General features: G+C 62.2%; 49 protein-coding genes and 2 pseudogenes (2 of these 51 running past the window's edge). 41 read left to right on the top strand and 10 right to left on the bottom strand.

Annotated elements, in window-relative coordinates; translation table 11 throughout:
- Nucleotides 1–941, bottom strand: partial view of a serine hydrolase gene (locus HX855_RS19360; protein WP_177088320.1) — the 5' portion only. Its footprint begins 493 nt before the window's first position; the window shows 941 of its 1,434 coding nt (coding positions 1–941); the start codon lies at nt 939–941; its stop codon lies off the left edge, out of view.
- Between the two features lie 26 nt (nt 942–967).
- Complete coding sequence (locus HX855_RS19355) at nt 968–1,882, bottom strand: LysR substrate-binding domain-containing protein (RefSeq protein WP_177088318.1); 915 nt, start codon at nt 1,880–1,882, stop codon at nt 968–970.
- Nucleotides 1,883–2,274: 392 nt separating this feature from the next.
- Here HX855_RS19355 and HX855_RS19350 point away from each other — a divergent pair, with 392 nt between their 5' ends.
- From HX855_RS19350 to HX855_RS19310, 9 genes are all read left to right on the top strand, one after another.
- Complete coding sequence (locus tag HX855_RS19350) at nt 2,275–3,834, top strand: ABC transporter substrate-binding protein (protein WP_177088316.1); 1,560 nt, start codon at nt 2,275–2,277, stop codon at nt 3,832–3,834.
- A gap of 2 nt (nt 3,835–3,836) precedes the next feature.
- Nucleotides 3,837–4,778 (top strand): ABC transporter permease, encoded by a 942-nt coding sequence (locus HX855_RS19345; protein WP_177088314.1) that lies wholly within the window; start codon nt 3,837–3,839, stop codon nt 4,776–4,778.
- A complete protein-coding gene (locus HX855_RS19340) occupies nt 4,775–5,653 on the top strand; it encodes an ABC transporter permease (protein WP_177088312.1) in 879 nt (292 codons plus the stop codon). Before HX855_RS19345 ends, HX855_RS19340 begins: the two co-directional genes overlap by 4 nt.
- On the top strand, nt 5,650–7,293 hold the full coding sequence (locus HX855_RS19335; RefSeq protein WP_177088310.1) for an ABC transporter ATP-binding protein: 1,644 nt from the start codon (nt 5,650–5,652) through the stop codon (nt 7,291–7,293). The genes HX855_RS19340 and HX855_RS19335 overlap by 4 nt, the downstream gene beginning before the upstream one ends.
- Nucleotides 7,294–7,406: 113 nt before the next feature.
- Entirely contained in the window at nt 7,407–8,660 is a 1,254-nt protein-coding gene (locus HX855_RS19330; protein ID WP_177088308.1) for an OprD family porin, read from the top strand.
- A gap of 207 nt (nt 8,661–8,867) precedes the next feature.
- Nucleotides 8,868–9,986, top strand: a complete 1,119-nt coding sequence (locus HX855_RS19325) for a succinylglutamate desuccinylase/aspartoacylase family protein (protein WP_177088305.1) — start codon at nt 8,868–8,870, stop codon at nt 9,984–9,986.
- 149 nt (nt 9,987–10,135) lie between these two features.
- On the top strand, nt 10,136–11,329 hold the full coding sequence (gene rocD / locus HX855_RS19320; protein ID WP_177088303.1) for an ornithine--oxo-acid transaminase: 1,194 nt from the start codon (nt 10,136–10,138) through the stop codon (nt 11,327–11,329).
- The gene (acnA, locus tag HX855_RS19315) at nt 11,326–13,977 is read left to right on the top strand and encodes an aconitate hydratase AcnA (RefSeq protein WP_177088301.1); all 2,652 of its coding nucleotides are present in this window, start codon (nt 11,326–11,328) and stop codon (nt 13,975–13,977) included. Before rocD ends, acnA begins: the two co-directional genes overlap by 4 nt.
- Nucleotides 13,970–14,683 (top strand): transporter substrate-binding domain-containing protein, encoded by a 714-nt coding sequence (locus HX855_RS19310; protein WP_177088298.1) that lies wholly within the window; start codon nt 13,970–13,972, stop codon nt 14,681–14,683. The genes acnA and HX855_RS19310 overlap by 8 nt, the downstream gene beginning before the upstream one ends.
- Here HX855_RS19310 and HX855_RS19305 read toward each other — a convergent pair.
- Nucleotides 14,680–15,042, bottom strand: coding sequence for an NUDIX hydrolase (locus tag HX855_RS19305; RefSeq protein ID WP_177088524.1), 363 nt, complete (start codon nt 15,040–15,042; stop codon nt 14,680–14,682). The two genes, HX855_RS19310 and HX855_RS19305, sit on opposite strands and share 4 nt — an antisense overlap.
- A gap of 141 nt (nt 15,043–15,183) precedes the next feature.
- Here HX855_RS19305 and HX855_RS19300 point away from each other — a divergent pair, with 141 nt between their 5' ends.
- Together HX855_RS19300 and HX855_RS19295 are read left to right on the top strand one after the other, a co-directional pair.
- On the top strand, nt 15,184–16,164 hold the full coding sequence (locus HX855_RS19300; RefSeq protein ID WP_177088296.1) for a Gfo/Idh/MocA family protein: 981 nt from the start codon (nt 15,184–15,186) through the stop codon (nt 16,162–16,164).
- 37 nt (nt 16,165–16,201) lie between these two features.
- The gene (locus tag HX855_RS19295; RefSeq protein WP_177088294.1) at nt 16,202–16,840 is read left to right on the top strand and encodes a ribonuclease T2; all 639 of its coding nucleotides are present in this window, start codon (nt 16,202–16,204) and stop codon (nt 16,838–16,840) included.
- Nucleotides 16,841–16,846: 6 nt separating this feature from the next.
- Here HX855_RS19295 and HX855_RS19290 read toward each other — a convergent pair whose 3' ends face one another.
- Genes HX855_RS19290 through HX855_RS19280 form a run of 3 tightly spaced genes read right to left on the bottom strand, consistent with a single transcriptional unit; the run spans nt 16,847 to nt 20,136 of the window.
- Nucleotides 16,847–17,689, bottom strand: coding sequence for a metal-dependent hydrolase (locus HX855_RS19290; RefSeq protein WP_177088292.1), 843 nt, complete (start codon nt 17,687–17,689; stop codon nt 16,847–16,849).
- A 15-nt stretch (nt 17,690–17,704) separates the two neighbouring features.
- Complete coding sequence (locus tag HX855_RS19285) at nt 17,705–18,604, bottom strand: SDR family oxidoreductase (RefSeq protein WP_177088290.1); 900 nt, start codon at nt 18,602–18,604, stop codon at nt 17,705–17,707.
- Nucleotides 18,601–20,136, bottom strand: coding sequence for an NAD(P)/FAD-dependent oxidoreductase (locus tag HX855_RS19280; RefSeq protein ID WP_177088288.1), 1,536 nt, complete (start codon nt 20,134–20,136; stop codon nt 18,601–18,603). Before HX855_RS19280 ends, HX855_RS19285 begins: the two co-directional genes overlap by 4 nt.
- 285 nt (nt 20,137–20,421) lie before the next feature.
- Here HX855_RS19280 and HX855_RS19275 point away from each other — a divergent pair, with 285 nt between their 5' ends.
- From HX855_RS19275 to HX855_RS19225, 11 genes are all read left to right on the top strand, one after another.
- Nucleotides 20,422–21,420: an alpha/beta fold hydrolase gene (locus HX855_RS19275; protein WP_177088286.1), complete on the top strand. Its 999-nt coding sequence runs from the start codon at nt 20,422–20,424 to the stop codon at nt 21,418–21,420.
- A gap of 318 nt (nt 21,421–21,738) precedes the next feature.
- Nucleotides 21,739–23,016: an alkane 1-monooxygenase gene (locus HX855_RS19270; RefSeq protein WP_177088284.1), complete on the top strand. Its 1,278-nt coding sequence runs from the start codon at nt 21,739–21,741 to the stop codon at nt 23,014–23,016.
- Between the two features lie 148 nt (nt 23,017–23,164).
- The gene (praA, locus tag HX855_RS19265) at nt 23,165–23,659 is read left to right on the top strand and encodes an alkane oxidation protein activator PraA (RefSeq protein WP_177088283.1); all 495 of its coding nucleotides are present in this window, start codon (nt 23,165–23,167) and stop codon (nt 23,657–23,659) included.
- A 131-nt stretch (nt 23,660–23,790) separates the two neighbouring features.
- The gene (gene praB / locus HX855_RS19260) at nt 23,791–24,276 is read left to right on the top strand and encodes an alkane oxidation protein activator PraB (RefSeq protein ID WP_177088281.1); all 486 of its coding nucleotides are present in this window, start codon (nt 23,791–23,793) and stop codon (nt 24,274–24,276) included.
- Between the two features lie 133 nt (nt 24,277–24,409).
- The gene (locus tag HX855_RS19255; protein WP_177088279.1) at nt 24,410–24,718 is read left to right on the top strand and encodes a hypothetical protein; all 309 of its coding nucleotides are present in this window, start codon (nt 24,410–24,412) and stop codon (nt 24,716–24,718) included.
- 102 nt (nt 24,719–24,820) lie between these two features.
- On the top strand, nt 24,821–26,266 hold the full coding sequence (locus tag HX855_RS19250; RefSeq protein WP_177088277.1) for an outer membrane protein transport protein: 1,446 nt from the start codon (nt 24,821–24,823) through the stop codon (nt 26,264–26,266).
- Nucleotides 26,267–26,549: 283 nt separating this feature from the next.
- Nucleotides 26,550–29,087: an acyl-CoA dehydrogenase gene (locus HX855_RS19245; RefSeq protein WP_177088275.1), complete on the top strand. Its 2,538-nt coding sequence runs from the start codon at nt 26,550–26,552 to the stop codon at nt 29,085–29,087.
- 158 nt (nt 29,088–29,245) lie between these two features.
- Nucleotides 29,246–30,589 carry a 3-oxoacyl-ACP reductase gene (locus HX855_RS19240; protein WP_177088273.1) on the top strand — a complete coding sequence of 448 codons (1,344 nt, stop codon included), beginning with the start codon at nt 29,246–29,248 and terminating at the stop codon, nt 30,587–30,589.
- Between the two features lie 3 nt (nt 30,590–30,592).
- The gene (locus tag HX855_RS19235; RefSeq protein ID WP_177088271.1) at nt 30,593–31,483 is read left to right on the top strand and encodes a MaoC/PaaZ C-terminal domain-containing protein; all 891 of its coding nucleotides are present in this window, start codon (nt 30,593–30,595) and stop codon (nt 31,481–31,483) included.
- On the top strand, nt 31,480–32,778 hold the full coding sequence (locus tag HX855_RS19230; RefSeq protein ID WP_177088269.1) for an acetyl-CoA C-acetyltransferase: 1,299 nt from the start codon (nt 31,480–31,482) through the stop codon (nt 32,776–32,778). The genes HX855_RS19235 and HX855_RS19230 overlap by 4 nt, the downstream gene beginning before the upstream one ends.
- Before the next feature lie 31 nt (nt 32,779–32,809).
- Nucleotides 32,810–34,513 (top strand): AMP-binding protein, encoded by a 1,704-nt coding sequence (locus HX855_RS19225; RefSeq protein WP_177088267.1) that lies wholly within the window; start codon nt 32,810–32,812, stop codon nt 34,511–34,513.
- Nucleotides 34,514–34,688: 175 nt separating this feature from the next.
- Here the strand turns inward: HX855_RS19225 and HX855_RS19220 are convergent, their stop codons facing one another.
- Nucleotides 34,689–35,585, bottom strand: coding sequence for a MurR/RpiR family transcriptional regulator (locus tag HX855_RS19220; RefSeq protein ID WP_010173178.1), 897 nt, complete (start codon nt 35,583–35,585; stop codon nt 34,689–34,691).
- Nucleotides 35,586–35,888: 303 nt separating this feature from the next.
- Between HX855_RS19220 and iolC the strand changes: the two genes are divergently transcribed.
- From iolC to HX855_RS19145, 16 genes and pseudogenes are all read left to right on the top strand, one after another.
- On the top strand, nt 35,889–37,826 hold the full coding sequence (gene iolC / locus HX855_RS19215) for a 5-dehydro-2-deoxygluconokinase (protein WP_177088265.1): 1,938 nt from the start codon (nt 35,889–35,891) through the stop codon (nt 37,824–37,826).
- Nucleotides 37,827–37,993: 167 nt separating this feature from the next.
- Nucleotides 37,994–38,887, top strand: a complete 894-nt coding sequence (gene iolE, locus HX855_RS19210; protein ID WP_177088263.1) for a myo-inosose-2 dehydratase — start codon at nt 37,994–37,996, stop codon at nt 38,885–38,887.
- Nucleotides 38,884–39,678: a 5-deoxy-glucuronate isomerase gene (gene iolB, locus HX855_RS19205; protein WP_177088261.1), complete on the top strand. Its 795-nt coding sequence runs from the start codon at nt 38,884–38,886 to the stop codon at nt 39,676–39,678. Before iolE ends, iolB begins: the two co-directional genes overlap by 4 nt.
- A gap of 22 nt (nt 39,679–39,700) precedes the next feature.
- A complete protein-coding gene (locus HX855_RS19200; RefSeq protein WP_177088259.1) occupies nt 39,701–41,203 on the top strand; it encodes a CoA-acylating methylmalonate-semialdehyde dehydrogenase in 1,503 nt (500 codons plus the stop codon).
- Between the two features lie 27 nt (nt 41,204–41,230).
- On the top strand, nt 41,231–42,046 hold the full coding sequence (locus tag HX855_RS19195; protein ID WP_177088257.1) for a TIM barrel protein: 816 nt from the start codon (nt 41,231–41,233) through the stop codon (nt 42,044–42,046).
- A gap of 10 nt (nt 42,047–42,056) precedes the next feature.
- The gene (gene iolD, locus HX855_RS19190; protein WP_177088255.1) at nt 42,057–43,988 is read left to right on the top strand and encodes a 3D-(3,5/4)-trihydroxycyclohexane-1,2-dione acylhydrolase (decyclizing); all 1,932 of its coding nucleotides are present in this window, start codon (nt 42,057–42,059) and stop codon (nt 43,986–43,988) included.
- A 19-nt stretch (nt 43,989–44,007) separates the two neighbouring features.
- Nucleotides 44,008–45,018, top strand: coding sequence for a Gfo/Idh/MocA family protein (locus HX855_RS19185; RefSeq protein ID WP_177088253.1), 1,011 nt, complete (start codon nt 44,008–44,010; stop codon nt 45,016–45,018).
- 159 nt (nt 45,019–45,177) lie between these two features.
- Nucleotides 45,178–46,038, top strand: a complete 861-nt coding sequence (locus tag HX855_RS19180; protein WP_177088251.1) for a sugar phosphate isomerase/epimerase family protein — start codon at nt 45,178–45,180, stop codon at nt 46,036–46,038.
- 131 nt (nt 46,039–46,169) lie between these two features.
- Complete coding sequence (locus HX855_RS19175; RefSeq protein WP_177088249.1) at nt 46,170–47,207, top strand: Gfo/Idh/MocA family protein; 1,038 nt, start codon at nt 46,170–46,172, stop codon at nt 47,205–47,207.
- Nucleotides 47,208–47,576: 369 nt separating this feature from the next.
- Entirely contained in the window at nt 47,577–48,512 is a 936-nt protein-coding gene (locus HX855_RS19170; RefSeq protein ID WP_177088247.1) for a sugar ABC transporter substrate-binding protein, read from the top strand.
- A 63-nt stretch (nt 48,513–48,575) separates the two neighbouring features.
- Nucleotides 48,576–50,135 (top strand): sugar ABC transporter ATP-binding protein, encoded by a 1,560-nt coding sequence (locus HX855_RS19165; RefSeq protein WP_177088245.1) that lies wholly within the window; start codon nt 48,576–48,578, stop codon nt 50,133–50,135.
- A 61-nt stretch (nt 50,136–50,196) separates the two neighbouring features.
- Nucleotides 50,197–51,234, top strand: coding sequence for an ABC transporter permease (locus HX855_RS19160; protein ID WP_177088243.1), 1,038 nt, complete (start codon nt 50,197–50,199; stop codon nt 51,232–51,234).
- Nucleotides 51,235–51,252: 18 nt separating this feature from the next.
- Nucleotides 51,253–51,342, top strand: a pseudogene (locus HX855_RS33405) (outer membrane lipoprotein carrier protein LolA); the annotation flags it as partial.
- 285 nt (nt 51,343–51,627) lie between these two features.
- On the top strand, nt 51,628–52,032 hold the full coding sequence (locus tag HX855_RS19155; protein ID WP_010173153.1) for a TraR/DksA C4-type zinc finger protein: 405 nt from the start codon (nt 51,628–51,630) through the stop codon (nt 52,030–52,032).
- A 235-nt stretch (nt 52,033–52,267) separates the two neighbouring features.
- Nucleotides 52,268–53,872 (top strand): methyl-accepting chemotaxis protein, encoded by a 1,605-nt coding sequence (locus HX855_RS19150; RefSeq protein WP_375140087.1) that lies wholly within the window; start codon nt 52,268–52,270, stop codon nt 53,870–53,872.
- Nucleotides 53,873–53,998: 126 nt separating this feature from the next.
- Nucleotides 53,999–54,201 (top strand): annotated as a pseudogene (locus HX855_RS19145) (hypothetical protein).
- Between the two features lie 4 nt (nt 54,202–54,205).
- Here the strand turns inward: HX855_RS19145 and HX855_RS19140 are convergent.
- From HX855_RS19140 to HX855_RS19130, 3 genes are all read right to left on the bottom strand, one after another.
- Nucleotides 54,206–54,442, bottom strand: coding sequence for a DUF2789 domain-containing protein (locus HX855_RS19140; RefSeq protein WP_177088239.1), 237 nt, complete (start codon nt 54,440–54,442; stop codon nt 54,206–54,208).
- An 83-nt stretch (nt 54,443–54,525) separates the two neighbouring features.
- Nucleotides 54,526–54,756: a hypothetical protein gene (locus HX855_RS19135; protein WP_177088237.1), complete on the bottom strand. Its 231-nt coding sequence runs from the start codon at nt 54,754–54,756 to the stop codon at nt 54,526–54,528.
- Nucleotides 54,757–54,899: 143 nt separating this feature from the next.
- Complete coding sequence (locus HX855_RS19130) at nt 54,900–55,154, bottom strand: hypothetical protein (protein WP_177087998.1); 255 nt, start codon at nt 55,152–55,154, stop codon at nt 54,900–54,902.
- Between the two features lie 414 nt (nt 55,155–55,568).
- On the opposite strand from HX855_RS19130, the gene HX855_RS19125 reads away from it, so the two are divergent.
- The 3 genes from HX855_RS19125 to HX855_RS19115 all read left to right on the top strand — a co-directional run.
- Complete coding sequence (locus tag HX855_RS19125; RefSeq protein WP_177088522.1) at nt 55,569–56,018, top strand: hypothetical protein; 450 nt, start codon at nt 55,569–55,571, stop codon at nt 56,016–56,018.
- Nucleotides 56,018–56,215, top strand: a complete 198-nt coding sequence (locus HX855_RS19120; RefSeq protein WP_177088236.1) for a hypothetical protein — start codon at nt 56,018–56,020, stop codon at nt 56,213–56,215. The genes HX855_RS19125 and HX855_RS19120 overlap by 1 nt, the downstream gene beginning before the upstream one ends.
- A gap of 122 nt (nt 56,216–56,337) precedes the next feature.
- On the top strand, nt 56,338–56,972 hold the 5' portion of the coding sequence (locus tag HX855_RS19115; protein WP_177088233.1) for an ABC transporter substrate-binding protein. Its footprint extends 382 nt past the window's final position; 635 of the gene's 1,017 nt are visible here — the first part of the coding sequence; it begins with the start codon at nt 56,338–56,340; the stop codon falls past the right edge of the window.

Below are 56,972 nucleotides of genomic sequence, written 5' to 3'. Positions count from 1 at the left end.
CTGCCAAACGCCGCCGGAAAATGCCGCTCGACAAACGGGATCAGCTCCGCCGAATTCTTCATCCCGCCGATCACCACCAGCGTCGCACCATAGTCGCGGAACACCATCGCCATCTGCACAAACACCCCAACCGCACTGAAGGCGTGGGCCGGCTTCATCATCCAGTGGTAACCGTAGCGGCTGTCCGGCCCGCCTTGTGGCCGTGTGGCCGCAGCCACCCAGTCGGCCGGCAGAATCTGCTGGCCCTTCCACACGCCGCCTTGTGCGTGCAACACGGCCAGCTTGAGCATGGCCGATGTCGGCGCCTTCAGCCCGTTGCCGCCGGGGTTCACGCCATCGGGGCCGATGTCCCAGCGTTCGTTATGGATGTCCAGCGGCACAAACAGCCGGGGTTTGAGGTACGCGTGCAAGGTCTGCCCGGTGACCTTGTTGATCAGCGCCGACAGCATGTAGCTGGCCGCACTGGTGTAGACGTAGGTGGTGCCCGGCGCATAGGCCAGGGGAATCTTGAAGAATTCGGCAATCCAGCTGGTCTCGATACCGCGCCACACCGAGCCCGAGGTGTTGGCCCCGTGGCCGGTGCGCATGGCCAGCAGGTGTTCCACGGTCATGTCCGCCAGGCGCGGGTCGGCGTCGGCCGGCAGAAACTCGGGGAAGAACCCCACCAGCCGGTCATCCAGCTTCAGCAACCCTTCATCCAGGGCCAGGCCAATGGCGCAGGCGGTAAAACTTTTAGCCACCGAATGCAGCACCCGTGGCTCGTTGGGGTCCACCGGCCAGCTCCAGCCTTCGGCGACCACCTGGCCGTGGCGGTGCAGCATCAGGCCTTGCAGGTCGAGGCCGGCGGCTTTCACTTCATCGAGAAACGCAATCAGCTGCTCGGGATCAACGCCGACGCTGCTGGCGCTGGCGCGGGACAAACCATCGTAGGACTTGGGCATAAACAGGCTCGTGGGAGGAGGGGAAGTCAACGGCTGCGGTGCACCAGCCGCGAATAGGAAATCAGCATGCTGGTCAGTTCCTGGCTGACGCTGGTGAGCGGTGATGAGCGGCGGCTGATCAGGCACACATCGCGGGTCGCCAGGGGTTCTTCGATGGCGATAGTGGTCAGGGCGCTGGAAAACAGCTTCATCCCCGGCAGCATCCGCGGCTCGATGGTCAGGTAGTCGGTTTCCGAGACGATGTGCAGGGTTTCCAGCAACGAGTCGGTGGTGATCGCGATCTTCGGCGGCGCCAGGCCCTGGGTGCGGAACAGTTCGATCAAGCGGTTTTCCGCACCGCCCACCACACCGGCCGGGCGCACGCTGATCCACTGGCAGTCGGTGAGGGCTTGCACGGTTTTTGCCTGTGCCTGCGGGTGGCCCTTGCGCGCAATGATGCCGGCGTTGGAGCTGTAGAGGCGGTCGATGGCCAGATCGATATCGGCCACGTTGGGCGCCAGCGGGCACAACACGAAATCCAGGCGGCCATCGCGGACTTTTTCCACCAGGCCCTTGGTGGTACCGCTGGCCACGTGCACCTGCATGCGCGGGAAGCGCTGGGTGAAGTTACTCAGCACCGGCAGCAGCAATTCAGCCAGGGGTTCGGAGGTCACGCCCAGTGCGATATGGCCTTCGGGTTCGCCTTTCCAGGGTTGCAGGTCGAGCAGGGCGCGTTCGCAGTCGAGGGTGATGGAGCGGGCGCGGGCCAGGAACACTTCGCCGGCCGGCGTCAGGTTGATGCCCTGGTTGGAACGTTGCAGCAGCACCACCCCGAGTTCTTTTTCCAGGGTCTGGATCGACTGGGTCAGGGTGCTTTGCGCCACATCCAGCTGGCGTGCGGCAGAGCGGAAGCTGCCTTTTTCCACCACGGAACAGAACGCACGAAGATGGGTGAGGGTCATGACGGTCGGCTCCGTTGGTGCTGCATTTAAACCATTGAATGCCAGCCAGCTTATCTGATGACTATAGGTGAGCACAGATCGGTCTGGATGATCGCGATCATTATTTCTGATCAGGAAAACGCCATCTTTTCCAGCTCAAGGCCCCGATTTCTCGGTACGGTAAGGCCAGGGCAACCCACGGACGGTTGATGATCGGATAAACCGAGCCCGATCACTCGGAGCGTTCTTCTCAAGTTCATCGGGTGGCGAATAAGATCGGTCCAGGAACATTCGCAAACCGTTATCAGCGACTAAAACAACAACAACAACTATTCAGGTGTTCGGCCGTGCCTCTTTTTGGGTCCTGCCAGCGTCCGAACCCAAGCGTAAGGATCATTCAAGGTGCATTTATCATGAACAAGACTTTAATCCTGGCTGGCGCCTTGTCCGCCGCGCTGGTGGGCACTGCCCACGCCGAGAATCTGTTGAAAGTCGCGTTGAACGCTGACATTCGCAGCACCGAGCCAGGCGTCAACCGTGACACCAACTCCGACGCCGTCATCTTGCACATTACGGAAGGACTGGTGGCCTTCCGTGAAGATGCCACCGTCGGCCCGCTGCTGGCCAAGGACGTGCAGGTGTCCGACGACGGCCTGCGCTACACCTTCCACTTGCGCAGCGGGGTGAAGTTCCAGAACGGTGCGCCGTTGACCTCCGCCGAAGTGCTGTGGACCTGGAAACACTACCTCGACCCGAAAACCCAATGGCGCTGCGCCCCCGAATTCGACGGCCATGGCGGCGCCAAAATCGTCGACATGAGCGCCCCGGACCCGCTCACCGTGGTGTTCACCCTGGACAAGCCCAACGGCCTGTTCCTGACCAGCACCGCACTGCCGGAATGCGGCGGCAGCGGCATCCTGCACCCCGACTCAGTGGTCGACGGCCAGTGGAAAGCCCCCATCGGTACCGGCCCGTTCCGCCTGGGCGAGTGGAAGCCCGGCCAATACGTCGACCTGCTGCGCAACGCCGACTACACCCCGCGTGACGAGAAAGAGCCGGACGGCTACACCGGCAACAAGACCACCACCCTCGACCGCGTGCGCCTGCTGGTGATCCCCGACCCGGCGGCGGCCAAGGCGGCCTTATTGTCGAAGAACGTCGACCTGCTGATTGACGTTACGCCCCTGGACGCCACCGAACTGGCCGCCAACCCCGGCATCAAGGTCACCTCCAGCGGCACCATGTCGGTGAACGCGCTGTTGTTCCAGACCCGTGACCCGTTGCTCAAAGACGTGCGCCTGCGCCAGGCCATCGCCCACTCGCTGGACACCGCACAAATCGTCGCCGCCTTGACCGGCGGCCGCTCCCAGGCCAACAACTCGATGGTCGCCAGCGGCAGCCACTACCACCAGGCCATCGAGAACCAGGGCTTCGACTTTGACCCGGCCAAGACCGCCCAACTGCTGCGGGAAGCCGGCTATAAAGGCCAGCCGATCAAGCTGATCGTCAACAAGCGCTACGCCGCGATCTTCGACATGGGCGTGTTCGTGCAAGCCATGGCCAAGGCCAGTGGCCTCAACCTGGAACTGGAAACCCTGGAGTGGGGCACTCAGCTGGAGCGCTACCAGACCGGCAACTACCAGATGATGGCGTTCCCGTATTCCGAACGCCTCGACCCGGCCCTGAGCTTCGACTCCATGACCGGCGACAAGGACAAGGAAGCCCGCAAGGTCTGGGACAACCCCCAGGCCCAGGAATGGCTGCGTGAAGCCCAGCGTGAGGGCGACATCACCAAGCGCCAGGCGCTGTTCGATCAACTGCACCAGCAGATGCTCAAGGACGTGCCGCTGATCCCGATGTACAACGGCAACGCCATCGCCGCCAGCCGTGACTACGTGCATGGGCTGCGTACCTGGCCGGTGTCCAAGCCACGCTTGTGGACCGTCAGCGTGCCTGCGACCGGGAGTAACTGAGGATGTTGCGTTTCATCTTCCAACGGCTGGCGATGTCGATCCCGACCTTGCTGCTGATCTCGCTGATGGTGTTCGCGATCATCCGTCTGGTGCCGGGTGACCCGGCGCTGCTGATGCTCGGCGACATGGCCGACGCCCACAGCCTGGAGGTCGCGCGTGCGTCCCTGGGCCTGGACCAGCCGCTGCCGCTGCAGTTTGTGATCTGGCTCAAGGCGGTGCTCAGTGGCGACCTTGGGCACTCCATCACCACCAACGAAGCGGTGCTGCCGCTGATCCTCGACCGCTTCCAGGTGAGTGCCGGCATCGTGTTGATATCGGTGTTGCTTGCGGCGTTGATTGCGGTGCCGGCGGGCTTGCTCTCGGCATGGAAACAGAACAGTTCCCTGGACTTTGGCGTGGTGTCGACCGCGACCCTGTTGCTGTCGATCCCAAGCTTCTGGCTGGGCCTGCTGTTGCTCTACGCGTTCGGTATCAAGCTGGGCTGGTTGCCGGTGGTGGGGTATGTGTCGTTCGGCCAGTCACCGTGGCAAGCCTTGAGTTTTATCGTGCTGCCGATTGTCACCCTGACCCTGGTGGAACTCGGTGCGATCACCCGCATGGCCCGGGCCAGCGCGATTGAAGTGCTGCGCCTGGAATACATCACCCACGCCCGGGCCAAGGGCCTGTCGGAGCGGGCGGTGTTGTGGCGCCATGCGTTGCGCAACTCGTTTGCGCCGACCCTGACGCTGATCGGCTTGATCCTCGGCAACCTGCTCAGCGGCATCGCGGTGCTGGAGACCGTGTTCACCCTGCCAGGCATCGGCCGGCTGATGGTCGACGCCATCTACGCCCGGGACTACCCGGTGCTGCAAGGCTGCCTGCTGCTGGTGACCTTTGTTTATGTGCTGGTCAACCTGTTGGTGGACCTGCTGTACCCGCTCTTCGACCCCAGGGTTAAGTTATGAATAAGCCTCTACCTGCCGCACCCGAGGTGCTGTTGCCGGCACCGGCGCGTGCCCCCAGGGCCTGGCGTGTGCCGCCGTTGAACGCGCTGATCGGCGCAATCCTGCTGGCCTTATTGTTGATCATGGCCTTGCTGGGCCTGGTCTGGACGCCCCATGACCCGTTGGCCCTGAACCTGTTGGCGCGTTTGCAGGCGCCCACCGCCGCCCACTGGCTGGGCACTGACGAATACGGCCGCGATGTGCTGAGCCGCCTGATGATCGGCGCGCACACCAGCCTGTGGGTGAGTGTGTTGACGGTGACGCTGGCGATCACCGCCGGCACGGTGCTTGGCCTGCTGGCCGGGTTCCTGCGGGGCTGGGTCGACCGTGGCCTGATGATGGTCAACGACGCCTTGTTGGCGTTTCCCGGGATCCTGCTGGCCCTGGGCTTGATGGCGATCATTGGCCCGAGCCTGTACGGCATCGTCTTCGCCTTGAGCCTGGCCTACACGCCGTCGGTGGTGCGGGTGGTGCGCGGCACGGTGTTGTCGTTGCGCGAAAAAGAGTTTGTCGAAGCCTCGCGGGTGATCGGCAACTCCGAGCTGTACACCATGCTGCGGCACATTGCGCCGAACTGCGTGGCGCCGGTGTGCGTGCTGGCCACCAGCATGTTCGGCTGGGCGATCCTGGCGGAAAGCGCCCTGAGTTTCCTCGGCCTGGGCGTCCCGCCGCCGGCTGCCACCTGGGGCAACATGCTCGCCGCCAGCCGGCCGTATATCGCCACGGCCAGTTGGCTGGGGCTGTTTCCCGGTGTCTGCATCGCCATGGCGTTGCTGGCGTTCAACCTGTGTGGCGATGCCTTGCGCGATCGTCTAGACCCGCGGATGAGTAAATGACCATGACTGACATCCTTCTGGCAGTCGACCGCCTGAAAATCCGCGTGGGGGCCCATGGCCCACTGGCGGTCAACGACCTGAGCTTCACCATCGCGCCCGGCGAAATCGTGGCGCTGGTGGGCGAGTCCGGCAGCGGCAAGACCATGGCCGCCCGCGCCGCCATCGGCCTGCTGCCACCGCCACTGGAGCAATGCAGCGGCCAGGTGCGCTTCCAGGGCCATGACCTGGGCAGCCTCAAGCCTGAACAACTGCGCCAGCTGCGCGGGGCGAAGATCGGCATGGTGTTCCAGGAACCCATGGTGTCCCTCAACCCGTCCATGAGCATCGGCGAGCAAATGGCCGAGGGCCTGCGCCTGCACACCAAACTGAGCGATGCGCAGATCCGTGAGCGCAGCCTGGAAATGCTCGGGCATATCGGCATCAAGGATGCCGAGCGTTGCCTGGCTGCGTTTCCCCATGAGTTCTCCGGCGGCATGCGCCAGCGCATCATGCTGGCCTCGGTGATGCTGCTGCGCCCGGCCTTGCTGATTGCCGATGAGCCCACCACGGCCCTGGATTGCCTGGCGCAACTGGACGTGTTGAAACTGATGCTCGAGCTGACCCGCGAGCAGGGCACGGCAATTCTGTTTATCAGCCACGACCTGTCACTGGTGGCGCGCTACGCCGACAAGGTGGTGGTGATGCGCGAAGGCCGCGCGGTAGAGCAGGGCACCATTGAGCAAATCCTGCTGGCGCCCAAGGCCGAGTACACCCGGCAGTTGCTGGAAGCCCTGCCTCGGCGTGGCACTTTGGCGCCATTGCCCAAGGCCGACGGGCCGTTGCTCACGGTCAAGGACGTGTGCATCGAGCACCCGGGGCCGCGCAGCCTGTGGGGCCGCAGCCAGTCCAAGCGCGTGGTGCACTCGGCCAACCTGTCCATCGCCCCCGGGGAAACCCTGGCGCTGGTGGGCGGCAGCGGCTCGGGCAAGACCACCCTGGGCCGGGCGATTGTCGGGTTGAACAGCCCGTGTTCCGGCGCCATCGAGTTTGAAGGCGTGGACATTCTCAAGGCCGGCAACCGCGACCACCGCCTGCAATGCCAGATGATTTTCCAGGACCCGTATTCGTCCCTCGACCCGCGCATGAAGATCGGCGACATCCTCGCCGAACCCTTGCGCCATGTGCCCGGTATGACGGCCGTACAGCGTCGCGAACGGGTGGCGAAAACCCTGGTGGACATCGGCCTGGCGGAGCAGTTTGTCGACCGCTTCCCGCACCAGTTGTCCGGTGGCCAGCGCCAGCGCGTGGCCATCGGCCGGGCGCTGGTGCGTCACCCACGGCTGGTGATCGCAGACGAGCCGATCTCCGCGCTGGACATGACCATCCAGAAGCAAATCCTCGAGCTGTTCGAGCGGCTGCAGGCGCAGTACGGCTTCGCCTGCCTGTTCATCTCCCACGACCTGGCGGCGGTGGAACGCATCGCCCACCGGGTGGCGGTGATGAGCGAGGGCAGGGTGGTGGAAATGGGCGCCCGCGACGAGGTCTTCGACCGCCCGCAACACCCTTACACCCGCAAGCTGCTGGCCGCGGCCAGCCCCTTGGAGAAACTTGAAAACGGTGGCTACCGCATCCGCCAGGGCCCCGTACCGCTAGCGCTGTAACCCAGGACTGACGTCACCCGCCGCGCAAATCGCCGATTTGCGCGAACGGCGAAGCCATGCCCGAAGAACAATAAAAACACCAACCCCCACCACACTGCCAGGAGCTTAAAAAAATGAAAAAATCCCTGACTCAACTGATCACCGGCGTCGGCGTTGTCAGCAGCGGGCTGGTCCCGTCACTGGCCCATGCCGACTTCATCAAGGACAGCAGCGGTACGCTGGAATTGAAGAACTACTACTTCAACCGCGACTACCGGGAGAACGCTTCCCAGTCGATGCGGGCCGAGTGGGCCCAAGGGTTTATCCTCGGGATCAAGTCCGGCTTCACCGAAGGCACCGTGGGCTTTGGCCTGGACCTGACCGGCATGCTGGGGCTGAAACTCGACTCCAGCCCGGGCCTTTCCGGCACGGGCCTGTTGCTGCGTGACAGCGACAAAAACGTTCCCGACGATTACTCCAAGCTGGGGGTGACCGCCAAGGCGCGCTTCGCCCAAAGCGAGTTGCGTGTGGGCTACCTGGTGCCGGACCTTCCGACCCTGCAACCCAACACCAGCCGTTTGTTCCCGCAGTCCTTCAGCGGCACCCAGTTGGTGTCCAACGACATCAGCAACCTGAAAATCACCCTCGGGCAGATCGACCAGGCCAAGGACCGTGACTCCACCAACTACGAAGACATGAAGCTGACCACGGTGAGCAAGGTCTACAAAAGCACCGCCCTGAGCGACCAGTTCCGCTTTGCCGGTGGCGATTATTCGCTGACCCCCAACACCTTGCTCAGCTACCACTTCGCGGCGCTGGACAGCATCTACCAGCAGCAATACGTGGGCTTCAAGAACAACTTCGGCCTGGGGCCGGGCACGCTGAAAACCGACGTGCGCTACTTCAAGTCGGACAAGGACGGCGCGGGCCTGGCGGGCAAAGTCGACAACAGCGCCTTGAGCAGTCGCCTGACCTACCAGTACGGCGGCCACAGCATCGGCGGCGGCTTCCAGCAGCAATACGGCACCACGCCGTTTACCTACCTGGACGGCTCCATCACTTACCTGTTTACCGAGTACCAGTTCAGCAACTTCACCCAGACCAAAGAGCGCGCCTGGCATGCCCGCTACGACTACAACTTCGCCGACCTCGGCTTGCCGGGCCTGCTGTTCGGGATCAAGTACGCCAAGGGTGATTCGGCCGAGGTGCTCGGCTTCAACCGCGAGGGCCGCGAGTGGGAGCGCGACCTGGACCTGGGCTACGTGGTGCAGACCGGCACGTTCAAAGGCGTGTCGATGCGCTGGCGCAACGCGCTGAGCAAAGGCAACTACTTCAACGACGTTAACGAAAACCGCGTGATGCTGGGCTACACCCTGGCGCTCTGGTAGCAGCCCACTGTAGGAGCGGGCTTGCCCGCGATGGCGGTGGGTCAGTGACGGAATAGGCTGGCTGACCCACCGCGATCGCAGGCAAGCCAGCTCCCACACTGATCGGATTATCAGATCAAGATAGTGTGGGCCGCCCTTACAGACGATCACGCCGGCTCGTTAATATTTCTTCAGCGTTCATCACTCGAATATCGAGATTTCCGGTTTATGAAACTTAAATCACACCCCTTGCTGCAAGCGACACAAGGTACCCACAGGCACGTGGACAGTGAGCATTACGGTGCAGTGGGAGCAGGTCGAAAAATCTATATCCAGGCGGCGCTGCATGCCGATGAAACCCCGGCGCTGCTGGTGGCCGCCCAACTGCGCCGGCACCTGGTGGAGCTGGAAAATGCCAACCGCCTGAAAGCGGAAATCGTGCTGGTGGCCGTGGCCAACCCCACCGGGCTGAGCCAGTACATCATGGGCGCCCCCAGCGGGCGTTTCGAGTTGGGCAGCGGGCGTAATTACAACCGGGGTTTCCCGGTGCCGTATCAGGCCATCGGCGACAAGATCGAACACCTGCTGGGCCAGGACATCGACGCCAACCGCCAACTGATCCGCCAGGCCTGGGGCGAATGCCTGCGGGACTCGCCGCCACTGGACGAATTCCAGTCGCTGCAACGCACCCTGATGCTGCTGGCCCACGACGCCGACATCGTGCTGGACCTGCACTGCTCCCGCGAAGCAGCGATGCACGTGTACACCGGTGAGGCCGTGTGGGCGACCGTGGAACCGCTGGCACGTTATATCGGCTCCGAAGCTTCGTTGCTGGCCACCGACTCCCAGGCCAACTCCTTCGATGAGGCGTTGTACCTGCTGTGGGTCAACCTGCGTGAGCGGTTTGGTGCGCGGTTCCCGATCCCGGACAGCAGCGTGGCGGTGACCGTTGAGCATCGCGGCCAGAGGGATGTGTCCTATGAACTGGCGCAGCATGACGCCACGGCGATCATTGATTACCTGACCCACCTGGGCGCGATTGAAGGCACGCCACGGCCATTGCCGGCCCTGCGCAACCCGGCGACGCCGCTGGCCGGCAGCGAACAGTTTTATGCGCCATGCGCCGGGGTGCTGGTACACCGGGCGGCAGTGGGCAGCCGCATCGAGGCGGGGCAGGCGTTGTTCGATATCGTTGATCCCCACAGTGGGCAGGTCACGACGGTCAACAGCCACAACACCGGCGTGCTGTACATGCGCCGCGATGTGCGATTTGTGAAACCGGGCGATCCGCTGGGCCGGGTATCCGGTGCTACGCCGATCCGCAGCGGCAAGCTCCTCAGCGCCTGACGCAGGACAAGTGTGGGAGCTGGCTTGCCTGCGATAGCGGCGGCATATTCGACATCAATGCCGCCTGATACACCGCCATCGCAGGCAAGCCAGCTCCCACATTGGCGCTGCGTTGTTCATTCATTTTTTATTCGGCAGGACATCCCACCATGCACCCCAACCCGGCAATCACCCTCGAAAATCAATTCTGCGCCCACAACTATTCCCCCTTGCCGGTGGTGATCGTCAAGGGCGAGGGCGTCTGGGCCATCGGTGATGATGGCCGTCGCTACCTGGACATGATGTCGGCCTATTCCGCCGTCAGCCACGGCCATGTCCACCCGCGCATCCGCGCCGCCGCCGTGGCGCAGATCGACAAGATCAGTGTGGTGTCCCGGGCGTTCTACAGCGAGCCCCTGGGCAACTTCCTCAAGACCCTGTGCCGCCTCACGGGCTTTGACTCGGCCCTGCCGATGAACAGCGGCGCCGAAGCCGTGGAAACCGCGATCAAGGCCGCCCGGCGCTGGGGTTATCGAGTCAAGGGCATCCCGGCCAACCAGGCCAATATCGTGGTGGCCGACAACAACTTCCACGGGCGCACCTCGACCATCGTCGGCTTCTCCTCGGAGCCGGATTACAAAGCCGATTTCGGCCCGTTCTGCAACGGTTTCACCGAGGCGCGCTTCGGTGAGATCGACAGTTTTCGCCACGCCATCACCGCCAACACCTGCGCCGTGCTGATCGAACCGATCCAGGGTGAAGCCGGCATTCGTGTGCCCCCTGCGGGTTTCCTGCGGGAACTGCGCCAGTTGTGCGACGAGACCAACACCTTGCTGATCCTCGACGAGATCCAGTCTGGCCTCGGCCGCACCGGCAAGTGGTTTGCCTTCCAGCACGAAGGCATCCGCCCCGACGCGTTGATCCTCGGCAAAGCCCTGGGTGGCGGGATCATGCCGGTGTCGGCGTTCGTGGCCGACCACTCGATCATGGACCTGTTCGATGCAGGCAGCCATGGTTCGACCTTCGGCGGCAACCCGCTGGCGGCGGCCATTGGCCTGGAAGCCTTGAACGTTCTGGAAGAAGAAGGCTTGATCGATAACAGCGCCCGACTGGGCCACTACCTGGTGGAGCGTCTGACGGCGATGAACTCGCCGGCCATTCGCGAGATTCGTGGGCGTGGCTTGTGGGTGGGCGTGGAACTGGACCGCGATGCCCGGCCAATCTGCGAAGCGCTATTGGCCGAAGGATTGCTGACCAAGGAAACCCACGAAAACGTGCTGCGTATCGCGCCGCCATTGTCCATTACCCGCGAAGAACTGGACTGGGGCCTTGAGCGTATCGAGCGGGTGTTCAAGCAGCTATGAGCGAGTTTCTCAACCACCTCGACATCGACGGCCAGCGCTTCGCCTACATCGATCTGCACCAACTGCTGACCCCGACGCAATTGCAACGGCTGCCGTATTCCCTGCGCATCCTCCTGGAAAACATCGCCCGTTGCGCCCCGGCATCGCTGCCCCGGGTGTTGGCGCGGGCCATCGATGAAGGGCCGGATTGCGAGGTGCCGTTCCAGCCCAACCGGCTGATGTTCCACGACACCACCTGCCTGCCGGCCCTCGCGGATTTCGCCGGGATGCGCGACGTGGTGGCCGAGCTGGGCGGTGACCCCCGGGCGGTAAACCCGTCGATCCCGGCGGTGCTGACCATCGACCATTCGGTGATCGTGGAGCACTACGCCGAGGCCGGCGCGGTGGACGCCAACCTGGACATCGACTTTCGCCGTAACAGCGAGCGCTACCGTTTTATCAAGTGGGCCCAGGCCAGCCTCGACAACTTCAAGGTGATCCCGCCGGGCACCGGGATCATTCACCAGATGAACATGGAGTCCATCGCCCAGGTGGTGTGGGAAAGCGCGCCGCGTGACGGCCACGTGCTGCTGCACCCCGACTGCATGGTCGCCACTGACAGCCACACGCCGATGATCAATGCCATCGGCGTGCTTGGCTGGGGTGTGGGCGGCCTGGAAGGGCAGGCGGCGATGCTGGGTGAGCCGGTACCGATTCCTTATCCGCCGGTGCTGGGCATTCGCGTGACCAATGCCTTGCGCGACGGCGTGACCGCCACGGACCTGGCGTTGACGGTGACCGAACTGCTGCGCCGGCGCAGCATGGTGGGCAAGTTTGTCGAGTTCACCGGGCCGGGCTTGCAGTCCTTGAGTTGGGCGGCACGGGGCACGGTGGCGAACATGGCACCGGAGTACGGCGCCACGGTGGTGTTTTTTCCGTTTGATGACGAGACGCTGGCCTACCTGAACCTGAGTGCCCGCCCGCAAGCCTTGATCAACAAAGTCTCGGCCTACATGACGGCGCAGTCGCTGTGGCGCCGGGAAGGCGATCCCGAACCGGTGTTCGATGAGCTGATCGAGCTGGACCTGGGGAGCGTTGAACCCAGCGTCGCCGGCCCTCACCAGCCCCATCAGCGCCAGTCCCTGGCTGACGCCGGCGCTTCGTTTCATCAGCACGTGAGCGCCGGCAAACAGGCGTTTTTCGAGCCGTCGTTCCAGGTGCCGATCACCCATGGCGCGGTGGTGATGTCGGCCATCACCAGTTGCACCAACACCGCCAACCCGGCGCAGATGATCCAGGCCGGGCTTTTTGCCCGTAACGCCCGCGCCCGTGGGCTGACGCGCAAACCGTGGGTCAAGACGTCGCTGTCACCAGGCTCGCGGGTGGTGGCTGATTACCTTGGGGACGCCGGCTTGCTGGAGGATTTCGCCGCGCTGGGTTTCGACCTGGCGGGCTTTGGCTGCATGACCTGCATCGGCAATTCCGGGAGCCTTGAACGCCATGTCGAGACCTTCGCCGAACAGGGGTTGAAAGGCGTGGTGGTGCTCTCCGGCAATCGCAATTTCGAAGGCCGGGTCAACCCGAAAGTCCCGGCCGGCTACCTCGCGTCGCCCGCCTTGTGTGTGGCCTATGCCATTGCGGGCAGCATCGACGTGGACCTGTCGGCCCAACCCCTGGCGACGGACGCCCACGGCCAGCCGGTGTACCTGCACGAGTTGATGCCCAGCGAAGCCGACGTCGCCGCGCAAATGGCGGCGGTGGTGCGCCCGGCCGTGTTCCAACAGCGCCAGGCCCTGCTGTGGCAAGGCACTCACCACTGGCAGGCGCTGGAAGCCGACGCCAGCGTGCAGTTTGCCTGGCACCCGGACTCCACCTACTTGCGCCGCCCGCAGTACCTCGCCGCGGTCACGCCGGTGCCGGCCACGTCGTTGTCCATCAGCAACGCCCGGGCGCTGGTGGTGCTGGGGGATAACGTCACCACCGATCATATTTCCCCGGCGGGTACGATTCCGGCCGACAGCCTGGCCGGGCACTGGCTGCGTGAGCGCGGTGAAGCGCTGGCGGATTTCAACCAGTATTCGACCCGGCGCAGCAACCACGAAGTGATGGTGCGCGGCGCGTTCACCAACCCGCGCCTGAATAACCTGCTGTTCCCCGATCAACCCTCGCGTCAGGGCGTCTGGGCGTGGAACGCCGACCACAGCGACTACCTGCCGCTGTACCTCGCCGCCCAAAGCTATGCCGGTACGCCGACGGTGTTGTTTGCCGGGATCAACTACGGCGCCGGCTCCAGCCGCGACTGGGCGGCGAAGGTCCTGACGCTGCTGGGCATCAAGGTGGTGGTGGCCCGCAGCATCGAGCGGATTCACCGCAGCAACCTGATTGGCATGGGCGTGCTGCCGCTGGTGTTCGATGACGGCGCGACCGTGCAGGACCTGAACCTCGATGGCAGCGAATCCCTGACCTTCCTCGGCCTGGATCAGTTACGGGTCGGCGAGAACCCGATCACCTTGCAGATCGGGCGTGCCAACGGTGAAACCACGCGCACCCCGCTGACCTTGCGCCTCGACGCGTTGCAAGAGGTTGGTTACCTTGAACACGGCGGCGTGTTGCCCTTTGTGATTCGCAAGACCGTGCAAAGAACCGTTCAAGGAGCGCGTGATGATTGACCCCCAGGTACTGCAACAACTGGCCCCCGGCGGTGTGCTCCGGGCGGCCATCAACTTTGGCAACCCGGTGCTGGCCCAGCGCGGCGAAGGCGGTGAACCCCAGGGCGTGTCGGTGGCGCTGGCCAGGGCCCTGGCCGAGGAGTTGGGCGCTCGGCTTGAGTTGATCACCTTTGAAGCGGCGGGCAAGGTCTTCGCCGCGCTGGCTGATGACCTCTGGCGCGTGGCATTCCTGGCCATCGAACCGGTGCGCGAGCGGGAAATCGCCTTCAGTGCGCCCTACGTGCTGATCAAGGGCACGTACCTGGTGGCGGTGGATTCGCCCTTGAGCAGCGTCGCGCAACTGGATGCTCCCGGCCAACGCATTGCCGTCGGCCAGGGCGCGGCGTATGACCTGTACCTGAGCCGCACGGTGCAACACGCTGAACTGGTGCGCGCGCCCACCTCGGCAGGTGCTGTGGACCTGTTTATCGAGCAAGGCTTGAATGCGGCGGCCGGGGTTCGGGATTACCTGCGAACCCGGGTGGATGAGCGTTGGCGCCTGCTGGACGATGACTTCATGAGCATCAGCCAAGCGGTGGCGGTACCGGTGGCGCACACAGCCGCTGCCGCGTTCGTCAAATCCTTTGTCGAACGGCAGAAAGCCAATGGGTGGGTCAAACAGGCGTTGTCGCGCAGCGGGCAAAGCCCGGAACTGGCGGCGCCTTAGAGACGGCGCAGAAAGGATTTGACGATTTGCTGGGTGGCCTGGGTGGTGTCCAGGTCTTCCAGGCGCGTGTAGGGATGCCACTGGCATTCCTTGATTTCACTCAGGGGCCGGGCTTCATCGATGTTCACCACCGACGCCTCGAACACATGGTGCAGCGTGTCGCTGGCCTTCAGCTCCTGCAATAACAGCAAACCGTCCACGTTCAGCCCGGTTTCTTCTTCCAGCTCCCGTGCGGCGGCGCCCACCGGCCGTTCGTTGCGCTCGACCTTGCCGCCCGGCAGTGCCCATTTCGATCGGGCTTTACGCACGAACAGGATGTGCCCGTCGTGCTCGCAAATCACCGTGGCCCTTATTTTCATCGTCTGTGCCCCCGCAGCGAGATGGTTGTCATAAAAGTGTAATGCAATTGTCATGCTCAGTCTTTATCCGGCAGGGTGGAGAGGGGACCGGAAAACACCGATACTGCCCCATCGAAAAAAACTCACCCGAAGGAGAAGCAGATGAACACCGTACGCTGGGGCATGATCGGCTGTGGCAGTGTCACTGAACTCAAGAGTGGCCCCGCCTTCTACAAAGCGCCAGGTTCCGCGCTGGTGGCTGTGATGGGGCGCCGCGAAGAGGCCGTGCGCGATTATGCGGCACGCCATGGCATCGCCCGCTTCTACACCGACGCCCAGGCGCTGATCGACGACCCGGAAGTGGACGCGGTCTATATCGCCACCCCGCCTGACAGCCACCTGGAATACAGCCTGATGGTGGCCGCCGCAGGCAAGCATTGCTGCGTCGAGAAACCCATGTCGCTGAATGCCGAGCAAAGCGCGCTGATGCAGCGCACCTTCGAGCAGGCCGGGCTGCACCTGTTTGTCTCCTATTACCGGCGTTCCCTGCCGCGCTTCCAGCAGGTGCGGGACTGGCTGCAGGACGGGCGCATCGGCGAGTTGCGTCACCTGACCTGGAGCTTGTGCAAGCCGCCTTCCGAGGACGACGCCAGCAGCGCCAACTGGCGCACCGACCCGGCGATTGCCGGCGGCGGCTATTTTGCGGATCTCGCCAGCCACGGCTTTGACCTGTTCCAGTACCTGGTCGGGGATATCGTCGACGTGGCCGGGTTTACCGCGCGCCAGGCCGGGCGTTATGCCGCCGAGGATGCGGTCACCGCCTGCTGGACCTTCGCCTCGGGCGCCCTGGGCATGGGCTGCTGGAACTTTGTCGCCGACCGCCGCGAAGACCGGGTGGAGCTGATCGGCAGCAAGGGCCGTATCACCTTCTCGGTGTTCGATGAGGCACCGTTGCGCCTTGAGGCCGAGACCTGCGAAGAAGTGGAAGTGCCGAACCATGCCCATATCCAGTGGCACCACGTGCTGGGGATGAATGCGCATATTCGTGGCGAGAGCAAACACCCGGCGCTCGCGATCGAGGCGTTGAAGACCGATCGGGTCATGGACCGGGTGCTGCAACGTAACCCCAACCTGGCGGTTTAACCGTGCTGGAATGGTGTCTTTTTAAAGGAATGAACAGATGAAATGGAACGCAGCCTGGATGGGGTTGTTTCTGGTGCTGGCGGGCGCCGCCACGGCAGCACCGCGGGCCCAGGGGCAGGCCGGGGAGTTTGATTTTTACGTGTTGTCGTTGTCCTGGTCGCCGACCTTCTGCCTGACGCACCCGGACGACCAGCAATGCTCGGGCAAGGGCTACGGGTTTGTGCTGCATGGCCTGTGGCCGCAGTACGCGAAAGGCGGCTGGCCGGCGTCGTGTGCGCCGCAGTCGCGTCTGTCGGATGCCGATTTCGCCCGGGGCAGAACGATGTTCCCGTCGCCCAAGCTGCTCAGGCATGAGTGGGCCAAGCACGGCACTTGCAGCGGCCTTGAGGCTTCGGCCTATCTGGACAAGACCGATGCCGCGCTGGGCGCGGTCAAGATCCCGCCTGCGCTTGAGCCCTTCAATGCCCCCGGCAACCTGGGCGCGCGGGACATCGAAGCGCTGTTTCGCCAGAGCAACCCGGCCATGGGCAACCACGGGCTGGCAGTGATCTGCAAGGGCGCGGTGCTGACCGAGGTGCGGGTGTGCCTGACCAAGGACCTGGCCTTCGCCGGCTGCCCGCGCAGCGTCAAGAGCCAGTGCCGGGAGGGCGACATTCGGATCCCGACCCAGCGCTAAGCAGCGTCAGGCGGGCCCATACCCGTTATGGGTCTGCTCGATCTCCTCCACCAACCGGTCAATGCCCGCCAGGCGCGCCCGGTTGTCATGATCCCAGGGATGAAACCCTGGCTTGAAGTAATGCAACCAGGGCAGCGCCATGCGCGGGAAGACCCCCTTGGGCCCATAGAGAAACTTCAGCATCCGCCAGAAGCCCTTCACATGCCCACCGGAACGCCGGTCGGCAAACAGCAGGCGCAGGTGGAAGTCCAGAATCACCAGCCAGAACATCCCAGTGGTGATGAGCATGCTCCCGGTGCGCAGCAAATACCGCTTGGGCCCGGGCTTGATCACGCTGTTCCACACATCAAACGCCACCGCCTTGTGCTCGGTTTCCTCCAGGGCATGCCAGTACCACATCTGCTGGTAACCCTTGACCGAATCGCCAAAGCGCGACGGGTCGCTGAGGAGGATTTCCGCGAGCATCGCGGTGTAATGCTCCAGGGCAATGGTCACCGCCAGGTTGAACGAGGCGGGCAGGTATTTCTTTTGGGCGTCGAGGATCATTTTCAGCCGGCGATCCAGGGTCTGCGCCGGCAGCCCGGCGGCCTGCAGCAGGTCGTTATAGGCCACGTGCTCGCGGCTGTGCATGGCCTCCTGGCCGATAAAACCCTGGATCTCCTTCTTCAGTTCCGGGTCTTCGATGCGCTGGCGGTAATGGCGCACGCTGTCCATGAAGAACAGTTCGCCCTGGGGAAACAGCAACGACAACGCGTTGAAAAAATGCGTGATGAACGGGCCTTGTTCGTGCCAGTTCTTGATGCGTTCGGCGGGCAGGGCAAAACGGATATCGCGGCGAATCGGCAGCATGGTCGGTACTCCAGGTCAGAGACGGTGCTCTTCGTTGGTTTCAAGGGTGGGCGAGGGCGCGTTGCGGTGTTTGGGCGCCATGCGTTTGCTGGCGAACACCACCAGCGCCTGATAGGCAGCCGGCAGGCAACGGGCGAGCAGGTCCAGAAAGTAGGCGTCGCGGCCAATCAGCACGCGGCGTTTGTTTTTGCGTACGCCGTGCAGGATCACTTTGGCGGCCTGGTCGGCGTCGGTGATGAACAGCTTTTCGAAGTCGGCCCGGGCCTGTTGTTCGCTGTGGATCAAGAAGCCGGTCATGTTCGCGTCGATCCGGCTGCTGCGGCAGATGTCGGTGCGGATCCCGCCGGGGTGCACGCAGGTGGCCGAGACCCCGCTGTGTTGCAGGTCGAGTTCCTGGCGCAGGGACTCGGTAAAGCCGCGCACGGCGAACTTGGTGGCGTTATAGCCGCTCATGCCCGGCTGGGCGAACAGGCCGAACACGCTGGAGGTGTTGACCACATGCCCGTCGCCGCTGGCCTTGAGGTACGGCAGGAAGGCCTTGGTGCCGTACACCACGCCCCAGAAATTGATCCCGACGATCCATTCCAGGTCGGCGTAATCCACGCCTTCGACGGTGCTGGACAGCGCGACGCCGGCGTTGTTGAAGATCAGGTTGATCTGGCCGTGTTCGGCTGCGCAACGGGCGGCCCAGTCTTCCACGGCCTGGCGGTCGGAAACGTCCAGCACGTGGGAGGTGACCAGCACGGGCGACAGGACCTGGCTTTTGATCAGCGCGACCGTCTGTTCCAGGCCCTGGCCGTTTTTATCCGCCAGGGCCAAATGGCAGCCTTCACGCGCCAACGCCAATGCCAACGCGCGGCCCATGCCCGAGGCAGCGCCGGTAATCGCCGCCACGCGGCCGTTGAATGACTTCATGACAGGCTCCCTTCAGGGGTGGTGTGGGGCGTTGCGGCCGGGCGCGGTGTGGACGGCATCGGCTCCAGGCTGGCGACGTAGTCCTTGAGGGCGAAATGCCGGGTGACCTGCTTGAAGCGCCAGGTCGAGCCGGGCCACAGCGTGGTGTTCTTGCCGGTGCGCGGGTCCAGGTACCAGCTCTTGCAGCCGCCGGTGGACCAGATGGTGCCCTTGAGTTTGTCCTGCAGCCGGGCGTTGTAGGCCAGTTCCACCGTGGGCTTGACGTCCACCGTGGCGATGCGATGGCGCTGCATCTGTTGCAGGGCGTCGAGGATGTAAGTGACCTGGGCCTCGATCATCAAAATCATCGAGTTATGCCCCAACCCGGTGTTGGGCCCGACGATCAGGAACAGGTTCGGGTAGCCCGGCACCGTGGTGCCCAGGTAGGCGTGGGCGCCGTCTTGCCAGGTGTCCATCAGGTCGATGCCGTGGCGCCCGATGATGCAGTGGCGGGGCAGGGGATCGGTGGCCTGAAAGCCGGTGCCGAAGATGATGCAGTCGGCCGGGTGCTTGATGCCGTCGGCGGTGATCACCCCGTCGGCCTCGATGCGCTGCACGTTGTCCGTCACCACCTGCACGTTGCTGCGGGACAGCGCCGGGTAGTAGTCGTTGGAGATCAGCACGCGCTTGCAGCCGATGGTGTAGTCCGGTGTCAGGGTCTTGCGCAGGGAAGGGCGGGCCACTTGTTTGTGCAGGTGGCGCACGGCGATTTTCTGCACCATTTTCATCAGGCCCGGGTGCCGGGCGAAGCCCACCACGCGGCCTTCCAGTGCCCAATAGAATGCGCCGCGCATCAGGCGTTGAGTGAAGGGCAAGTGCTTGAACGCCCAGCGCTCGAAGCGGGAAATCGGCCGGTCGGGCTTGGGCATGATCCATGGCGGGGTGCGCTGGAACAGGTCCAGGTGGGCCACCTGCGGCGCGATCTGCGGCACGAACTGGATGGCACTGGCGCCGGTGCCGATCACCGCCACGCGTTTGCCCTTCAACGAGTAGTCGTGGTCCCACTGCTGGGAGTGGAAGCGCTTGCCCTTGAAGCTGTCCAGGCCTGGAATATCCGGCAGCGCCGGGCGTGACAGGCCGCCCATCCCCGAGACCAGCACCCGCGCGCTGACCTGGCGACCATTGCTGAACGTCAGGCTCCAGCGTTGTTGCGCCTCATCAAACACCGCCTTCTCCAGGCCCATGCCGAACCGCAGGAACGGCGCCAGCTCATAGCGCCGGGCGCACTGTTCCAGGTAGGCGCGAATCTCCGCCTGGGGCGCGAATTGCCGCGTCCAGTGCGGGTTGGGCGCAAAGGAAAACGAATAGACATGGGACTGCACGTCGCAGGCGCAACCGGGGTAGTGGTTGTCCCGCCAGGTGCCGCCGAGGGCGTCCGCCTGCTCGGCAATAAAGAAGTCGCTGAAGCCGGCTTCCTTGAGTTTGATCGCCATGCACAGCCCGGCAAATCCGGAGCCGATGATGGCGATGTCGATGCTGTCGTGGGCATTCATAGGGTGTCACTCGCTGGCGTTGACATCGGATGTGCTCCTTTTTTGTTTTTGGCTTTTTAGATAGAACACCATTGCAAAGGAAAATTGAATTATCTATTTTAAAAAAGATTTTAAATAATCTACCTGAAAATATCGTCTAGGCTACGACCCAGTTCCTCATGTGCGACTTATCCGACGGACGAGAGCTTTTACGCACGCAGTTAAGGTCCAGGGTGTGGACGATGGCTGAGGTCTTGACCAATACCGGTCGGGCCGCCAGCAACGCAGGATGCAGAGGACCGAGCTATGGCTGTCGAGTGGGTTGTCGCTGCGGGTGTGTGTGTAGGGTTAAGCGTAGTGTTGTGGGCCTTCAGTGCCCGGATGACACGGCGTATAGAAGCCGCTGTTCCGATCAACGGGCGCTTTCTGGAGATCAACGGCGAGCGCTTTCATTATGTAGACGAGGGCAAGGGCCCGCCGCTGGTGATGATCCACGGGCTGATGGGCAGCAGTCGTAACCTGACGTATGCCTTGTCTGGCCAATTGCGTGAGCACTTTCGGGTGATCACCCTGGATCGTCCGGGGTCGGGCTATTCCACCCGGCGTGCCGGCACCGCCGCCGACCTGCCGGCCCAGGCTCGGCAAATCGCGGGTTTTATCCAGGCCCTGGACCTGGACCAGCCGCTGGTGCTGGGGCATTCCCTCGGCGGGGCGATTTCCCTGGCCCTGGCCCTGGATCATCCCCATGCGGTGTCCGGATTGATCCTGGTGGCGCCGCTCACCCATCCCCAACGCCTGTTGCCCCTGGTGTTTATGTCGTTGGCGATACGTCCCGGGTGGTTGCGGCGCTTCATCTCGCACACCCTGACCATGCCGCTTGGGATGCTGACCAAGGACGCGACCGTCAAAGGCGTGTTCGCCCCCGACCCCGCCCCGGGAGATTTCGCCACCCGCGGTGGCGGCTTGCTGGGCATGCGACCCGATAACTTCTATGCCGCCTCCACCGAGATCAACCTGGTCAACGCTGTGCTGCCGGAGATGGTCAAGCGCTACCCGCAACTCACGTTGCCCATCGGGCTGATCTACGGCGCGCAGGACAAGGTGCTGGACTTCCGCAAACACGGACAGGCCCTGGCCAGCCTGGTGCCGGGGCTGAAGCTGCAGTTGGTGGAAGGGCGCGGGCATATGTTGCCGATCACCGCCACTGAGCGTGTCGCGGCGGTGGTGGAGCAGGTGGCCAAGCGCGTCCGGCCACCGGAAAGCGCCACGGTGTTGCATCCGCCGTTTGCGCTGGCGAACAAATAATTGTGCAACTGAACTCGCGGTTCCCTGCCGTCAATGCTTGCCCTAGACACCTGACCAAACGGCTGAAAAAGAGACTGCTCGGTCACGTTCAAAAGGGTTCAAGAAACTAGTTGACGACCTAACGATTCCGCGCTATTTATTTAAAAAAATTATTTCAATGTGTAATTTGAAACAATTTTTGAAATGCCTAAGAGCGAATAAAATAATGAAAAAAACGCCTTTTATCGCATGGTTGAATTCTCGGAGCAGTCATCGCTCCGTGTGCCTGTTCAGTGTTGATGTTTACTCCCTGCCCACCTGCCTCGTGCGGAGGCTGCCATGAACCAGACCCTGGCTGCCCCGAACGTCTGGACCGACGGCAAACGCCACCTGTGGTGGCTCGGTATCATGCCTCTGGCTACCCCCTTGCTTTCCGGCCCCCTGGCCATCGCGACTGGCGTGCAATCGCTGTGGTGGGTCGGCGTACTGGTGATCTTCGGCCTGATCCCATTGATCGACGGCCTGCTGGGTGAAGACGTCAGTAACCCGCCGGAATCCGCCGTCAGCACCCTCGAATCCCAACGCTACTATCGCTGGATCGTCTACACCGGCGTGCTGTTCGTCATCTCCTCGGTGGTGATCACCGGGTGGCTGGCGGCAGGTGGCATTGACTGGATCATCAACGGCGGGCTGCTGAATGCCACTGCGGCCCTGGACCCCTCGAGCTGGTTGGCGAAGACCGCCGCGTTTGTCACCGTCCGTACTCAACTGCACGGCGAAGTCACCTGGTTCACCTACCTGGGCATGGCGATGTCCACCGGCGCCGCCACCGGCATCGCCATCAACACCGCCCATGAACTGGGGCACAAACCGCGCCTGCTGGAAGTCATCCTGGCCAAGATCACCCTGGCGCCCACTTTCTACGGGCACTTCTACACCGAACACAACCGTGGCCACCACGTGCGCGTCGCCACCCCCGAAGACCCGGCCAGCTCGCGGTTGGGCGAGAGCTTCTGGGCCTTCCTGCCACGCTCGGTGTGGTTCAGCGCCCGCTCGGCGTGGAACCTGGAACGTGAGCGCCTGCGCAAACTCGGCCTGCCGGCCTGGCACTGGAAGAACGCGGTGCTCAGCGCCTGGATGTACAGCGTGGTGTTGTGGGGCGCGATGATTGCCTGGTTGGGGGCGGCGGTGATTCCGTTCCTGATCATCCAGGGCATCTACGGCTTCTCGCTGCTGGAAGTGGTGAACTACGTCGAGCACTACGGCCTGAAACGCCAGAAGTTGCCCAACGGTCGTTATGAACGTTGCTCGCCCCGGCACTCGTGGAACAGTAATCGGATTGTGACCAACATCTTTCTGTTTCAACTACAGCGTCACTCTGATCACCACGCCAATCCAACCAGAAGTTATCAGTCCCTGCGTCACTTTGATGAATCGCCGCAACTGCCCTACGGGTACGCCAGCATGATTGTCTGGGCCTACGTGCCGTACTTGTGGCGACGACGCATGGACCACCGGGTACTCAAGCACTATGCCGGGGATATTACCCTGACCAATCTTCAACCTTCACAGCGTTTGAAGTACCTGGAGAAATACGGCAACACCAGCACCTTCTAACGTAAAGCCTTCAGCAGTAGGACGTACTCGGGATCTGTGTATCGCGCAGGTTTTTATCGCCCCGGCATTCGCGGTTTCGAGTACGGCTTAGTGGCAAGAAAGTTTGTTTGACCCGAACAAAAATAAAATTAAGGGAAGGACGTACACCATGCAAAACCCTGCCAAGTTCACCACGCACATTGTATTGGCTGCCCTGGGCCTGATCGTTTACCACCAGGCCCAGGCCGCCCGTATCGAACCGGCTGGCAGTGCGTTTACTGCCCAAGGACCCATCAGCTTTTCCAAGGGCGCGCTGATCAGCGCGGACTGCACCATTAAAGTCGCCGGCAAAGTCGCGGCGGATGGCGCGTCGGTGAATGTCGACAAGGTTGAATTCGACGGCGGCCTCAAGTGCAGCCGGGTGGAAGCGATCAACTTGCCGTGGGTATTAGTGGCTAAAGATACCAAGAGCGGTTCGATGTCGAAGATCGCTGTGGATGTGCACGCCTTCGGTCTGGGCGGCAAGTGCGGTCCCTCTACTGCGGACGGAACCTGGGATAACGCCACTGGCAAGTTAGAGGCTGCCAATGTGCCGATCGGCGAAGACTGCACGATTAAAACGGTGTCGATCAAGATGCCGCCCAGTTTCAAAGTAGTTGAGTAACAGTGGGATGTTGTAGCGGTAATTGAATTGAGATTTGGCTGGAAAGGGAAGTTCTGCAGATTCACCGTGACCTCTCGATCATGGCCATTACCCCTGGCGAAATGAATCGCCATAACATGTGAGGAAAAATAATGAAAAGCTTGAAAACCCTCGTTTGTGCAACTTCTTTCGCAATGTGCTTCGGCGCAGCTTCCATGGCCAGCGCGGCTTCCATCTCCCCGGATGGTCCGTTCTCGACCAACGCCGGCACCATCGTGGTGAAGTCGCCTTCGTCCTTCGGTGCAGCCGTGACCTGCGGCATCACCTTTACCGGCAACGTTAGCGGTGGCGTGGCTTCGATCAACGGTGCATCCCTGACCGGTGGCGGTCTGTGCGGCCTGCCTACGCTGACCAACCTGCCTTGGGTACTGACGGCTGCAACGGGTACCTCCGGGACCGTGACCAACGTCGGCTACAACATCACCTCGATCCCGGCCACGCACTGCGGCCCAACCACCATCGCTGTGACCTGGACGCCTGGCACCAATACGCTTTCGGCAGCCAACCAGGCGCTGACCGGCAACTGCACCGTGGTTTCGCTGAGTGTTGTTGCGCCAACGCTGACTGTTAACCCGTAAGCGCGACTCCGTAAAGGGCTGATCACCCCGTTGAAAGACCGGTGCCTCGTGTGAGGCACCGGTTGGGGAAACCAACGGCGGAGCCGGTTGGATACGTACTTATTGTCTGGGGAAGATGACAATGCAAAGCCTTGTGAAAACGACGCTCCTGGGTTCGATGTTGGTGGCTCTGGGCGTTGCCTCATCCCTGGCGGTCGCGGCGGGTTTCAGCCCACCGGGCCCGTTTAGCGGAACCAATGGCAGTGTTGTGTTGAAGCTGCCGTCGACTTTTCAAGCCCCGATGACCTGTGATCTGAGCCTGTCGGGGGCGATTGATGCCAATGGCGTGGCGATCATCGGCACTACCCATGTATTGAGCGCAACCCATCAAGCCATGAGCGGCTACTGCACGGTGGTGTCGTTGAACGCCACGCTGAGCGGCTCGCTCACCACCAATTCCTGAATACAGATACACCGTCCCAGAGCAGGTGCTTTTTGAAAGACGCTCTGTAGATACACGACTCACCGGCAGGGGCCGGGCGTAAATAATAATAAGGAGTACCGCATGAACAATAAGAAACAACATGCACACACGTTACTGGGACTGGCCCTTTTGGGGGGCTTGATAACCACGGGGCATGTGCAGGCGGGTGGGTTCTCCACGCCTACCTACGGTGCTCCGGGATGGGGTCGTGCCTTTGCGGGTGGTTCACTGTTCAAGAACGACCCCAGTGCCGCGTACAACAACCCGGCAGCCATGGCCTTCATCGACTCGACCATTGCGCAACAAACCGTCGATTACGCCCGGATCAAGATCAAGTACTCCGGCCAGGCCTATGACTACGCGGGCAACCCGGTGACCAATACGCCGGTACTGGATGATCTGGGCAACCTGGGCGATACAACCGTCAACAACAACAATGGAGGGCAAGGCGGTTTCACTGCATGGGTGCCAACGGGCTTTCTGGTGATTCCGGTGGGCGACCGTTTTGCGTTTGGTCTCAGTCAGGTCGTACCGCAGGGCATGAAAACCACTTGGGACCCTGACTCAAAATTTCGGGATTTCGCCGTCGATACCAAAATCGAGACCATCGGCCTGACAGGCTCCCTGTCGTTCAAGGTCAATGATCAGTTCTCGGTCGGTGGTGGCGCCATCGTTCAGCGCAGTCAAGGGTTCGTAAGTCAGAACGTTGATTTGCTGGCCGCTGCTGATGTTTCTCCGGGGCTTGGCGGCTCAGGGTTACCCACTGGCCTGGGGCATTCCTTGATGCGCGTGAAAGTCGATAACATCTCGGTGGGCTGGTTTGGTGGCGTGGTTTGGAAGCCGACGCTGCAAGACACACTTGGCTTGAACTATCACGCCAAGATCAAAAACAAGATGACCGGCAAATACAACATCTACACAGATGCCGTCGGCCGTAACGCGATGACCAATCCTATCGGTCCAAACGGCGAAACCCTCGTTGAAATCGCCTACCCAGGTCTCAAGCTGTTCCCGGACGGTGCCCACGCCAGTACCCAACTGGATATTCCGGCTACCGCTTCGATTGACTGGGTTCACCAGTTCAACGACCGCTGGACGTTGGGGGTGAGTGCCACCTGGACTGAATGGTCTTCCTTCCAGGACCTGACGCTCAAGTCCCAGGGCACCACTATTGTTGCCATTCCCTACAACTACAAAAACGCCTGGATGACCTCGATCGGTGGCGACTACAAAGCCACCGACGCACTCACCCTGCGCGCCGGTGTGGCTTACGACCAGACGCCTACCCGTAACTCCACCCGTGACCCACGGATCCCGGACGGTGACCGCTACTTCCTGGCATTTGGTGGCGGTTATGACATCAAGGCGATTCCTGGCCTGTCGGTGGATGCCGCGTACTCGCACCAGTTCGTTCAGAAGGTCAACCTGAAGACCAAGAACGTTGATCGGTTGGGCGCGGCGCAGTTGGACGGTACGGCTGAGTCCTCAGGTGACGTGGTCAGCTTGTCGGCAACCTATAAGTTCTAAGGTTGTCGAGGGCAGTCGTGGAGAAGGGCAGCCAGCGCATCTTGCTGCCCGGCTCCACGCTGTCGTCTATTGATGGGTAGCCCTGGCGACCTGTTTCGATTCCTTCTGCTTAACCTGCAAGGCTGACCCGGTTCAGCCGCATTTTTTTCGCCCAAGCATTAAATAAAAATTTCAAAACATAATTTGAATTTATCTTTTCAAGTTTGTAGTGTGGCTTTACGTCACAGGTCATTCCGATCTGCTTGGGCGTTGGCCGTACCCTGAATTGAGTAGAGGTATCCCCATGGTTATCTGGTTATTGGCGGGACTCGCAGCAGCGATTGCCCTGGCGTATCGACAAGCCGCTGCCACCCTCTGGCTGGGTGCCGGCCTGGTCTGGCTGGCGGTCGGTTACCTGTTCAACGTGGTGGCCGGTTTCGGCGCCGGCGTAGTGGCGGTGCTGGTGCTGTTGCCCGCGTTGCTGCTGACGATCAAACCCCTGCGCCGCGCCCTGTTGACCAGCAAGGCCCTGGGCCTTTTCCGCAGCATCATGCCGGCGATGTCCGACACTGAGCGCGCCGCCATCGAGTCCGGCACCGTGTGGTGGGACGCCGAGCTGTTCAGCGGCAAACCGCGCTGGGAGCGCCTGCTGCAAGCCGCGCCGGCCAGCCTCAGCGCTGAAGAACAGGCGTTCCTCGACAACGAAGTCGAGACCCTGTGTGACATGTCCAACGACTGGGAAACCACCCAGATCTGGCAAGACATGTCCCCCGAAGGCTGGCAGTACACCAAGGATGCCGGTTTCCTCGGCATGATCATTCCCAAGCAGTACGGCGGCAAAGGTTTCTCCCACTATGCCCATTCCCAGGTGGTGATGAAGCTGTCCACCCGTTGCTCGGCGGCGGCGATTTCGGTGATGGTGCCCAACTCCCTGGGCCCGGCTGAACTGCTGCTGCACTACGGCACCGATGCCCAGCGCAACTACTACCTGCCACGCCTGGCCCGTGGCGAAGACATCCCGTGCTTCGCCCTGACCAGCCCGTATGCCGGCTCCGACGCCGGGGCGATTCCGGACCTGGGCATCGTCTGCAAGGGCCAGCATGAAGGTGAGGAAGTGCTGGGTTTCCGGGTGACCTGGGACAAGCGTTACATCACCCTTGGCCCGATTGCCACGGTGCTCGGCCTGGCCTTCCGCGCCGAAGACCCGGATGGTTTGCTCGGCCAGCCCGGCTCCCTGGGCATTACTTGTGCGTTGATTCCTACGTCCCATCCGGGGGTCAACAGCGGCCGGCGTCACTGGCCACTCAACGCCGTGTTCCAGAACGGCCCGACCACCGGCAAGGATGTATTTATCCCGCTGGAATGGGTGATCGGTGGCCGCGAGCAAGTCGGCAACGGCTGGCGCATGTTGATGGAATGCCTGGCCGCCGGCCGGGCGATTTCCCTGCCGTCGGCCAACGTCGGCCTGGGCAAGGTGGCCGTGCGCGGCACCACGGCGTATGCGGCGATGCGCAAGCAGTTCGGCCTGCCCATCGGCAAGTTCGAAGGCGTGCAGGCGCCCCTGGCGCGCATGGCCGGGCATTTGTATGCCTGTGACGCGGTGCGCAAGGTCTCGGTGGCGTCACTGGATGCCGGTGAAAAGCCGTCGGTGATCTCGGCCATCGCCAAATACCACGTCACCGAGCGGGCACGCATCATCGTCAACGACGGCATGGACATCGTCGCCGGCAAGGGCATCTGCATGGGCCCCAATAACTTCCTCGCCCGGGCCTACCAGCAAAGCCCCATCGCTATCACCGTGGAAGGCGCCAACATCATGACCCGCTGCCTGATCATCTACGGCCAGGGCCTGATTCGCTGCCATCCGTATGTGTTCCGCGAGATGGAAGCCGCACGCAACACGGATCGGCGCAAGGCCCTGGTGGATTTCGACAGCGCGATGTTCGGTCACCTGAGCTTTGTGCTGGCCAATACCGTACGGGCCGCAGTGCATTCGCTGACGGGCGGGCGGCTGATTTCCGTGCCGGGCAAGACCGACCCGGCGTTGGCGTCCTACTACCGCCAGGCCAATCGGCTGTCGGTGGTGCTGGCATTGATCTCGGATATTTCCATGGGCGTGCTGGGCGGTGCCCTCAAGCGCAAGGAAAGCATCACCGGGCGGCTGGGAGACATTCTGTCCCAGCTGTACATCCTGTCCTGCGTGCTCAAGCGTTTTGAGGACGATGGCCGACCCCAGGCGGATTTGCCGCTGGTGCATTGGGCGGCTCAGGACGCGTTGCTGCGGGCCCATGAAGCCCTGGCTGAAGTGCTCGATAACTACCCCTCGAAAGCGGCGGCGGCCGTGGTGCGTGGCCTGACGTTCCCGTTCGGGATTCCCCTGCGCAAACCGTCGGATCGCCTGCTGGCGCAAGTGGCGGAGCTGGTGCAAGTGCCGGGGGAAACCCGCGACCGTTTGCTGGGCAACTCCTACATTCCACGGCCGGAAATCGACAAGCTCGCGTATGGCGAACTCGCCTTGCGCCTGCTGCCGCAAGTGGAGCTGATCGAGGCGCGGCTCAAGGGGGCGGTCAAGCAAGGCCTGATCGAACCGATGCCGATTTCCAGTGCTGCGTTTACGCCGTGGCGGGTCAAGGCGCGGGCGCTGGACCTGATCAGCGAGGACGACGACAGCTTGCTGGCGCGCTACGTGGAGTACGGCGATCACGCGATTCAGGTGGACGACTTCCCGCAGGACTTCGGCTTGCTGGAAGCCCTGCAACAGCGCCAGCAGGCGCTGGAACAGGCCGCCAAACCGAGCGCAAAACGCCGCGCCAGCCAAGGCGAAAACGCACCGGTCAACTGACTGGAACTGGAGGAGCACGGTCAATGTGGGAGCTGGCTTGCCTGCGATGCAGACGCCGCGGTGTATCCGTTACACCGAGGCGATGCCATCGCAGGCAAGCCAGCTCCCACAGGGGACCGGGTTTCCATGGCAACACCGTGTTGTGAGTGAGTTTATCCATGAGTGACAGCTACCTTTCTTTCGTCAATTCCCCTTGGGGAGCCTGGCTGGCCCGCACTGCCGGCCTGCCCCAACCCCTGACGCTGCAACGCCACCGCAGCGGCCAACAAGGCCTGGCCAACCCGGTAATCCTCGCCGGAGCAGGGCGCCTGGGGGCGGAAATCCAGCGCATCTTCACCGCCACCGACACAGTGACAGCCACGGCCGCGACCCTCAAGGCGCCTTCCACGGTCAAGGTCCAGGGCGCGGTGTTCGACGCCAGTGCCATCGCCGACCTCAAGCAACTGGACGAGCTCTACGGATTCTTCCACGCCAACGCCAAGCGCCTGGGCCAACACGCCCGGGTGGTGGTGCTCGGCACTGCGCCGGAACTGTGCAAGGACTTGCCCCAGGCCATTGCCCAACGTGCCCTTGAAGGCCTGGTACGCTCACTGGCCAAGGAATTGCGCCGGGCGATCACCGTCCAGTTGATCTACGTCGCACCGGGTGCCGAGGGGGCACTGGAAAGCAGCCTGCGGTTTTTCCTGTCGCGGCGCTCGGCCTATGTCTCAGGGCAGGTGGTGCGCCTCGAAACGCCGGTAGACACCCCAGCCGAGATCAATTGGGACAAGCCCCTCAGCGGCCGCCGCGCCCTGGTCACCGGCGCTTCCCGTGGCATCGGCCTGGCGATCGCCCAGGTGCTGGCCCGGGACGGTGCGCAAGTGGTCTGCGTGGACGTGCCTCAGGCCCAGGAGTCCTTGCAACAGGCGGCGAGCAGTGTCGGTGGTACCGCGCTGGCACTGGACATCACCGCCCCTGATGCCGCGCAACAGTTGCAGGCCCATGTCGGCCAACACGGCGCCTTCGACGTGGTGGTGCATAACGCCGGGATCACCCGCGACAAAACCATCGCCAAGATGACCGAAGCCGCGTGGCGCAACGTATTGGCGGTCAACCTGGAAGCACCGTTGCACCTGAGCACCACGCTGCTGGAAAGCCAGGGCCTGAAGCCGGGCGGGCGGATTGTGTGTGTGTCGTCGATTTCCGGCATCGCCGGCAACCTCGGGCAAAGCAATTACGCCACCTCCAAGGCCGGTGTGATTGGCCTGGTGCAAGGCCTGGCACCGCTAGCGGCGGCGCAGCAAGTGACCGTGAATGCCGTGGCGCCCGGGTTTATCGAAACCCAGATGACCGCGAAGATCCCGCTGATGATCCGCGAAGCGGGGCGGCGGATGAACTCCATGTCCCAGGGCGGGCAGCCCATCGACGTGGCAGAAACCATCGCCTGGCTGGCCCATCCGGCGTCCGGCGGGGTCAACGGCCAGGTGGTGCGGGTCTGCGGCCAAAGCCTGTTGGGAGCCTGACCCATGGACTATGTGACGCAGATTATTGACCCGCCGCCCTCGCGTTCGCGCCTGCTGCTGGACGGTGTATTGGCCCTGCGCAAACCCAAGGTGGAAGGCGCACCGACGCTGCCCAAAGAACGCCTGGTGCGGTCGGCGGTTGAGCTGTCTGCCCAGGGGATCGCCGCCTACGCTCGGGCCTGTGGTTTTCGACGGGAGCAGGGCGTGCCGCTGTCCTATCCCCATGTGTTGGCGTTTCCGTTGCACCTGATGCTGCTGACTCGCCCGAGCTTTCCGTACCCGGCCAGCGGCATGGTGCATCTGGCCAATCGCATTCGTCAGCACCAACGCCTCAAGGAGGGCCAGGCCTTGCGCCTGGAAGTGTATTGCGAGCGCTGGGTCGCCCATCCCAAGGGCCAGGCCCTGAGCATCGCCACCCGTGCCTACAGCGCAGGCACCCTGGTGTGGGAGAGCGACAGCCTGTACTTGCGGCGTGACGTAAACACCCCGGTCGGCGAGCCGTGGGACGACGTGCTGCCCTTGCAGGAAGAGGGTTTGCTGCGCACCCAGCGCTGGGTGCTGCCCGCCGATCTGGGGCGCCGGTTTGCCAAGGTCTCGGGGGATTTCAACCCGATTCACACCTCGGTGATTGGCGCCAGACTGTTCGGTTTTCGCCGGGCCATCGCCCACGGCATGTGGACCCTGGGCCGGGCCCTGGCCGCCCAGCAACCGCCGGGTGGACTGGAACAGGCCCAAGCCCATTGCGACTTCAAATTGCCGATTTTCCTGCCCGGCCAGGTGGCCCTGTGGAACGTCCCGCCCACCGGCCCGCGCCGTGAGTTTGAAGTGCGCAATTTCGCCGGTGACAAACCCCATATGCGCGGGCTGTTTATCTGGAATGAGAACCCTCGATGAGTGACTACAGCTTCAACCCGGCCCCGACCCGCCGCGTGGCGATTATTGGCGGTAACCGCATTCCGTTCGCCCGCTCCAACACCGTGTACGCCCACGACAGCAACCAGGATTTGCTGGTCGCCGCCCTGCAAGGCCTGGTGGACCGCTACAGCCTTCACGGCCTGCGCCTGGGGGAGTTTGCCGCCGGTGCGGTGATCAAGCATTCCCGGGATTTCAACCTGGCCCGGGAAAGCCTGCTGTCCACCACGCTGTCCCCCGAAACCCCGGCCTACGACCTGCAACAAGCCTGCGGCACCGGCCTGGAAGCGGCGTTGTTGGTGGCGAACAAGATCGCGCTCGGCCAGATTGAAGCGGGCATTGCCGGCGGCGCCGACACCACGTCCGACGCGCCCATTGGTATCAACGAATCCCTGCGCCGTACCTTGCTCGCCGCCAACCGCGCCAAGGGCAGCGCTGCCAAGTTGAAGGCCTTGATGAGCGTACGCCCGTCGATGTTTTTCAAGCCGCTGCTGCCGCGCAATGGCGAGCCGCGCACCGGCTTGTCCATGGGCGAGCACTGCGAAGAAATGGCCAAGCGCTGGCAGATCAAGCGCCTGGCCCAGGACGAGCTGACCCTCGCCAGCCACCAGCGGCTGGACGCGGCGTTCAAGCAGGGTTTTTTCGACGATTTGATCAGCCCGTATCGCGGCCTGGCCCGGGACAACAACCTGCGGGCCGACGCCAGCCTGGAGAAACTCGCCGGGCTGTCCCCGGCCTACGACCGCCAGAACGGCACGCTGACCGCCGGCAATTCCACGCCCCTGACCGATGGCGCCTCGGTGGTGCTGCTGGCCAGCGAAGCGTGGGCCGCCGAACGTGGCCTGCCGGTATTGGCCTATTTAAGAACCGGTGAAACCGCAGCAGTGAATTTTGTCGACGGCACCGAAGGCCTGCTGATGGCCCCGGCCTACGCCGTGCCGCGCATGCTCCAGCGCGAAGGCCTGACGTTCGCCGACTTTGATCTGTTCGAAATCCACGAAGCCTTCGCCGCCCAGGTGCTGTGCACCCTCAAGGCCTGGGAAGACCCGGATTACTGCCGCGACCGCCTGGGCCTCGACGCGCCGCTGGGCAGCATCGACCGCGCCAAGATGAACGTCAACGGTGGCTCTCTCGGCTGTGGCCACCCGTTCGCGGCCACCGGTGGCCGGCAACTGGCGGCGCTGGCCAAGGCCATCCATCAGCGGGGCGGCGGGCGTGGCTTGATTTCGATCTGCGCGGCGGGTGGGCTGGGCATTACCGCTATCGTCGAAAAGTAGTTCCCACTCTAAAAACAACAAGGAGACTGCCATGAACGCTGTAAGCCTGGAACAGACTGAACGCCTCTGGTTGAACGCTTACCTGCCCGGCGTGCCGGCCGACATCGACGCCGGCATCGAGGCGTACCCGTCGTTGCGCGAGGTGTTCCTGGAGCACTTGCACACGTTCCGCGATCGCGTGGCCTACGTCAGCATCGGCACCGAAATGACCTATGCCGACTGGGAGGTGCAGGGCCTCGCCTTCGCGGCCTGGCTGCAGGCCCAGGGCGTGAAAAAGGGTGACCGGGTGGCGTTGATGATGCCCAACTGCTTGCAGTACCCGATCTGCCTGCTGGGCACGATCCTGGCGGGGGCGGTGGTGGTCAACGTCAACCCGCTGTACACCGCCCGGGAGCTGCAACACCTGCTCAAGGACAGCGAGGCGGAGACGATCGTGATCTTCGAAAACTTCGCTCATACCCTGGAGAAGGTGGTCGCTGCCAGCACCGTAAAACGTGTGGTGATTGCGGCCATCGGCGACCTGCTCGGTACGTTCAAGGGCGCGGCGATGAACTTCATCCTGCGCAGCGTGCAAAAGCAGGTACCGCGCTTCAACCTGCCGGGTGCGGTGCGCTTCAACCAGGTGCTGAAACAGGGGCGCGGGCAGACCCACCTGGCGGTGCCGATGAACCGCGAAGACCTGGCCTTCCTGCAATACACCGGCGGCACCACCGGCGACGCCAAGGGCGTGATGCTCAGCCATCGCAACATCATCGCCAACCTGTTGCAGGCCAAGGCGTGGGTCGGTGACCAACTGGATCAGCACCAGCAGGAAACCAACGTCACCTTGCTGCCGCTGTACCACATCTTTTCCCTGACGGTGAACTGCCTGATGTTTATGTGCCTGGGCGGGCGCAACATCCTGATCGCCAACCCGCGGGATGTGAAACGGGTGCAGATGATCCTGCGCAAGGAGCGTTTCAACGGGATTGCAGGGGTGAATACGCTGTTCAACGGCTTGCTGGAAAACCAGGAATTCTGCGCCCGGGATTTCTCCGAGCTGCGCATGGTGATCGCCGGCGGCATGGCCACCCACACCGCCGTGGCCAAGCGCTGGAAGGAAGTCACCGGCTTGCCGATCATCGAAGGCTACGGCCTCACCGAATGCTCGCCGGTAGTCAGCATCAGCCCCATCGACATCTCACGCATGCGCGAAATGGAATTCACCGGCAGCATCGGCGTGCCGCTGCCGTCCACCTGGGTGCGGTTTGTCCGTGAGGACGGTGAGCTGGCGGAACTGGGGGAGCAGGGCGAGCTGCAAGTGCGCGGGCCGCAGGTGATGCAGGGTTACTGGAAACGCCCGGCGGAAACGGCCGAGGTCCTGGACGCCGACGGCTGGCTGTCCACCGGGGATATCGGGGTGATGAACGAGCAAGGCTTCATTCGCCTGGTGGACCGCAAGAAGGACATGATCCTGGTGTCCGGGTTCAACGTGTACCCCAACGAGATCGAAGACGTGGTGGCGCTGCACCCGGGCGTCGGCGAAGTGGCGGCGATTGGGGTTGAAGACGGCGTGACCGGGGAGCGGGTGAAGATCATCGTGGTGCGCAAGGACCCGAGTTTGACCCAGGAGCAGATTCTGGCCCATTGCCGGGAATATTTGACGGGGTACAAGGTGCCGCGGTTTGTGGAGTTTCGTACTGAAGAGTTGCCCAAGACAACGGTGGGCAAGGTGTTGCGCCGGGCACTGCGCTAACCCCAAATGAACGCGGTCAAAAATGTGGGAGCTGGCTTGCTGTGGCGAGCGGGCTTGCCCCGCGTTGGGCTGCGAAGCAGCCCCATCAATCTATGGTGAACCCGACGGGGGACAAGCCCCCTCGCCACAGCAAGCCAGCTCCCACATTGGATATCTGATGGCTGAAAGTTATTAGTCAGTCGTCGAACCCCACCTGCTCATGAATCTCGTCGACCTTCAACTCCAGCCGATACGCCACGGCAATGAACAACGCCTGGCACAGGCACAGCGTCGCACTCAGTGACCTGAACGCAAACGACGACCCTTCATTCACCAGCAACACCGTGCTCGCCCGCTTGGCCAGGGGCGACAGGTTGCTGTCGGTAATGATCAGCGTCTTGGCCTGATGATGCTGGGCAATCCGCAGGCAGTGCTGGGTTTCCTTGCCGTACGGCGTAAAGCTGATGGCGATCACCAGGTCATTGGCCCGCACACTGCGCATCTGCTCGCGATAGCTGCCGCCCAACCCCGAGACCAGGTGAATGCGCTTGTTGGTGTGCTGCAGGTTGTACACCAGGTAATCCGCCACGGCGAATGAACGGCGCACGCCCACCACGTAGATGTTGTCGGCGTTCACCACCAGGTCTACGGCCTTGTCGAAGGCCACGTCGTCCAGCTCCAGCCCCAGGCGCTCGATGCCGGACAGGGTGGCATTCACGCACTCACGCGCCAGGTCGCCGCCGCTGGCTTTCTGCGACTTGTTGGCGATCATGCTGCGGATGCGTTGCTGGTAGTTCTGCACTGGTGTGGTCTTGTGGGTGTAGGCCTCGCGGAACAACGCCTGCATCTCACTGAAGCCACTGAAACCGAAACGCTGGGAAAACCGCACGATGGCCGACGGGTGCACTTCGCATTCACGGGCGATGTCGCTGATGCGGTCGACCATGATCCGGTCGCTCTGCTGGCTCATGTAGCTGGCGATGCGTTTGAGCTGGCGCGGCAGGCTCTCGTATTCATCGGTGATCAGCTGCAGCAGCCGCTCGGCGTTGATCGGCGGGCTGGCGAGTGCGTCTTCCGGGGCGCTCTGGGACATAGGGAATCCTTCTGGCTTGTTCTTATAGGGCGCGGTGAGCCGCCCCTGACAATAAGTCGATGTGCGCAAGTCTACAGGGTAGGCGCAAAAAAATACCTCGGCATCCCGCCCCACGGTGCAGGTGAAACGATGCACCGTGGCTGGAACACCCCGATGGTGGCGTATTGGAAAATATATTCCACAAAAAATATTTATAGAATAAATATTGATTGGTGCCGCCAGACGTTCTAGTCTGCTTGCACCAAGAGCGTATGCCGCCACCACGACGGCACACGCAGGCTGATAAAAATAACAGGAGCCAGCATGGGCCAGACTCGTTTTGCCAGTGGGCGTCAATTGGATCTGATTTGCCTGGGACGCCTGGGCGTCGACCTTTACGCACAACAAGTGGGTGCACGGCTGGAGGATGTCTCAAGCTTCGCCAAGTACCTCGGCGGTTCCTCCGCCAACATCGCCTTCGGTACGGCGCGGCTGGGGCTGCGGTCGGCGATGTTGAGCCGGGTGGGGGACGACCATATGGGACGTTTCCTGCTGGAGTCCCTGGCCCGTGAAGGCTGTGATGTCAGCGGCATCAAGGTTGACCCGGAACGCCTCACCGCCCTGGTGCTGCTGGGCCTCAAGGACCGCGAAACCTTCCCGCTGGTGTTCTACCGCGAAAACTGTGCCGACATGGCCCTGCGCGCCGAAGACATCAGCGAAGCCTTTATTGCCTCCAGCAAGGCGCTGCTGATCACCGGCACTCACTTCTCCACCGACGGCGTGTACAAGGCCAGCATCCAGGCGCTGGACTATGCCGAGAAGCACCACGTCAAACGCGTGCTCGACATCGACTACCGCCCGGTGCTCTGGGGCCTGGCCGGCAAGGCCGACGGTGAGACCCGGTTTGTGGCCGACCAGAATGTCAGCCAGCACGTGCAAAAAATCCTCCCGCGGTTTGACCTGATCGTCGGCACCGAAGAAGAATTCCTGATTGCCGGTGGCAGCGAAGATTTGCTCACCGCGCTGCGTACCGTGCGCGGCCTGACCTCGGCCACCCTGGTGGTCAAGCTCGGCCCGCAAGGCTGCACGGTGATCCACGGCGACATCCCGGCCCGCCTCGAAGACGGTGCCATCTACCCCGGTGTGCGGGTGGAAGTGCTCAACGTCTTGGGCGCCGGTGATGCCTTTATGTCCGGCTTCCTCAGCGGCTGGCTGATCGATGCCAGCGACGAGCGTTGCTGCCAGCTGGCCAATGCCTGCGGCGGCCTGGTGGTGTCCCGCCATGCCTGCGCACCGGCCATGCCGACCAAGGCCGAACTCGATTACCTGTTCAACAGCCCGGTGCCGATTACCCGCCCGGACCAGGACGCAGTGCTGCAACGCCTGCACCAGGTCAGTGTGCCGCGCAAAGTCTGGAAACAGCTGTTTGTGTTTGCCTTCGACCACCGCTGGCAGCTGGTGGAACTGGCACAAAAAGGCGGCCAGGACCCGGCGCGCATCAGCGCCCTCAAGCAACTGTTTATCCAGGCCGTGGAACGGGTTGAACGCAAACTGGCGGAGCAGGGCATCGAGGCTGATGTCGGGATTCTGGCCGACCAACGCTTCGGCCAGGACGCGCTGAACGCTGCCAGCGGTCGCGGCTGGTGGATCGCCCGCCCGGTGGAAGTGCAGAACTCACGGCCCTTGGTCTTTGAGCACGGTCGCTCGGTGGGCAGCAACCTGATTGCCTGGCCCCAGGAACAGATCATCAAGTGCCTGGTGCAATTCCACCCCGACGACGAACCGCTGCTGCGCCTGGAGCAGGAAGCGCAACTCAAGAGCCTGTACCAGGCGTCCCTGGTCAGCGGCCATGAGCTGCTGCTGGAAATCGTGCCGCCCAAGGATCACCCGTCCACCTACCCCGACGTGCTGTATCGCAGCCTCAAGCGCCTGTACAACCTGGGCATCTACCCGGCGTGGTGGAAGATTGAAGCGCAATCGGCCGAAGACTGGAAAAAGCTCGACGAACTGATCCAGGAACGCGATCCCTACTGCCGGGGCGTGGTGCTGCTGGGCCTGAACGCTTCCGCCGAATGCCTGGCGGATGGCTTCCGGCAAGCCAGCCACAGCCAGACCTGTCGTGGTTTCGCCGTGGGCCGCACGATCTTCCAGGAGCCAAGCCGCGCCTGGCTGGCGGGGGAGATTGACGATGAGGGGTTGATTCAACAAGCCCAGGGCATATTCGAACAACTGATTAATGCCTGGCGCAGTTCTCGACGTTAAACACCGGTCGTTGACTGGAATGCAATCAAATGTGGGAGCTGGCTTGCCTGCGATGGCATCACCTCGGTACACCTGTTAGACCGAGTCGCCCGCATCGCAGGCAAGCCAGCTCCCACATAAAGCAGATCTCACCCGCCTTAAGTTAGAAAACAATAATAGGTGCAGCCATGCCCGCTATCCGAATTGGCATCAACCCGATCTCCTGGAGCAACGACGACCTGCCGGCCCTGGGCGGCGAAACGCCGTTGAGCACAGCCCTCAGCGAAGGCAAGGCCATCGGCTACGAAGGCTTCGAACTCAACGGCAAGTTCCCCAAGGACGCCAAAGGCGTGGGCGATGTACTGCGCCCGTATGACCTGGCCCTGGTCTCCGGCTGGTACTCCAGCCGCCTGGCCCGGCGCTCGGTGGCGGAAGAAATCGAGGCCATCGCCGGCCACGTCGAACTGCTGCGGGAAAACGGCGCCAGTGTGCTGGTGTACGGCGAAGTCGCCGACTCGATCCAGGGTTCGCCGGTACGCCTGATGGAACGCCCGCGTTTCCACAGTGAACAGGCCTGGCAGGCCTACGCCGACAAGCTCACTGAACTGGCGCGTTTCACCCTGTCCCAGGGCGTGCGCCTGGCGTACCACCACCATATGGGCGCCTACGTCGAATCCCCGGAAGACATCGATCAACTGATGCGCCGCACCGGCCCCGAAGTCGGCCTGCTGTTCGATTCGGGCCACTGCTATATGGGCGGCGGCGAACCCATCGAGGTGCTGCGCAAACACATCGACCGCATCTGCCACGTGCACTTCAAGGACGTGCGCAAGCCGGTGGTGCAACTGGCGCGCAACCAGATGTGGAGCTTCCCGGACTGCATCGTCAACGGCACCTTCACCGTGCCGGGCGACGGTGATATCGACTTCGCCGCGCTGCTGGACGTGCTGCTGGCCGCCAACTACCACGGCTGGCTGGTGGTGGAGGCCGAGCAGGATCCGGCGGTGGCGCCGAGCTACATCTATGCGAAGAAGGGCTACGACACCCTGCGCGCACTGTTGAGCGAGAGGATTGGACAATGAGCCTGTTGGTCAAAAGCAGCAAACGCGGGCAAACCATGGTCGCACTGGAAGAAGGGCGCCTGGAGTACGTGGGCTTCTCTGCCTACCGCTTGAGCCTCGGCGAAACCTTGCCCGTCACCGCCGGTGATAAAGAGCTGTGCCTGGTGTTGCTCAGCGGCCGGGTGACGATTCAGGGCGAAGGCTTCAAGTGGGAAAACCTCGGCGATCGCCACTCGGTGTTCGAAGACAAATCCCCGTTCGCCGCCTACCTGCCACCGGGCACCGACGCCCAGGTCACTGCGCTGAGCGACGTGCAAATTGCTGTCTGCGCCGCTCCCGGTTCCACCGAGGCCGGTCTGGCGCCACGGTTGATCCGCCCCGAACAATGCAAGCGCAGCGTCCGCGGCAAGGGCGCCAACACCCGCTACGTGTGCGACATCCTGCCCGACAGCGAGCCCGCCCATTCGCTGCTGGTGGTGGAGGTGCGTACGCCGTCCGGTCACTCGTCGAGCTACCCGCCCCACAAGCACGACACCGACGATTTGCCGCACCAGAGCTTTCTCGAAGAAACCTATTACCACCAGATCAACCCGCCACAGGGCTTTGTGTTCCAGCGCGTCTACACCGACGACCGCAGCATCGACCAGGCCATGGCCGTGGAAAACAGCGACCTGGTGGTGGTGCCCAAGGGGTATCACCCGGTCAGCGTGCCGTATGGCTACGAGTCCTACTACTTGAACGTGATGGCCGGCCCCAAGCGCGCCTGGCATTTCCATAACGACCCGCAGCACAGCTGGCTGCTGGATCTTTAAGCCTTTCCGACGGAGAACAATAATGAGCAACGCCCAGGTAATCGGCCACTACATCAACGGCCAGGTGCAGGACAGCGGCAGCGAGCGTTTCAGCCCGGTGTTCAACCCGGCCACCGGCGAAGTCCAGGCCCGTGTCGGGCTGGCCAGCCAGAAGACCGTCGATGAGGCCGTGGCGTCGGCACTGAAAGCCTTTCCGGCGTGGTCCGAGCAATCGTCCCTGCGCCGTTCGCGGGTGCTGTTCAAGTTCAAGGAACTGCTCGACCAGCACCACGACGAGTTGGCCGAAATCATCAGCCGTGAGCACGGCAAGGTGTTCTCCGATGCCAAGGGTGAAGTGACCCGCGGCATCGAGATTGTCGAGTACGCCTGTGGCGCGCCGAACCTGTTGAAAACCGATTTCAGCGACAACATCGGCGGTGGCATCGACAACTGGAACCTGCGCCAGCCCCTGGGCGTGTGCGCCGGCATCACCCCGTTCAACTTTCCGGTGATGGTGCCGCTGTGGATGATCCCGCTGGCGCTGGCCACCGGTAACTGCTTCATCCTCAAACCGTCCGAGCGCGACCCGTCCGCCAGTGTGCTGATGGCCCGCCTGTTGACCGAAGCCGGGCTGCCCGACGGCGTGTTCAACGTGGTGCAGGGCGACAAGAGCGCGGTGGACGGCCTGTTGCAGCACCCGGACATCGAGGCGATTTCGTTTGTCGGCTCCACACCGATTGCCGAGTACATCCACCAGCAGGCGACCCAGCGTGGCAAGCGGGTGCAGGCCTTGGGCGGCGCCAAGAACCATATGATCGTGATGCCGGATGCTGACCTGGACCAGGCGGCCGACGCCTTGATCGGTGCGGCCTACGGCTCGGCCGGCGAGCGTTGCATGGCGATCTCGATTGCGGTGGTGGTGGGTGATGTCGGCGACAAGCTGATCGAAAAACTGCTGCCGCGCATTGACCAGTTGAAGGTCGGCAACGGCATGCAGAAAGACAGCGAGATGGGCCCATTGGTCACCGCTGAACACAAGGCCAAGGTTGAAGGCTTTATCGACCAGGGCGTGGCCCAGGGCGCGAAGCTGATTGTGGATGGCCGTGGCTTCAAGGTGCCGGGGGCGGAGGGTGGTTTCTTCGTCGGTGCGACCTTGTTCGATAACGTCACCACCGAAATGAGCATCTACCAGCAAGAGATCTTCGGGCCGGTGCTGGGCATCGTGCGGGTGGCGGATTTTGCCAGCGCCGTGGCCTTGATCAACGCCCATGAGTTCGGCAACGGCGTGTCGTGCTTTACCAGCGACGGCGGCATTGCCCGCGCGTTTGCCCGCACCATCAAGGTGGGCATGGTCGGCATCAACGTGCCGATTCCGGTGCCCATGGCCTGGCATTCGTTTGGCGGCTGGAAGCGCTCGCTGTTTGGCGACCACCATGCCTACGGCGAAGAAGGCATTCGTTTCTACAGCCGCTACAAAAGCGTCATGCAACGCTGGCCCGACAGCATCGCCAAGGGCCCTGAATTCAGCATGCCAACCGCCAAGTAACTTTTTCGAGTGTGGAGCACAACAATAATGAAGTCGCCTCTACGTTTTGCCCTGAACCGCATGGTCGCCCCCAGCCTTTCCCTGCCGGACTTTATCCAACTGGCGGTGACCTTGAAATGCGACGCCATCGAGATCCGCAACGACCTCAAGGGCATCGAGATTGAAGACGGCACCCCCGCCAGCCGCGTGCGCGAATTGTGCGCGGTGCACGGCATCACCGTGCTGTCGATCAACGCGCTGTACCCGTTCGATGTGTGGAACGACGAGCGCCGCGCCCAGGCGATCAAGCTGGCCGCCTATGCCCGCGAATGCGGTGCGCAGGCGTTGGTGATGTGCCCGCTGAACGACCGCGCCGACTCACGCAACGAAGCCCAGCGCGCGGCCGGTCTGCGCACCGCGTTGAGCGAACTGGCGCCGATCCTGCGGGAATACGGGATTCTCGGTTTTGTCGAACCCCTGGGCTTTGAAGAATGCTCCCTGCGCCGCAAGCGCGTGGCAGTGGATGCGATCAAGGCCATTGGCGGGCTGGATGTGTTCCGCGTGGTGCACGACACCTTCCACCACCACCTGGCCAGTGAACATGAGTTCTTCCCCGAGCTGACCGGGCTGGTGCACATCTCCGGTGTGGAAGACGCCGACGCGCCGCTGAACTCGATCCGCGACGGCCACCGCGTGCTGGTGGGCGAGGCTGACATTCTTGGCAATGCGGCCCAGATCGACACCTTGCTCAGCACCGGCTACAGCGGCCACCTGTCGTTCGAACCGTTTGCCGAAAGCGTGCACGGCCTGGCGGACATCAAGCAGGCACTGGGGGCGAGCATGGCCCACCTGCAGAAACGATAAGGGGCACCTCATGACCACAACCCGATTGACCATGGCCCAGGCCCTGGTGAAGTTTCTGGATAACCAATACATCGAAGTCGACGGTGTGCAGAGCAAGTTCGTCGCCGGCATGTTCACGATTTTCGGCCACGGTAATGTGCTGGGCCTGGGCCAGGCCCTGGAGCAGGACAGCGGCGACCTGGTGGTGCACCAGGGCCGCAACGAACAGGGCATGGCCCACGCGGCGATTGGTTTTGCCAAGCAGCACCTGCGCCGCAAGATCTACGCCTGCACCTCTTCGGTAGGGCCGGGCGCGGCGAATATGTTGACCGCTGCCGCCACTGCCACCGCCAACCGTATTCCGTTGCTGCTGTTGCCCGGCGATGTCTACGCCAGCCGCCAGCCGGACCCGGTGCTGCAACAGATCGAGCAGTTCCACGACTTGAGCATCAGCACCAACGACGCCTTTCGTTCGGTCAGCAAATACTGGGACCGCATCAACCGCCCGGAACAGTTGATGACCGCGGCGATCCACGCCATGCGCGTGCTCACCGACCCTGCCGAAACCGGCGCGGTGACCCTGGCCTTGCCGCAGGATGTGCAGGGCGAGGCGTGGGACTACCCGGATTACTTCCTGCAAAAACGCGTGCACCGTATCGACCGTCGTCCGGCCACCGAAGCGATGCTGGGCGATGCCGTGGCGGCGTTCAAAGGCAAGCGCAAACCGCTGATCGTGTGCGGCGGCGGGGTCAAATACTCCGGCGCGAATGAAGCGCTGCGAGCCTTTGCCGAACGCTTCGACATTCCTTTCGCGGAAACCCAGGCGGGCAAGAGCGCGGTGGTGTCCAGCCATCCGCTGAACCTCGGCGGCCTGGGTGAAACCGGCTGCCTGGCGGCGAACCTGTTGGCGCCGGAAGCCGACCTGATTATCGGCATCGGCACGCGCTACACCGACTTCACCACCTCGTCCAAGTCTCTGTTCAAGCACCCCGAGGTGCGGTTTCTCAACCTCAATATCAGCCCGTGCGATGTGCTGAAACTGGACGCCGTGCAAGTGCTGGCGGATGCCAAGGTGGGCCTGGAAGCGCTGGCTGAAGCCCTGGGTGACTATCGCTCCAGCTGGGGCGATCAGCCTCGGGATGCCAAGGCGCAGTTGGACGTCGAGGTCGACCGCATCTACCAGGCTGACTACCAGAGCGAAAACTTCGTCCCGGAAATCAACGACCACATGGACCCGGCGGTGCTGCGGGAATTCATCGAACTGACCGGCTCCTGCCTGACCCAAAGCCGCGTACTCGGTGTGCTCAATGAAACCCTGGCCGACGACGCGATCATCGTTGCCGCCGCCGGCAGCCTGCCGGGTGACTTGCAGCGCAGCTGGCGCAGCAAGGGCGTCAATACTTACCACGTCGAGTACGGCTATTCGTGCATGGGTTATGAGGTCAACGCCGCATTGGGCGTCAAGTTGGCCGAGCCTGAGCGCGAGGTGTACGCCCTGGTGGGGGATGGCTCCTACATGATGCTGCACTCGGAGCTGGCCACCTCGATCCAGGAGCGGCGCAAGATCAACGTGGTGCTGCTGGACAACATGACGTTCGGCTGCATCAACAACCTGCAGATGGAACACGGCATGGACAGCTTCGGCACCGAGTTCCGCTTCCGTAATCCTGAAACCGGCAAGCTCGACGGCGGTTTTGTGCCGGTGGACTTCGCCATGAGCGCGGCGGCCTATGGCTGCAAGACCTACAAGGTCAACACCGTGGAGCAACTGCAGGCGGCGCTGGCCGACGCCCGCACGCAAACCGTGTCGACGCTGATTGATATCAAGGTTCTGCCCAAAACCATGATCCACAAATACCTGTCGTGGTGGCGCGTCGGTGTGGCGCAGGTGTCCACCAGCGCGCGCACCGATGCGGTGGCCAAACAACTCAATGAACGCCTGGCCAAGGCCCGGCAGTACTAATAACAAGAGGAGTGTTTCCATGTCTTTGAAGTTGGGTGTTATCGGTACTGGCGCCATCGGCCAGGATCACATTCGTCGTTGCAGCCAGACCTTGCTCAACAGCCAGGTGGTGGCCGTCACCGACATCAACCTTGCGCAGGCTGCCAAGGTCGTTGCCGACCTGAAACTCACCGCCGAGGTGTACCCGGACGGCCACGCGCTGATCAACTCGCCGCAAGTCGAAGCGATCCTGGTGACCTCCTGGGGCCCGAGCCACGAAGAGTTCGTGCTGGCGGCGATTGCGGCCGGCAAACCGGTGTTCTGCGAGAAGCCCCTGGCCGTGACGGCCGAAGGCTGCCGCAAGATCGTCGAGGCCGAAGTGGCCCACGGCAAGCGCCTGGTGCAAGTGGGCTTCATGCGCCCCTATGACCAGGGCTACCGCGCCTTGAAAGCCGTGATCGACAGCGGCCAGATCGGCGAGCCGTTGATGCTGCACTGCGCACACCGCAACCCGACGGTGGGTGAGAACTACAAGACTGACATGGCGATTACCGACACCTTGATCCACGAGTTGGATGTATTGCGCTGGTTGCTGGCCGATGACTACGTGTCGGTGCAGGTGGTGTTCCCGCGCAAATCGGGCAAAGCCCTGGCGCACCTGCGTGACCCACAGATCGTGCTGCTGGAAACCGCCAAGGGCACGCGCATCGATGTGGAAGTGTTTGTGAACTGCCAGTACGGCTACGACATTCAGTGTGAAGTGGTGGGGGAGACCGGTATTGCGAAACTGCCGGAACCGTCCCAGGTGCAGATGCGCAGCGGGGCCAAGCTGTCGAACGCCATTTTGATGGATTGGAAGGACCGCTTTATCGCCGCCTATGACGTCGAGTTGCAGGCATTTATCGATGGTGTGAGGGCAGGGCAGGTCGGCGGGCCGTCGGCCTGGGATGGTTTTGCGGCAGCGGTGGCGGCGGATGCGTGCATCGAGGCGCAGAACAGCGGGCAAATTGTGAAAGTAGGCCTGCCACCCCGTCCACCTTTCTACGGCTGACACCTATTCCACTGGAGGAACCCGATCAGTGTGGGAGCTGGCTTGCCTGCGATGACGGCGGCACATTCAACAAGACTGTCGCCTGATACACCGCTATCGCAGGCAAGCCAGCTCCCACATTTGATCGGGTTCCTACATCAAATTCGGGAGATCTCAAGCATGCGTATCGCATTAGACCCCTACATGTACCGCCACCTGCCCCTCGGCCAAATGGTCGACAAGGCTGCCGAGCTCGGCTACCAGCACATCGAACTCTCGCCCCGGGAAGACTTCCTGCCGTTCTACAAGGCAGCTCGGGTCGACCGGGCGCGCATCAAGGAATTTCGCAAGGCCTTGAGCGACGCCGGTGTGCAACTGTCCTCCCTGCTGCCCATGTACCACTGGGCCGCCGCCGACGAAGGCCTGCGGGTGGCCGCCGTGCGTAACTGGAAGCGTGCGATCCAGATCGCCGTGGAAATGGACTGCGAACTGGTCAACACCGAGTTCACCGGCCAGTCCGACAACCCGCTGGTGTGCGAAAACCAGTTCATGCGCTCCATGGATGAGCTGATGCCGGAGTTCGAACGCGAAGGCGTCAAGCTGGATATCCAGGCGCACCCGTACGATTTTTGCGAGCGCAACAACGAGTCGGTGGACATCATTCGCGGCCTCGACCGCGACTGGATCAACTACCTCTACGCCGCGCCGCACACCTTCTTCTATGACGACGGCAAGGGCGATATCGCCTCGATGCTCAAGTACGCAGGCTCCAAGCTCAGCCACTTGATCATCGCCGACACCTACAACCACCGGGCGTCATCTAACCTGCGCTACATCGTCAACCCGCCGGGCGTTACCGCCACCGTGCACCAGCACCTGGACATCGGCCAGGGCGAGGTGAACTGGGACGCGTTTTTCGGCACCCTGCGGGAAATCAAGTTCGACGGCATCGCCACGGTGTCGGTGTTTGCCTGGGAAGACCGGCCGGATGAGTCCAACCGGATGATGCTGGAGCGGGTTACCCGCGAGCTGTGCTGTTAGATCGTTGCGGCTTGCTCTGTGGCGAGGGAGCTTGCTCCCGCTGGGGTGCGAAGCGCCCCCAAAAGCTTGCGACTGCTACGCAGCCGAGCGGGAGCAAGCTCCCTCGCCACCATTAACCAAGGAGTATTTGTATGCGAATCGGACTGGTTGGATACGGCAAAGGTGGCCGGGTTTTTCATGCACCCCTGATTGCGAGCCTGCCGGGGGCAACCTTTGTAGGCGTGGTGACGCGTTCACCCGAGCGCCGCCAGCAATTGGCGGCTGAGCATCCCGGCGTCAAAGCGTTCGACACCATCGGCCAGATCGTCGAGGCGGGCGTCGATGCGTTGGTGATCTCCACCACCCTCAAGGGCCGTCCGGCCCTGGTATTGGAAGCCATCGAACACGGCGTGGCGGTGGTCAGCGACAAACCCTTCGCCAGCAATACCGAACAGGCCCAGGCCTTGATCACGGCTGCCGAACGCCAGGGCGTGTTGCTCAGCGTCTACCAGAACCGGCGCTGGGACTCGGACTTCCTGACCCTGCGCAAGCTGATCGACGCCGGTGCCCTGGGCACTGTCACCCGTTTTGAATCCCGTGTGGAGCGCTACAATCCAGGCTCCGTGGGCAATGCCAGCGGCGGCGGGTTCCTGCGTGACCTGGGCAGCCACCTGGTGGACCAGGCCATGCAGTTGTTCGGCCCGGTGGAACGGGTGTTCGCACAATTGCACTACACCCCGCAGGAGCCTACGGTGGATCACGGTTTTTTCGTGTCCATGACCCACACCAATGGGGTGATTTCCCACCTGTGGGGCAGTGCCTTGCAGAACAGCCAGGCGCCGCGTTTCCGGGTCAATGGCACGGCGGGTTGTTACACCGTAGAAGGGCTGGATGGCCAGGAAGAATTGCTGATGGCCGGCAAGACCCCGAAGACCGAGGGCGAGCACTGGGGCGCTGAAGAGCACCGACGTTGGGGCTGGTTCGAGCAGGGTGAACAACGCGAGCGTGTGCCGTCGGAGAAGGGCCGCTGGAATCAGTTCTACAGTCAGCTGCAAAATGCGGTGGAAGGCCATGGGCCGTTGCCGGTGGATGCCCGGGATGCGCTGGAAACCACCCGTGTACTGGACGCGGCGCGCCTCAGTTCCGAGCGCGGGCAGGTGGTGGAAATGCCGGCGGTTGAGCACCTATGATGAAAAATAGAATAAAATTCTAAAACAGGTTGATATGGAAATTATTTTCCAATAAAGTCATTTCCAGGTTGCATAAAGTACGTTCGGACTCGATTCGGGCGACTCGACAAAAACAAGATCAAAACAACCAGGTACCGTCAGATGAAAATCTTTAACGCTGTACTGCGAGTTTTACGTCCTGCCCTCACGCCACGCGGTCTGCCCCGCGCCCGGCCGTTTTACTTTTCCCTCCTGAATGTCCTGTGCGTCGAAAACAAGGGTTCCCTGGTGTGCTGTATTCCGGGGGCACCGATCGTTCGACTGCCTGCATCCACGCTCTGATAAACGCAACGTCCACAAAACCAACAAGAAATTGGAGACAGACCGTTCATGAAGACCAAGATCCGTTTCGCCTCGCTGGCCCTGTCCATCATGCTTGCCAGCGGTGTGGCGAGCGCCGCCGACATCAAGGTGGGCGTCAGCATGTCGCAATTCGACGACACCTGGCTGACCTACCTGCGCGAGGACATGGACAAGCAAGCCAAGTCCTATCCCAAGGGTGACGGCGTGCAACTGCAATTTGAAGATGCCCGCGCCGATGTGGTCAAGCAGCTCAGCCAGGTGGAAAACTTCATCAGCCAGAAGGTCGACGCCATTGTGGTCAACCCGGTGGACACAGCGTCCACCGGCAGAATGATCAAGGCTGCGACCGATGCGGGTATCCCGCTGGTTTTCGTCAACCGCCGTCCTGACCAGAAGGACCTGCCCAAAGGCGTGGCCACCGTGGTCTCCGACGACAAGGAAGCCGGTCGCCTGCAAATGCAATACCTGGCGGACAAGATGGGCGGCAAGGGCAAGATCGTGATTCTGCTCGGCGACCTGGCCAACAATTCGACCACCAACCGCACCGACGGTGTAAAGGAAATCCTGGCCAAGTACCCGGGCATCAAGATCGAACAGGAACAGACCGGTATCTGGCTGCGCGACAAGGGCATGACCCTGGTGAACGACTGGTTGACCCAGGGCCGTGAGTTCAACGCCGTGGTCGCCAACAACGATGAAATGGCCATTGGGGCCGCCATGGCCTTGAAAACCGCCGGCGTCAAACCGGGCAGCGTATTGATCGGCGGGGTTGATGGCACGCCGGATGGATTGAACGCAATCACCCGGGGCGAGATGACGGTGTCGGTGTTCCAGGACGCCAACGGCCAGGCCGTGGGTTCGGTGGAAGCCGCCCGCAAGATGGCGAAACACGAGGACTTCGAGCAGAACGTGGTGATCCCGTTCAAGCTGATCACCCCGGACAACGTCAAAGACTTCAAGTAGTCCTTAATAACAACAATAAACCGGCAGGGCAGCCACGGCGGCCCTGCTGACGGAGTACCCGATATGTTTGCTCAAGCGACTGCTTCGCAAGCCCCGCTGCCGGGCGCCCAGCCCACCGGGCTGGACGAACCCTACCTGCTGGAAATTTCCAACATCAGCAAAGGCTTTCCCGGCGTCGTGGCCCTGGCCGATGTGCAGCTGCGGGTGCGCCCCGGCTCGGTGCTGGCGCTGATGGGCGAGAACGGTGCGGGCAAGTCGACGCTGATGAAGATCATCGCCGGCATCTATCAACCCGACGCCGGTGAAATCCGCTTGCGTGGCAAGCCGATCAAACTCGAAACACCGTTGGCGGCGCAGAAGGCCGGGATCGCGATGATCCACCAGGAACTCAACCTGATGCCCCACATGAGCATCGCCGAGAACATCTGGATCGGCCGTGAACAGCTCAACGGCCTGCACATGGTCAACCACCGGGAAATGCACCGCTGCACCGCGCAATTGCTGGCGCGGCTGCGGATCAACCTCGACCCGGAAGAACACGTCGGCAACCTGAGCATCGCCGAACGGCAGATGGTCGAGATTGCCAAGGCGGTGTCCTATGACTCCGACATCCTGATCATGGACGAACCGACCTCAGCCATTACCGACAAGGAAGTGGCCCACCTGTTTTCGATCATTGGTGACCTCAAGGCCCAGGGCAAAGGCATCATCTACATCACCCATAAAATGAACGAAGTGTTCGCCATCGCCGATGAAGTGGCGGTGTTCCGCGACGGCGCCTATATCGGCCTGCAGCGGGCCGACAGCATGAACAGCGACACCCTGATCTCGATGATGGTGGGGCGTGAGCTGAGCCAGCTGTTCCCGGTGCGGGACAAGCCCATCGGCAAGCTGCTGCTGTCGGTGCGCGACCTGCGCCTGGATGGCGTGTTCCAGGGCGTGTCGTTTGACCTGCACGCCGGGGAGATTCTCGGCATCGCCGGGCTGATGGGCTCCGGGCGGACCAACGTGGCCGAAACCATTTTTGGCATCACCCCAAGTTCCGGCGGCGAGATCCAGCTGGACGGCAAGACCCTGCGCATCACCGACCCGCACATGGCCATCGAGAAGGGCTTCGCGCTGCTGACCGAAGACCGCAAGCTCAGTGGTCTGTTCCCCTGCCTGTCGGTGCTGGAAAACATGGAAATGGCCGTGCTGCCCCATTACTCCGGCAACGGCTTTATCCAGCAAAAAGCCCTGCGCGCCTTGTGTGAAGACATGTGCACCAAGCTGCGGGTGAAAACCCCGTCACTGGAGCAGTGCATCGACACCTTGTCCGGTGGCAACCAGCAAAAAGCCCTGTTGGCCCGCTGGCTGATGACCAACCCGCGGCTGCTGATCCTCGACGAACCCACCCGCGGTATCGACGTGGGCGCCAAGGCCGAGATCTACCGGCTGATTTCCTACCTCGCCAGCGAAGGCATGGCGGTGATCATGATTTCCTCGGAGCTGCCGGAAGTGCTGGGCATGAGCGACCGGGTGATGGTGATGCACGAAGGCGAGCTGATGGGCACCCTGGACCGCAGCGAGGCGACCCAGGAAAAAGTCATGCAACTGGCTTCCGGTATGACGGCGGTCCACTAACGAACAGACGGCGCCGGCCCGCTGTGGCCGGCGCAATGCGATAAAAAAAAGGTGAGTGGTTATGAACGCGATACTGGAAAGCAAACCCGAGGAAAAAAAGCCTGCCACGGCGCCGGTCAAGCAGCGTCGGCGCATGCCCACCGAGCTGAGCATCCTGCTGGTGCTGATTGGCATTGCCCTGGTGTTTGAGTTGTTCGGCTGGATCGTGCGCGACCAGAGCTTCCTGATGAACTCCCAGCGCCTGGTGTTGATGATCCTGCAAGTGTCGATCATTGGCCTGCTGGCGATTGGTGTGACCCAGGTGATCATCACCACGGGGATCGATCTGTCCTCGGGCTCGGTACTGGCCTTGTCGGCAATGATCGCCGCCAGCCTGGCGCAGACATCCGACTTTTCCCGCGCGGTGTTTCCGTCCCTGACGGACTTGCCGGTGTGGATACCCGTGGCGATGGGCCTGGGTGTGGGGCTGCTGGCGGGCGCCATCAACGGCAGCATTATTGCCGTCACCGGGATTCCACCGTTTATTGCCACCCTCGGCATGATGGTTTCGGCCCGTGGCCTGGCGCGTTATTACACCGAAGGCCAGCCGGTGAGCATGCTCTCGGACTCCTACACGGCGATTGGCCACGGCGCGATGCCGGTGGTGATCTTCCTGGTGGTGGCGCTGATCTTCCATATCGCGCTGCGCTACACCAAATACGGCAAGTACACCTACGCCATCGGCGGCAACATGCAGGCGGCGCGCACCTCGGGGATCAACGTCAAGCGTCACCTGATCATCGTCTACAGCATCGCCGGCTTGCTGGCAGGGTTGGCCGGCGTGGTGGCCTCGGCACGGGCCGCCACCGGGCAGGCGGGCATGGGCATGTCGTACGAGCTGGACGCGATTGCCGCCGCGGTGATCGGCGGTACCAGCCTGGCAGGCGGGGTAGGGCGCATCACCGGCACAGTGATCGGTGCGCTGATCCTCGGGGTGATGGCCAGCGGGTTTACCTTCGTCGGCGTGGATGCGTACATCCAGGACATCATCAAGGGCCTGATCATCGTGGTGGCGGTGGTGATCGACCAGTATCGCAACAAGCGCAAGCTCAAGCGCTAACTCCCTGTAGGAGCGAGCTTGCTCGCGAAAAACGTCAACGATAACGCGCGTAGCCTGACGAAACGCGGTGTCTTGAAGTTCTTCGCGAGCAAGCTCGCTCCTACAGTGGTTTAACCGTTTGTCTTCTATATAGCTCCACAACACTGAATTTCTTGCTATAAACGCACTCCGATGACCGTTCGCCGAGCCCGTCCTGGTGCCTTTGCGGGTTATCTTGGAAAAAATGCCTGTCATTTCAGTTGCTGAGCCCTCAAGTCGGCCTTAGACTGCCGCCCCTCGTAAATTGAGTGCCGGGTGGCGCTTGAAATGGACGGCGCCTTTCCGAGACCTGCAGAGGTCGGCCGGAACGCTCCCTTATTCGCCTTAATGCACGTATTTTTTATAGAGAAATCAATGACAAAGGAAAAGTTGCTGGCCATGCCGGCGGATGACTACATGAATGCCGAGCAGCACGCTTTTTTTGAGCAGTTGTTGCAAGACATGAAAGTGGAACACCACGAGCGCATCGAGCAGAACCGCATCGCCATTGAAAGCCTGGACACCCCGGCTGATCCGGCTGACGCGGCGTCTGTCGAAGAAGAGCGCACCTGGCTGGTGAACGCTATCGACCGCGACCAGCGCATGCTGCCGCAACTTGAGCAGGCCCTGGGCCGTATCAAGGAAGATTCCTTCGGCTGGTGCGATGACAGCGGCGAGCCTATCGGCCTCAAGCGCCTGCTGATCAGCCCCACCACCAAGTACTGCATCGAAGCGCAAGAGCGCCACGAGCAAATCGACAAGCACCAGCGTCAAGCCTGATGCCGCCCGTGTAGGAGCGAGCTTGCTCGCGAAGGTCGTTAACGATAACGCGGGAAACCTGATACCCAACGGTGTTCTCAGGTTCTTCGCGAGCAAGCTGGCTCCTACATAGATTTCGCCCGTATTACCCCTGTCTATTGATCTGCTGCAAGCCCCCCACTAAAGGCCCATGGATAATGGCTAGATAGTGGCGTTTAATGCAGTGACAATAACGACAAGCAGTGGGGTAACGAAGATGGCTGGAGACGGATCTCTCATGGGCGCAGCAGTGTCACCCCCGACGGTGGCCCGACAGGTGCCCGGCTGGTTGACGCCGCTCCTGCAAAGCACCGCCCTGGTGCTGTTGCTGCTGGGCCTGGCGTTTGCCCAACTCTCGATTTACCTGTGCCTGCCGGTGGCCCTGCTGCTGATCTGGCTGCCCCGCCTGAAACATCGCCCCCAAGGCGTTGCACCGTCCGAAGCCAGCGATGCAATCGGCGAGCTGACCCGCGACCTGTCTTACACCACCAGCCATAACGCATTGTCTGCCGCGGGCGTGGCCTATTCGGTCAAGCAACTGGCGGCCAGGCTGCAATCCCAACTCGGCGCGGCCCGGCAGATCGTCAGCAGTGCCGAAGTGATGATTGGCACTGAGAAAGTCACCTCGCACCTCAGCCGCCAGGCCCTCGGCGCTGCCAGCCAGGCTCACCAGCGCAGCACCGAAGGGCGTGAGGTGCTGGCCCAGTCCATCACCCGCATGCACCAGCTCAGCCAGCGCGCCAATGACAGTCGCCAATTGATCGAGGCCTTGAGCCAGCGCAGCGAAGAAATCCAGCGTGTCACCCTGGTGATCCAGTCGATCGCCAGCCAGACCAACCTGCTGGCCTTGAACGCGGCGATTGAAGCGGCGCGGGCCGGTGAGCATGGTCGCGGGTTTGCGGTGGTCGCCGACGAAGTGCGCGGGCTGGCCGGGCGAACCGCCACGGCCACCGATGAAGTCGGGGTGATGGTGGCGGACATCCAGCAGCGTACGGCCCAGGTGGTGGAGCAGATCCGCCAATTGTCAGCGGATTTGCAATCCGGTGTAGAGCAGGTGGAGCACGCCGGTGAGCAGTTGGTCAGCATCGCCACCCTGGCGGCGGATGTGGAAGGGCAAGTCAATGAAATCGCCCAGGGCACCGACACCAACCGCGCCCAGCTCGACAGCCTGTTCCATGCCGTGGAGCAGATGCGCAGCGATTTGACCGTCAGTGACCAGCAGACCCAACAACTGGCCGCCGCCGCCGTGCAAATGGAAGGGCAGGCCGAAACCATCAGTGAACGCTTGGCCGAAGTCGGCCTGGACGACTACCACCAGCGCATCTATGACCTGGCGCGCGAAGGGGCGAGCCGCATCGCGGCACAGTTTGAAGCCGACGTGCTGCAAAACCGCATCAGCCTCGATGACTTGTTCGACCGTAGTTACACCCCCATTCCCAACACTCAGCCCAGCAAGTATCACACCCGTTTCGATGGCTACACCGACCAGGTGCTGCCCGCCATCCAGGAAGCCTTGCTGCCCCGGCATGAGGGGCTGGTGTTTGCCATCGCCTGCACGCCCCAGGGTTATGTGCCCACCCACAACAGGGTGTTTTCCCAGACATTAACCGGCGATGCCCAGGTGGACGCGGTACAAAACCGCACCAAACGCAAATTCGAAGACCGTACCGGGATTCGCTGTGGCAGCCACCAGCAGGCGGTGTTGTTGCAAACCTACACCCGCGATACCGGCGAGTTGATGCACGACTTGTCGGTGCCGATCACGGTCAGGGGCAGGCATTGGGGTGGCTTGCGCCTGGGCTACAAACCCGAGGGCCGTTAACGCATCGAGGGCGATTGTTGCAGGTTATGCAAGGGAGCTATTCCGTAGATAGCTTTTTCCAACTGGAGGAAATCCGTAGCATGGCGAACATTGTTAGCCAGCTAACTAATTTTCTGGAGAGGTTTCATGCAAACCAAAGTCGATGTCGCCGTGATGATGGCAGTGGCGTCCCACCGACCCTGCGTGCGCTGGGGCGCAAGGCCTGCTGGGTGGTGTTGCTTAATGGCGAGCAACGCGGCACGGCGTTCGCCAGTCGCGATGAGGCTGAAGAGTGCAGGGCTGCCTGGGAGGCGTTGTTGCGCCTGGAGCAATCAGACAGCCTGCATTGAGGGATCAGCGTGGCTGGTGCAGCCGCTGGTTCAGTTCGTCGACCGCGATGGCCCAGACCGCGTCTTCACGCAGTTCATCCTTAAGGAATTGGGCTTGTTGCGGCGACCAGAAATCCGCGTCGATCAGCTTTACGTCATTGGCCAGGGTGTGTTCGCCGATGAAGGCATCAATTGCCTCCGGGGACGATTCCAGGCCCAGTTGTTCAAACAAGTCTTTGAGGTTGTACGTCGGCGCGTCCATATCGTTCTCCATGCAGGCTGATCATCGTATGCATGGGAGGGTTGTCGCGGGGCAGAGTTCGATCGGATTGTCGCGCCGGGGGTTCAGGAGGTCAGTGCGCCTGCATCGACGGCGGCCTTGAGGGCTTTGGCGGCATCCTTGGCGGCGGTGTTGGCGGCGTCTACGGTTTTGAACCAGCGGTCCTTTTCTACCTGGTGGGTGGTCACGGTGGTCAGTGGGGGCTTGGCCCGCATCACAATCACGGCCTGGAATTCACCGTCTACTTCCCTGGCTTCGCCATGGATGAAAAATTCGCCTATATCAAATTCCGTCACGTATAGCCTTCCCTTGAAGGTGATTGCGCTGGTGAAACCTGAACCGCAAGGGGACAAATCTCAATGGACGGGCCAGTATGGCAGTTGTTACGCGCTGGCGGCGCAGTAAAGTCAACCAGATGACGAAACGACAGCGCTCACGTTCAAGGGTGGGAGGCGTACAGGGTCGCTTCCAGTTGCCTGGCCAGTTCGCAGGCCTGGCTATGGCCACTGCGAAAGCCTTTGATCCGCCCGCTGGGCACTTCAAGGATGTGGAAGAAGTTCCTTCCGGCGGGCACTACCCGATAGAGCGCCGAATGCAGGCAACCGCCGTGGGTGTATAGGGAGTAGAATTGGCCGTCATCCAGAAAAGATGAACCTGTGCTCGAGTGGGTGGCAATCGGTTGAGGTCGTTGCATCATCAGCTCCTGTTGATCGATCGTGCGGACTCGCTTGCAGTATTTCGGGTGGTTTTGACCCATGTTGCTGTTTTAGTATTGTCGTCAGCATCCGGCGTCCGGTTCCATTCAAAGCATGAGTTTCTGTGTGGGATGTCGGAAAACTGCATTTTTTAAAGGGTTATTGTCTGAAGTGGGTCGGCCGGTATTCTCTGGCCGTTGAACCTGTGATTTCCTGCAACGCCTGGCGACCTGCGTAAGGTGCGTCGGGCACGCCTGTACTAGTCTTATGGCTTGGCAGCGTGATCTTCTTCAGTTTTTTCAGTGTATGTGTTGTGTGATCGTGCCGTTTCGGCCGTTTTTTTGTGCTGCCCGCGTGTGCGGACAGCACCCTTTTGATGTGGGGGCGTTTCCTTGGCAGTCAGTAATCTGGATATGCACGCGTTGTTCGTGCTGGGTGATTTGCGCGCAAAGTTGGTCAAGCAGTTTCAATCCCGTTTCGTCTACATCACTGAGCAGACGCCTGAAGGTATCTACATCGCCGAGATCGATACCGAAGCCGCTCTGGTCGTGGACGACAAGCCGCGGCTGGAACTCAAGGTGGGTGATCACTTCCGCGCGGCAGTATTGCCCAGTCGCGAAGGTGGCAAGTTCGAACTGAAGTTCCGCGATATCAAGTTGACGGTGTATGGCCTGGGCGACTACGCCTTTGTTTCCTCGACCGAAGGCCAGGGCATCGTATTCAAGGAAGGCCACAGCGTGATGCTGGTGTTCGCCGCCAATGAGCAACTGGTGGAAGGCCTGACCAAAACCCTCAAGGCCGTTACCGGCAAGGCTGCCAAATGGCGCAAGGGTGAACTCGTGACCTTCAAGGCCAGCGAGTAATGAGCCAGGGCAGGGCGCAGTTCCACGAGCAGCATGTGCTCGATGCCCAGGCCAGGGCGGCACAATTGTTTGCCCGCAAGGCCGAGTTGCAGGGCGCCTGGTTGAACTGGGTCGCCGGCCAATTGTATGAACTCAAGCCAGCCGAGTACGCCAGCATGGTGCGCCGCGAACTGCAGCGCCTGAACAATCCGCCGTAAATCCCGGCGTCATGCCCTGTTCGCCGGAACCTCTACTACAGTTGAGTTGACTTAAGTACTTAGAGGCTTCGCGGTGTTACAGCAAAGCCGTTCGCTATTGCTGTAGGCATGAGGTGCAAAGCATGAAAGGAATTCGAGCACTGTTGGCAGCCTCGCTGACGACCCTGAGTCTGTCGGCGGCTTCGCTGCCGGTGTCGGCCGCCCAGGCGCCGATTCACTTTGCGGACCTGAATTGGGAAAGTGGCAGCCTGATCACCGAGGTACTGCGGGTGATTGTCGAAAAGGGCTATGACCTGCCCACCGACACGTTGCCCGGCACCACCATCACCCTGGAAACCGCCCTGGCCAAGAACGACATCCAGGTGATCGGCGAAGAATGGGCCGGCCGCAGCCCGGTGTGGGTCAAGGCCGAGGCTGAAGGCAAAGTGGCGGGCCTGGGGGATATCGTCAAGGGCGCCACCGAGGGTTGGTGGGTGCCGGAATACGTGGTCAAGGGCGACCCGGCCAAAGGCATCAAGCCGCTGGCGCCGGACCTGCGCAGCGTGAAAGACCTGGCGCGCTACAAGGACGTGTTCAAGGACCCTGAAGCACCGAGCAAGGGCCGGTTCCTCAACAGCCCGATTGGCTGGACCTCGGAAGTGGTCAACAAGCAAAAGCTCAAGGCGTATGGGCTTGACGACAGCTACGTGAACTTCCGCAGTGGCTCGGGTGCCGCGCTGGACGCCGAGATTGCCTCGTCGATCCGCCGGGGCAAACC

This window comes from Pseudomonas sp. IPO3778 (assembly GCF_013386825.1).
Lineage (GTDB): Bacteria > Pseudomonadota > Gammaproteobacteria > Pseudomonadales > Pseudomonadaceae > Aquipseudomonas.
The sequence above is the reverse complement of the archived record's forward strand: the minus strand, read 5'-3'. Positions and strand labels throughout refer to the sequence as shown.

What these genes read in the sequence shown, in the direction of transcription:
- HX855_RS19235 (WP_177088271.1), top strand. Translation starts at nt 30,593, where the DNA reads ATGGACTATGTGACGCAGATTATTGACCCGCCGCCCTCGCGTTCGCGC.
- HX855_RS19130 (WP_177087998.1), bottom strand. Translation starts at nt 55,154, where the DNA reads ATGCAACGACCTCAACCGATTGCCACCCACTCGAGCACAGGTTCATCT.
- acnA (WP_177088301.1), top strand. Translation starts at nt 11,326, where the DNA reads ATGAGCGAGTTTCTCAACCACCTCGACATCGACGGCCAGCGCTTCGCC.
- HX855_RS19350 (WP_177088316.1), top strand. Translation starts at nt 2,275, where the DNA reads ATGAACAAGACTTTAATCCTGGCTGGCGCCTTGTCCGCCGCGCTGGTG.
- HX855_RS19140 (WP_177088239.1), bottom strand. Translation starts at nt 54,442, where the DNA reads ATGGACGCGCCGACGTACAACCTCAAAGACTTGTTTGAACAACTGGGC.
- HX855_RS19310 (WP_177088298.1), top strand. Translation starts at nt 13,970, where the DNA reads ATGATTGACCCCCAGGTACTGCAACAACTGGCCCCCGGCGGTGTGCTC.
- iolC (WP_177088265.1), top strand. Translation starts at nt 35,889, where the DNA reads ATGGGCCAGACTCGTTTTGCCAGTGGGCGTCAATTGGATCTGATTTGC.
- HX855_RS19245 (WP_177088275.1), top strand. Translation starts at nt 26,550, where the DNA reads ATGGTTATCTGGTTATTGGCGGGACTCGCAGCAGCGATTGCCCTGGCG.
- iolD (WP_177088255.1), top strand. Translation starts at nt 42,057, where the DNA reads ATGACCACAACCCGATTGACCATGGCCCAGGCCCTGGTGAAGTTTCTG.
- HX855_RS19345 (WP_177088314.1), top strand. Translation starts at nt 3,837, where the DNA reads ATGTTGCGTTTCATCTTCCAACGGCTGGCGATGTCGATCCCGACCTTG.
- iolB (WP_177088261.1), top strand. Translation starts at nt 38,884, where the DNA reads ATGAGCCTGTTGGTCAAAAGCAGCAAACGCGGGCAAACCATGGTCGCA.
- HX855_RS19120 (WP_177088236.1), top strand. Translation starts at nt 56,018, where the DNA reads ATGAGCCAGGGCAGGGCGCAGTTCCACGAGCAGCATGTGCTCGATGCC.
- praA (WP_177088283.1), top strand. Translation starts at nt 23,165, where the DNA reads ATGCAAAACCCTGCCAAGTTCACCACGCACATTGTATTGGCTGCCCTG.
- HX855_RS19200 (WP_177088259.1), top strand. Translation starts at nt 39,701, where the DNA reads ATGAGCAACGCCCAGGTAATCGGCCACTACATCAACGGCCAGGTGCAG.
- HX855_RS19170 (WP_177088247.1), top strand. Translation starts at nt 47,577, where the DNA reads ATGAAGACCAAGATCCGTTTCGCCTCGCTGGCCCTGTCCATCATGCTT.
- HX855_RS19325 (WP_177088305.1), top strand. Translation starts at nt 8,868, where the DNA reads ATGAAACTTAAATCACACCCCTTGCTGCAAGCGACACAAGGTACCCAC.
- HX855_RS19300 (WP_177088296.1), top strand. Translation starts at nt 15,184, where the DNA reads ATGAACACCGTACGCTGGGGCATGATCGGCTGTGGCAGTGTCACTGAA.
- HX855_RS19285 (WP_177088290.1), bottom strand. Translation starts at nt 18,604, where the DNA reads ATGAAGTCATTCAACGGCCGCGTGGCGGCGATTACCGGCGCTGCCTCG.
- praB (WP_177088281.1), top strand. Translation starts at nt 23,791, where the DNA reads ATGAAAAGCTTGAAAACCCTCGTTTGTGCAACTTCTTTCGCAATGTGC.
- HX855_RS19185 (WP_177088253.1), top strand. Translation starts at nt 44,008, where the DNA reads ATGTCTTTGAAGTTGGGTGTTATCGGTACTGGCGCCATCGGCCAGGAT.
- HX855_RS19270 (WP_177088284.1), top strand. Translation starts at nt 21,739, where the DNA reads ATGAACCAGACCCTGGCTGCCCCGAACGTCTGGACCGACGGCAAACGC.
- HX855_RS19165 (WP_177088245.1), top strand. Translation starts at nt 48,576, where the DNA reads ATGTTTGCTCAAGCGACTGCTTCGCAAGCCCCGCTGCCGGGCGCCCAG.
- HX855_RS19280 (WP_177088288.1), bottom strand. Translation starts at nt 20,136, where the DNA reads ATGAATGCCCACGACAGCATCGACATCGCCATCATCGGCTCCGGATTT.
- HX855_RS19175 (WP_177088249.1), top strand. Translation starts at nt 46,170, where the DNA reads ATGCGAATCGGACTGGTTGGATACGGCAAAGGTGGCCGGGTTTTTCAT.
- HX855_RS19230 (WP_177088269.1), top strand. Translation starts at nt 31,480, where the DNA reads ATGAGTGACTACAGCTTCAACCCGGCCCCGACCCGCCGCGTGGCGATT.
- HX855_RS19330 (WP_177088308.1), top strand. Translation starts at nt 7,407, where the DNA reads ATGAAAAAATCCCTGACTCAACTGATCACCGGCGTCGGCGTTGTCAGC.
- HX855_RS19275 (WP_177088286.1), top strand. Translation starts at nt 20,422, where the DNA reads ATGGCTGTCGAGTGGGTTGTCGCTGCGGGTGTGTGTGTAGGGTTAAGC.
- HX855_RS19150 (WP_375140087.1), top strand. Translation starts at nt 52,268, where the DNA reads ATGGCTGGAGACGGATCTCTCATGGGCGCAGCAGTGTCACCCCCGACG.
- iolE (WP_177088263.1), top strand. Translation starts at nt 37,994, where the DNA reads ATGCCCGCTATCCGAATTGGCATCAACCCGATCTCCTGGAGCAACGAC.
- HX855_RS19250 (WP_177088277.1), top strand. Translation starts at nt 24,821, where the DNA reads ATGAACAATAAGAAACAACATGCACACACGTTACTGGGACTGGCCCTT.
- HX855_RS19295 (WP_177088294.1), top strand. Translation starts at nt 16,202, where the DNA reads ATGAAATGGAACGCAGCCTGGATGGGGTTGTTTCTGGTGCTGGCGGGC.
- HX855_RS19355 (WP_177088318.1), bottom strand. Translation starts at nt 1,882, where the DNA reads ATGACCCTCACCCATCTTCGTGCGTTCTGTTCCGTGGTGGAAAAAGGC.
- HX855_RS19340 (WP_177088312.1), top strand. Translation starts at nt 4,775, where the DNA reads ATGAATAAGCCTCTACCTGCCGCACCCGAGGTGCTGTTGCCGGCACCG.
- HX855_RS19195 (WP_177088257.1), top strand. Translation starts at nt 41,231, where the DNA reads ATGAAGTCGCCTCTACGTTTTGCCCTGAACCGCATGGTCGCCCCCAGC.
- HX855_RS19220 (WP_010173178.1), bottom strand. Translation starts at nt 35,585, where the DNA reads ATGTCCCAGAGCGCCCCGGAAGACGCACTCGCCAGCCCGCCGATCAAC.
- HX855_RS19155 (WP_010173153.1), top strand. Translation starts at nt 51,628, where the DNA reads ATGACAAAGGAAAAGTTGCTGGCCATGCCGGCGGATGACTACATGAAT.
- HX855_RS19225 (WP_177088267.1), top strand. Translation starts at nt 32,810, where the DNA reads ATGAACGCTGTAAGCCTGGAACAGACTGAACGCCTCTGGTTGAACGCT.
- HX855_RS19305 (WP_177088524.1), bottom strand. Translation starts at nt 15,042, where the DNA reads ATGAAAATAAGGGCCACGGTGATTTGCGAGCACGACGGGCACATCCTG.
- HX855_RS19240 (WP_177088273.1), top strand. Translation starts at nt 29,246, where the DNA reads ATGAGTGACAGCTACCTTTCTTTCGTCAATTCCCCTTGGGGAGCCTGG.
- HX855_RS19160 (WP_177088243.1), top strand. Translation starts at nt 50,197, where the DNA reads ATGAACGCGATACTGGAAAGCAAACCCGAGGAAAAAAAGCCTGCCACG.
- HX855_RS19290 (WP_177088292.1), bottom strand. Translation starts at nt 17,689, where the DNA reads ATGCTGCCGATTCGCCGCGATATCCGTTTTGCCCTGCCCGCCGAACGC.
- HX855_RS19125 (WP_177088522.1), top strand. Translation starts at nt 55,569, where the DNA reads ATGCACGCGTTGTTCGTGCTGGGTGATTTGCGCGCAAAGTTGGTCAAG.
- HX855_RS19335 (WP_177088310.1), top strand. Translation starts at nt 5,650, where the DNA reads ATGACCATGACTGACATCCTTCTGGCAGTCGACCGCCTGAAAATCCGC.
- HX855_RS19180 (WP_177088251.1), top strand. Translation starts at nt 45,178, where the DNA reads ATGCGTATCGCATTAGACCCCTACATGTACCGCCACCTGCCCCTCGGC.
- rocD (WP_177088303.1), top strand. Translation starts at nt 10,136, where the DNA reads ATGCACCCCAACCCGGCAATCACCCTCGAAAATCAATTCTGCGCCCAC.